The organism is Phocaeicola faecicola (genome assembly GCF_013618865.1).
Classification (GTDB): domain Bacteria; phylum Bacteroidota; class Bacteroidia; order Bacteroidales; family Bacteroidaceae; genus Phocaeicola; species Phocaeicola faecicola.
Genome location: NZ_JABSOE010000004.1, coordinates 57,672 through 111,198, shown reverse-complemented (window position 1 = coordinate 111,198; position 53,527 = coordinate 57,672). Strand labels below are relative to the sequence as shown.

Sequence of the window (53,527 nt, the reverse complement as noted above, 5' to 3'; positions counted from 1 at the left end):
ATGATAGACAAGGTCACGAGCAGAACAGCTAAAGCGGCATGACATGAATTTACAGACAGGAGCAGAAGAGGTCATCAGACTTCTTCCGGAACATCATGTCCAACTGATAGGATTATATGAAAAAACACAGAAAAAGGGCAATAGCAATGGCATATAAAGTGATTATACTCTATCGACTTTATATGCCACCTTACTTTTTAGGGACATTTACTGAATATCCCTTCCAGAAGGGGAAAAGGGGGTGAAGAGATGAACTGTGGGCTGCAAGATTGTTATTTTGTGTACGTGAACATCGCGAAATGCAAAATAGTTTTAAACATTTAGTAATAATCTAATATTATTTTGTGCTTTTGAGATAAAACGTTACTTTTGTTTCGTGATTTTTTTCATAGTATTAGATTTAAGGTTAACAAGGTTGGGAGAAAGCGTTCTCCCATTTTTTTGTCCCTATCCGAAGTTTCTATTGAAGCAGGCGGTACATGCCTCCGGCAAGTGTCCGTACCATTCCTTTCATTTCCATATCAAACAACAGGCTGGCCATGCGGTTGACGGGGATATTGCATTGCACCACCAGGGTATTGATCTGCATGCCGTCGGGATACATCTTTAGACATTCGATAATTTTCTCTTCTTCCTCGGAAAGTTCCGGGAAGAGCTGTCGCTGTATGGCCTGAGGCCGTACGGTTGTTTCTTTCCAGTTCATGGCCTCTACCAGTTCCTCTGCACTCTGAATGAGGGAAGCCCGGTTGGTACGTATCAGCAGGTTGCAACCGGCCGAATACGAGTCGGTAATGCGTCCCGGAAATGCAAAACAGTCGCGGTGATAGCTTTCTGCAATGTCTGCAGTGATGAGAGAACCACCTTTTTCCGCCGATTCTACGACAATTGTGGCATCGCTCATGCCGGCAATGATGCGGTTCCGTTTGATGAAATTTTGCCGGTCCGGGTTGGTTCCGCTCATGAATTCAGTGAGCAGTCCTCCCTGACGAAGCATCTCGGCAGCCGTTCCCCGGTGCGCAGCCGGATAGATACGGTCCAGCCCGTGTGCCAGTACGCCGATGGTCTCCAAGCCCTGTTGCAGGGAAGCCCGGTGGGCGTGTATGTCGATTCCATACGCCAGTCCACTGACAATCAATGTATCCGGGAGCAGCTCCTGCAACTGACGGACAAACTGCAGGCAGAGGTCCTTCCCGTATTCCGTAGCATGGCGGGTTCCTACCATGCTGATTACATGCGACTGGTTCAAATCAGCATTCCCCCGGTAGAAAAGCACGATGGGGGCGTCACTGCATTCGCGCAGGCGGGAAGGATAGGCCTCGTCTTCTTCCGTCAGACACTGAATCTGGTTTTTCTCGGCAAAGCGGAGTTCGGCCTCACAGATACGGAGTGTTTCCGGGGCATCAAAGGCAGCTGCAATGTGGGGCGCAATGCCGGGGATCAGTTCGGAGAGGTTTTTCCGGTTCTCGAACAGACATGTGGCACTGCCTGCTGCTTTCAGCAGATTGTGGGCCCCGATGATTCCGATTCCCGGAAGTCGAGTCAGAGCCATCCGGTAGAGGGTCTCCTGGCTGCTCATTCAGAAAGATAGGGGGCAAAGGTTTGGTCTAGCTGTTCGCTGGTGCCCAGGCGTCCGTGAATCAGGCAGACGGTTTCGACGGTCGACTTGATGACAACTTTCATGTCGGGCAAGCGGTAAATGTCCTGGAAGAAAATGTATTTGATTCCTTCTTTCTTGAGATACAGCTTGGAAACAAATTCATCTCCGCTCTTCAGGGGAGTCTTGAAAGCCATGTTCAGCCGGGCCACTACGGCATCGGTGCCTTCCTCATGCAGTTGTGCGAAACTGATACCGGCCGTCTGGAGAAACTCGTGGCGGGTATGCTCGATGTAGTGCTGGTAGTTGGCATTGTTGACAATGCCCTGAAGGTCGCATTCGTAGTCGCGCACCTTCATTTTCAGTTCAAAAATATAGTTGTCCATGAATGTTTTTAATGTGTATTTTACAAAGATAGCGAAATATCTGTATATTTGTTCCTGTTATGCAAGAGATTATGAAAGCAATTTATGCGGCCCCGTTACAGGGATATACGGAGGCGGCGTGGAGAAATGCGCACAGTGAGGTTTTTGGAGGAGTGGATGCGTATTACACTCCTTTTGTGCGTCTGGAAAAGGGAAGTATCAGAAATAAAGACCGGCGGGAACTGTTGCCGGAACAAAATAAAGTGAACCGCCTGATACCGCAGGTTGTGGCTTCGGAAGCGGAGGAGTTTGACCAGCTGGTGAGGATGGTCACGGCATTGGGATACCGGGAGATTGACCTGAATATGGGCTGCCCGTTCCCGCTGATTGCCAACCGTGGAAAAGGTTCGGGACTGTTGGCCTTTCCCGACCGGATAGCGGGACTGTTGGAGGTGATGACCCACTGGACAGAGGTCCGTTTTACCGTCAAGATGCGTCTGGGATGGAAAGAGGCGGATGAGTGGAAAAATGTGCTTCCGCTGCTGAACCGTTCGGTGGTGCAGGAGGTGGTGCTGCATCCGCGCATCGGCAAGCAGCAGTATAAGGGAAGTGTCAATCAGGAGGAATTCCGTTCGTTTTATGAGGCCTGTGAACTGCCGCTGGTGTACAACGGGGATTTGACGGAGGCCGATGCCGTCCGGCACCTGCTGGACGAATACCCTCGTCTGAAGGGAGTGATGCTGGGACGCGGACTCTTGGCCGATCCGTCCTTGGCCGTTGCTCTCCGTACGGGGGTGGCAATGGACCGTTCCTGCCTGTATGAGAAAGTGTATGAGATGCACCGCCGGATATATGCTCATTACGAATCGGTGATAGAAGGCGGAGATGCACAGCTGCTGCAGAAAATGAAGACACAATGGGAGTATCTGTTGCCGGACATGGACCGTAAAGCCCGGAAACAGATACTGAAGAGCCAAAGCCTGGAGCGGTATCTGCAGGGAGTGAGAGAAGCCTGCCGGATTTAAGTCGGTTGATCCGGAACGGCGGCTTTCAGGTATTCGTAGCCGAAACGGCAGTACAGGCATTTCTTGGTATCACAGTAATTCTTTTTCAGTTCAATCAGTGCCTGGCTGTCTCCTGCGTGTGCGGCTTTAATGCCGCATTCACCCCATAGCCGGATGATGTGGTTGTTTTCGGGCCTGATTTCTTCCAGCAGCCGACTTGCACGCAGCAGCAGAGACTCTTCGTCTCTCCGTTTCCCGAAGGCATACAGGAAAGGCACGACGGTATTGATAATCAGCAGGTCGATGGAGGTGTTGCTGAGTGCTTTGGGACGTGCCTCCGAAAGTTCGCCCAACCGGTAGTGGGTGAGCCAGTACTCGGAGGTGCCGCCTTTGAGCAGGTCGCGCAGTGATTTTAAATCGGCGGTTTCCATCAATTGCGAGAAAAGTCCCTGGGAACGGTGATACAGACAGGCCAGTTGGGCAATCCGTATGTGCGGAAAATTGCCCGGGCGCATGCGCAATAATCTCCAACGGCATTCGCTGGAGGGACATAATCCGAACTTATGCCTTAAATATCCGTATTCTTTGATTAAACGTTCCGAGTAATCATCGGCCGGAAGCTCTTCCAGCAAGCCGGCTTGTCCGAAAAAGAACGCTTCAATCTGGAACAGGCTGTCCCGGTGCTTGTTGACGGCCTGCAGGGGAATGTTCCGGGCCCATAATTCAAAAACATCACTGTTTACCCCAAACCCGAAGTTGCGGGCAAAGATGATGAAGAAAGCCTGTTCCCAGTCGTTGTCGGTCTGGTTCAGCAAATTCCCGATCTGCTGGGTCTTGCGGGCAAAGCGTTCGCTCTGCAGGGCATTGAGCCAACTGTGGACGGTTAGTGCCGAAAGATTGGGGATGATGCGGAAGCAACTGGGGTAGCGGTCTTCGCGAAGCAGGGTTTCGTATTGTGTCTGTAGGTAAGGAGGGCAATGGAGAGCCAGCTGAGGAATGATTTCTCCGTTGCTGCGTGTGACTTGGCAGTCGATTTGTTCGGCAACGTGCAGGATGACCGAATCGTAGTTTTTGTCTAGTTGGTGCTGGTGGCGGAGCCAGTCGGAAGCGCGCCGGTGGATTTCTACATTTCCTACCCAGAGCATGCCGTTGATTTTTATCTTTGCATTGAAGAAATCCGGGCCGGCATGGGCATTGGGCAACCCCGGGTCGAGGATTTCAAGAGATTCTCCTGTAACCGTCCGCAACGGTTTCAAGTCGAAAAGCTTGTGCTTCCATACATAATGTAAAAGTTGTTCCATGTTAACGAGGTGTAAATGTTCGCTAAATGTAATGATTAATAATGAAAAACGTTATCTTTGTGGCTAAAATAATTAGCGTTTTATGAAAATAGCATTAATAGGATATGGAAAAATGGGACGGGAAATCGAGCAGATCGCTCTTTCCCGGGGTCACGAGATAGTTTGTATCATCGATGTAAATAATCGTCAGGATTTTGATTCAGAGGCTTTCCGCTCGGCCGATGTGGCAATTGAGTTTACGGCTCCTTCGGTGGCATACGGCAACTGCCTGGAGGCATTCCGCCAGGGAGTGAAAGTGGTATCAGGAAGTACCGGATGGATGGGTGAGCACGGTGAGGAAATGCGCCGTCTGTGCCAGGAAGAAGGAAAGACCTTGTTCTGGTCATCTAATTTCAGCCTGGGAGTAGCCATCTTCTCGGCTGTGAATAAGTATCTGGCGAAAATCATGAACAACTTCCCCAATTATTCGGTTTCAATGGTGGAAACTCACCACGTACATAAGTTGGACGCTCCGAGTGGAACGGCCATTACGCTGGCTGAGGGTATCCTGGAGAATCTGGACCGGAAGAACAAGTGGGTAATGGGTACGCTGACAGCCCCCGACGGTACGGTGACAGGTACTACCGACTGTGCGGCGGATGAGTTGCCGGTCAGTGCCATTCGCGAAGGAGAGGTTCCGGGTATTCATACCATCCGCTATGAATCGGAAGCCGATTCTATCGTCATTACGCACGATGCGAAAAACCGGAAAGGATTTGCACTGGGAGCGGTACTGGCAGCTGAATATACGGCTCAGCATGAGGGATTTTTAGGAATGAGTGACTTATTTCAATTTTAAGTGATATGATACAGGCTTCACGGAAACAGTGGATAAAGTTCGGCGTGGTACTGGCATTGTACCTGCTTTTCCTGCTTTGGCTGAAAAGCTGGCTGGGATTGATTGTCGTGCCTTTTATTTTCGATGTATATATTTCAAAGAAGATTCCTTGGACATGGTGGAAGCGCTCTACTAACCGTACGGTGGTAACGGTCATGGGATGGGTGGATGCGATTGTGTTTGCCCTGGTGGCTGTTTACTTTGTGAATCTGTATTTCTTTCAGAATTATGTGATTCCGTCTTCTTCTCTGGAAAAGTCGCTGCTGGTGGGAGATTATCTGTTTGTCAGCAAAATGAGTTACGGAGCACGTATTCCGCAGACTCCGCTGCATATGCCGCTGACACAGCATACCTTGCCTGTCTTCAACTGTAAGTCGTACCTGGAGTGGATCAAGTGGGACTATAAACGTGTGGATGGACTGGGAAAGGTGGAACTGAACGATATCGTTGTATTTAACTTTCCTGCCGGAGATACGGTGGCAACGGCTATTCCAGCCGAGGATATCTACCGTCTGAGCATTCAGGCTGGCCGGGAACTGTCCAAACCGATTGATATTTCAGGACTGACCCTGGAACAGCAGCGTCAGGCTTATGAGTACTATTATCGGACAGGACGTGAATACATCGACCAGAATCCGCAGTTGTTCGGTGAACTGGTGGCTCGTCCGGTTGACCGCAGAGAGAATTATGTGAAGCGATGTGTGGGATTGCCTGGCCAGACACTGGAAATCAAGGACCGCATTGTATATTTGGACGGAAAGCCCAATAAAGAACCGGATAATGTTCAGTATCGTTACCTGGTTTACACCAAGGGACAGTTGCCTGAAGACTTGTGTCATGAACTTGGTATCAGCCGGGAAGATCTTTCGGCTTATTATGTAGAGGAATCTGTATATAACATGCCTTTGACGGAAAAGGCGAAGGCTGCCTTGCTGGCACGCAAGGACCTGGTAACAGACATCAAGGATGTACCGGAAGACAATGCTGGCGGACTGTATCCGGTAAATAAGTATACGGGTTGGACAGTAGACAATTACGGTCCGGTATGGATTCCTAAGAAAGGAGAGACGGTGACACTGACTCTGGATAATCTGCCGATTTATGAGCGTCCGATTCATGCCTATGAGGGCAATGAACTGGAAGTTCGCGACGGCAAGATTTATATCAATGGAGTGGAAACCGACCGGTATACTTTTAAAATGGACTATTATTGGATGATGGGAGACAACCGTCATAACTCGGCCGACTCACGCTTCTGGGGATTTGTACCCGAAGACCATATTGTCGGTAAGCCTATCTTTATCTGGCTGTCTCTGAATCAGGACCGGGGATGGATGGATGGAAAAATCCGCTGGAACCGTCTCTTTAAGTTAGTGGATTCAATAAAATAGTGTTTCGTAAGTGCTTTGTTTTCTGATAAATGGCAGAAAACGGGCAAAAAGGGAGATGCGTGAATAACAGAAAACTCAACATAAGGTGGAAGTTGGCGGCAGGAACCGTATTGGCAGTGTTGCTTGTAAAAGCACTGCTTGTCACTTCTTGCTTTATCCCTTCTTCGGGTATGGAGAACAGTCTGTATCAGGGTGAGGGGGTACTGGTGAACAAGTGGAGCTATGGCTTGCGTCTGCCTTTTCCTTCTGTATGGGGGTATCATCGCTTGGGTGTCAGCCCCGTACAACGGGGAGATGTGGTGTTGTTCAATAATCCCAAGCCTGAGAATCCCGGACAGCGGCTGGAGTTCCGCAAACTGTTTATCAGCAGGTGTACCGGGCTGCCGGGAGACACTCTGATGCTGAATCATGAGATGATGGATGTGGGCAGTCCTGTCTTCAGTCCGGATGCGAAATCCCTTTATACGTATCCGGGCAGCAAGGAGGATATTTTGCTGGCGCTGCTGGATGTGGTAGGAATAAAAGGAAATACATTGGTCGGATATACGGAAAATGGAGACTATATCCGGAGTTTCAGTGCTTATGAACTGTATCTTCTGTCGCAAAAGGCGGGTGATTATCTGACCTTTACTCCCTTGAACCAGACTGAAAAGAACAAAGAAGCCTATCCTTTTGTGGTGCCGGCGAGGGGATATTCTGTGAAGGTATATCCATGGAACCGGGCCTTGCTGTGCAATACCATCGTGCAGCACGAAGGCAGGCAGGCGCAAATCAAAGGGGATACGTTATGGGTGGAAGGTATTCCGGTAAAGGAGTATACGTTTTCCAAGAATTACTACTGGATGTCTGCCAATGATCCTGTCAACCTCTGTGATTCCCGTCTGTTCGGGTTTGTTCCCGAAGACCATTTGATCGGTAAGGCTTGGTGTATATGGTTCCCAGTCTCCTGGGAAAGGTTTTTACAACGTGTGCAATAATATATGGAGAAAGAAATTATATTGACTTCGGCTTATCTGCCCCCGGTAGAGTATTATGTAAAGTTGTTTGCGTATGATAAAATTTACGTGGAAGGGGAAGACCATTATGTGAAACAGACGTACCGGAACCGCTGCGTGATTGCTTCTGCCGGAGGGGAACTGGCATTGACGGTGCCTACCGAGAAAGAAGAGTCGGACAAGGTCAGAATGAGGGATATCCGTATTTCGGACCACGGCAACTGGAGGCATGTACATTGGAATGCGCTGGTGGCGGCATACAAGCAGAGTCCTTTTTTTGACTATTATGCAGACGAACTGGCTCATTTTTATGAGCATAAGTATGAATTCCTGTTTGATTTCAACTGGGATTTATGCGAATGGGTGTGCCGGCAGATGGATCTGGAAGCGCAGATGTGCATTACGGAGGAGTATGTGCCGGAATGGAAGGGAGTTGATGATTTCCGGGAACTGATTCATCCTAAAAAAGATTTCCGGGTGGCAGATCCGGATTTTTTCCCGAAACCGTATTATCAGGTTTTTGAGTTGAAGCATGGTTTCCTTCCCAACCTGAGTATCGTGGACTTGTTGTTTAATATGGGGCCGGAAAGTATCCTGGTGCTCCGTGATGGTGTCGTAAAATCAAAAAGATAGAAATAAGTATGAATAACCTACCTACAATAACTAAGAATTTATTGATTATCAATGTGCTTTGCTTCTTTGGAAGCATTGTGGCACGGCGGTATGGCATTGATGCCGAGAATTTGTTGGGCCTGCATTTCTTTCTGGCTTCCGATTTTAATCTGGTGCAGCTGGTTACGTACATGTTTATGCATGCCAATTTCCAGCATATCTTCTTTAATATGTTTGCCGTATGGATGTTCGGACGGGTACTGGAACAGGTGTGGGGGGCCAAGCGCTTTCTGCTTTACTACATTGTCTGCGGTATTGGTGCTGGACTGATTCAGGAAGGAGTGCAGTATGTGGAATACCTGACTACCTGGGTGAACTACGATGGAGTGGATACAGGAGCCGGAGTCATTCCGATGGCTGAGTTCCTGAACCAGCTGACCACGGTGGGAGCCTCGGGTGCGGTGTATGCCATTCTGCTGGCATTCGGTATGCTTTTCCCAAACAGCGAGATGTTTGTGTTCCCTATTCCTTTCCCTATTAAGGCAAAATACTTCGTGCTCGGATATGCCGTGCTGGAGTTCCTGCTGGGAGTAAGTGCAAGTGACAATGTCGCGCATTTTGCTCATTTGGGCGGAATGTTGTTTGGCTTTGTATTAATCATCTATTGGAGGAAGAAAAATGGCGGTGGACAGCAGATATTTTACTAGTTTAAAGGATAATTTCAGAAAAGGGGATATCGTTACACAGCTTATTTATATTAATGCCGGTGTCTTTCTGCTGGTATCATTGATTGGAATCATCTGTACGCTGTTTAATGTAACCGGTCTTTTCTGGGTAAATTACCTGGAACTGCCTGCGTGGCTGGAGCGGTTTGTCTGGCAACCCTGGTCGCTGCTGACTTATATGTTCATGCATGCCGGCGTATTGCATATTCTGTTCAACATGCTCTGGCTGTACTGGTTCGGACGTTTGTTCCTGCAGTTTTTCTCATCCAAGCACTTGCGGGGCTTATATGTCCTGGGAGGTATTTGCGGCGGATTGTGTTACATGCTGGCATACAATGTATTCCCGTATTTTGAAGATAAGATTTACGGTTCGTATCTGGTCGGTGCCTCGGCTTCCGTACTGGCCATTGTAGTGGCTACTGCCGAGCGTGAGCCCGATTATCCGGTACAGTTTATGTTCCTGGGCAGTGTCCGGTTGAAATACGTGGCCTTGTTTATGATTCTTCTGGATCTGCTGTTTATGACTTCGGGAAATGCCGGAGGCCATATCGCACATTTGGGAGGTGCCCTGGCCGGCTGGTGCTTTTCGGTGGGACTGAGAAAAGGTACCGACTGGACCAAATGGATCAACAAGACGCTGGATGTGTTCAGCACCGGCTGGAAACCGTCTGCGCGGAAGCCGAAAATGAAGGTCCATTACGGAGAAAAACAGAAAGATTACGATTTTAATGCCCGGAAAAAGGCTTCTTCGGAAGAAATTGACCGTATTCTGGATAAATTGCGGAAGTCGGGTTACGGCAGTTTGAGCGAGGAAGAGAAGAAAAGTTTGTTTGACGCAAGTAAAAAATGACCGACTGCAGAAGAATCAGCATATGATGAAGTTTTTCGGAAATATTATCGTCTTTTTATTGTTTCTTGCCAACCTGATGGTCTGTATCGGCTTTCTGGTTTGTGCATATAGTCCTTATATCTCGCCTTACCGGCATCCGGTCTGGTCGTGTGCGGGACTGGCTTTTCCGATATTCATGGCAGGGGTGCTGGGGTTTGTTTTCGTCTGGCTGTTTGTCCGGCGCTGGTTCATGTGTCTGTCGCTTTTTACCCTGCTGCTGGGATGGGGGAGTCTGAAGGTTTATTTTCCTTTGGGTACCTGGGAAGAGCCTTCTGGAGAAAGCATCAAGTTGCTGACCTATAACGTAGAGGGATTTCCGAAGGAAGAAGGGGATGAGGAACATTCTATCTTGAAGTACCTGAAAGAGAGCGGTGCCGATATCATCTGTCTGCAGGAATTCAGGACCGACGGTCGTCTCAGTCTGAAGAAAATCAATAAGGTCTTGGCCGATTATCCGTATTATAAGCATACTCCACTGGGAGGAGGAAGTCAGTTGGCCTGCTATTCCCGCTATCCGATTCTGTCTTCACGGAAGATTAATTATAAAAGCCAGGCGAACGGCAGTGTCTTGTATCGGTTGAAAATGGGGAAAGATACACTGATATTGATCAATAATCACTTGGAATCGAATAAACTGACAGGACACGATAAAGAGGTTTATCATGATTTGCTGAAATCTCCGGGCGGAGAAGCACAGGAAGGGGGAAAATACCTGTTGCATAAACTGGCTGCGGCAAGTCCCATCCGCGCAGCCCAGGCCGACACGCTTGTCAAAGTGCTTGAGCGCAACCAGGCACGTTACATGCTGCTTTGCGGAGATTTCAATGATTCTCCGGTTTCGTACGCTCACCGTGTGGTGAATAATGTGCTGACTGATGCGTATGTGGAGGCCGGGAAGGGGGTAGGCTTCAGTTACAATCAAAACCATTTCTATTTTCGTATCGACCACATTTTTGCGAGTCCTTCGTTTCGTGTACTGCAGTGCAAGGTAGACCGCTCCATTCGTACTTCGGACCATTATCCGGTATGGTGTGTATTGGAAAAATAATCCTCCAGTGCCGGGATGGGGCCCCGGTATTTTCTCCAACTTATTTTGATAAAGGAATATTCATGTGATATCGATGCATTTTTTCCCTTTGACAGAGAAATATTTAAGAAGCTTTCCATATGTAAAGGAAAAAAAAACTATATTTGCAACCTTGAATAAACGTATATAAATTAAAAAAGTAAATATAATAATTTAAGTAACATGCAAAACAAAGGATTCGTAAAGGTTTTTGCGTTATTGTTGACCCTTGTCTGTGTGTTCTATCTTTCGTTCTCATTTGTAACCCGCTATCACATGAACAAGGCGGCTGAGGATCCGAAGGGTGCAGCACACTATCTTGATTCTATACAGAATGAAAAGGTTTGGCTGGGCAGCTATACGCTGAAACAGTGTCGTGAGATGGAAATCGGGTTGGGTCTTGACCTGAAGGGTGGTATGAACGTGATTTTGGAAGTTTCTGTACCGGATGTGGTAAAAGCCTTGGCTGACAACAAACCGGATGAAGCTTTTAACAAGGCGGTAGGAGAGGCTGCAAAATTGCAGATTACCAGTCAGGAAGATTTCATTACCCTGTTTGTTCGTGAGTATAAGAAATTGGCTCCTAACGGCAGCCTGGCAGAACTTTTTGCCACTCAGCAGTTGAAGGATAAGGTAAACACCCGCAGTACTGATGCGGAAGTGGAAGCCGTATTGCGTGCTGAGGTAAAAGCCGCTGTAGACAATTCATATAATGTATTGCGTACTCGTATTGACCGCTTTGGTGTGGCTCAGCCTAACATCCAGACATTGGAAGGCAAGATGGGACGTATCATGGTGGAACTTCCGGGTATCAAGGAACCGGAACGTGTAAGAAAACTTCTTCAGGGTTCTGCTAACCTGGAATTCTGGGAAACTTTCGAAGCCGGTGAAATTACTCCAGTATTGAATTCCGCTGATGCTCGTGCACGCGACCTGATGGCTGTGGCTTCTACTGATACTGTAGCTGCCGACACAGCAGCTGCCAAGGTGGTGGCAGAAGCAAGTGCAGTATCTGCAAAAGACAGCTTGACTGCTGCGTTGAAGGGAGAAACTGCTTCTTCAACTTCAGCTGCTGATATGGAACGTGTGAAGAAAGAACATCCGTTGCTGTCTGTTCTGCAGTTGAACCCGAACAAAGTAGGTCCTGTAGTAGCTTATGCAGATTACAAGGATACTGCTGAGGTGAACCGTATCCTGAGCATGAAGGAAATCAAGGACATCATGCCGCGCGACCTGAAACTGATGTGGGGCGTTGCTGCTTCTGAATGGGATAAGTCAGGACGTATCTTCGAATTGTATGCAATCAAGTCTACTGAACGCAACGGACGCGCTCCGCTGGAAGGTGATGTAGTAACAGATGCCAGAGATACTTACGACCAGTTCCACAAGCCTGCTGTAAGCATGTCAATGAATACAGAAGGTGCTCGTCGCTGGGCTGCTTTGACTAAACAGAACGTCGGCCGTTCTATCGCTATCGCATTGGACGGTTTTGTATACAGTGCACCTCGTGTAAACGGTGAAATCACCGGTGGTAACTCTGAAATCTCAGGTAGCTTTACTCCGGAACAGACTAAGGACTTGGCCAATGTGTTGAAGTCTGGTAAGATGCCGGCTCCTGCACGCATCGTTCAGGAAGATATCGTCGGACCGTCACTGGGTCAGGAATCAATTAACCAGGGTATCATCTCATTCGTGGTAGCTTTGGTTGTATTGATGATTTATATGTGTGCAATGTACGGATTGATCCCGGGTATGGTTGCCAATCTCGCATTGTTCGTCAACTTCTTCTTTACACTGGGTATTCTTTCGTCTTTCCAGGCAGCTTTGACAATGTCCGGTATCGCCGGTATGGTATTGTCACTGGGTATGGCCGTGGATGCGAACGTATTGATTTATGAACGTACGAAGGAAGAGCTGAGAGCCGGAAAGGGAACCAAGCAGGCGTTGTCTGAAGGTTACTCAAATGCATTCTCTGCAATCTTCGACTCTAACTTGACTTCTATCCTGACAGGTATTATCCTGTTTAACTTCGGTACTGGTCCGATCCGTGGTTTTGCCACTACATTGATCATCGGTATCTTGTGTTCATTCTTTACAGCCGTGTTCTTGACTCGTCTGGTTTACGAACACTATATGGGTAAGGAAAAATGGTTGCACCTGACTTTCACTACCGGTGTATCTAAGAATCTGATGCAGAATGTTCATTACAACTTTATGGGTGTTACCAAACGTGCATTCGTTATTTGGGGAGCCGTAATCGTTGTATGTATCATTTCATTCTTTGTCCGTGGTCTGGCACAGAGTATCGACTTCACCGGTGGACGTAACTTTGTGGTTCAGTTCGAACAGGTTGTTCAGCCGGAAACTGTCCGCAATCTGCTTCAGCCGAAAGTAGGTGATGCTAACGTACAGGCTATTGCCTTGGGTACCGACGGCAAGACTATCCGTGTGACTACCAACTATCGTATTGAAGAAGATTCACCGACAATCGATGCGGAAATCGAGGAATTCCTGTACAACGCATTGAAAGAAGGTAACTTGCTGGGTGAAGGTACTACACTCGAAATCTTCATCGACCGTGATAACCGCGCCGGTGGTTCTATCATCAGTTCTCAGAAAGTAGGTCCAAGTATCGCAGACGATATCAAGACTTCTGCTATCTGGTCTGTCCTGCTGGCTGTGATTGTGATTGGTTTGTACATCCTGTTGCGTTTCCGTAACATTGCTTATAGTGTGGGTGCAACTGTAGCGCTGGTAGTCGATACCGTACTGATTATCGGTATGTACTCTCTCGGGTATGGAATTCTGCCGTTCTCACTCGAAATCGACCAGACTTTCATTGGTGCTATCCTGACCGCTATCGGTTATTCTATCAATGATAAGGTGGTAATCTTCGACCGTGTACGTGAATTCTTCCACCTGTATCCGAAACGCGACCGTGCAAAACTGTTCAACGACTCATTGAATACGACTCTGGCACGTACCATCAATACTTCTTTAAGTACATTGATCGTATTGCTCTGTATCCTGTTCCTGGGTGGTGACAGTATCCGTAGCTTTGCCTTCGCAATGATTCTGGGTGTCGTAATCGGAACTCTCTCTTCATTGTTCGTAGCTGCTCCTGTGGCTTACCTTACAATGGGACATACAATGAAAGATACAGAAAAAGCACAGGCTTGATCTGATAAAATAGTATGAATGGAAACGGCTGTCAATCGCAATATTGGCAGCCGTTTTTTTGTGGGTATGGTCTTTTCGTTTTATGAGCCTGCTTTTATTAAATATTTTACTTATATTTGCGTAAAATTGAAATTTCATAAACCTATATTCAAGTTTAATCTAAATTTATTAACGATGAAAATCCAACATCTTTTCTTCTCACTATTGGTCTGTGGAGGGTTGGCCTCGTGTTCTTCCGCTGTGGTAAAACAAGCTGACTATGAAGTGATACCTCTTCCTCAGGAGATTCTTCCGGCTGCTTCCGGCGAATTCCAGTTGAATGGAAATACGGTGATTACGTACCCGAAAGGGAATGAAGCCATGAAACGCAATGCTGAGTTCCTGGCAGAATATATCAATGCCCAGACAGGGGTAAAACTGAAAGTGACTGATGAACCTGCATCTAAAAATGCCATTGTGCTGACACTGGCGCTGGCATCCGACAACGAGGAAGCTTACTCACTGCAGGTGAATCCTGACCTGATTACTCTGACCGGTGCTTCGGAAGCCGGTGTATTTTATGGCGTACAGACATTGCGTAAGTCCATTGCTGAAGCTGAAGCCGGTGACAAACTGACATTCCCGGCAGTAACCATCAACGATTATCCTCGTTTTGCTTATCGTGGAGCTCATTTCGATGTATCCCGACATTTCTTCCCGGCTGATTCGGTGAAGCGATTCATCGATATGCTTGCCCTGCATAACATCAACCGTTTCCACTGGCACCTGACCGATGACCAGGGATGGCGTGTGGAAATCAAGAAGTATCCCAAACTGACTGAAGTGGGTTCGGTACGTCCGGGTACAGTGATCGGAAAAGACTGGAATTCTTCCGACAGCATTCCTCACGGTGGCTTCTACACTCAGGAAGAGATGAAAGACATTGTGGCTTATGCACAGGAACGTCACATTACCGTTATTCCTGAAATCGACCTGCCGGGCCATATGCTGGCTGCGCTGACTGCTTATCCGGAACTGGGATGTACAGGTGGTCCTTACCAGTTGTGGCAGCGTTGGGGAGTTTCTGAAGACGTATTGTGTGCCGGTAATGAGAAGACCCTTCAGTTCATTACTGATGTCCTGGAAGAAGTGACTGAAATCTTCCCTTCAAAGTATATTCATGTAGGTGGAGACGAATGTCCGAAGGTCCGTTGGGCTTCTTGTCCGAAATGCCAGGCTAAGATCAAGGAACTGGGACTGAAATCGGATGCTAAGCATACAAAGGAACAGCGTTTGCAGAGCTATATCATTAACTACGCAGAAAACTTCCTGAACAGCAAGGGACGTCAGATCATCGGATGGGATGAAATCCTGGAAGGCGGACTGGCACCGAATGCTACCGTGATGTCATGGCGTGGTGAAGTAGGAGGTATTGAAGCTGCCCGCCAGAAACATCAGGCCATCATGACTCCTAACTCTTACCTTTATTTCGACTATTACCAGACTGCGGAAATCGAATCTGAACCGTTGGCTATCGGAGGATGTCTGCCGGTAGAAAGAGTGTATAGCTATGAACCGATTCCGTCATCACTTACTCCGGAAGAGGCATCTTATATCATCGGTGTACAGGCTAACTTGTGGACAGAATACATTCCTACTTTCAGCCACGTAGAATACATGGAATTGCCGCGTATGGCTGCCCTCTCAGAGGTACAGTGGACCATGCCGGAAAAGAAAGACTACGTAAGTTTCCTGAAACGTCTTCCGCAGCTGATTCAGGTGTACAAACAGCAGCATTACAATTATGCTAAGCACGTACTGGGTGTATCTGCCTTGTATCTTCCCGACTTCAATGAAGGTGTGATGAAGGTGGTGTTGAGTACGGTTGACAATGCACCTATTTACTATACTCTTGACGGAACAGAACCTACTGTAAATTCTCAGTTGTATTCTGATACCTTGAAGATCAATTCTACAGTTGCCTTGAAGGCGGTAGCTATCCGTGATGGAGAACCTTCACTGTTGCTGGCAAAGGACATTACCTTTAATAAGGCTACTCTGAAACCTATCCAGATGCTGAAACCGATCTGCGAGCGCTATAAGTTCAAAGGAGAACAGACGCTGGTAGACGGTATGGCCGGTGGACCGAACTACGGTACGGGTCAGTGGATTGCTTTCCAGAAGAACGATATGGAAGCTGTAGTCGATTTGAAAGAACTTACATCCGTTGAAAAAGCATGGGTACGTACTTACGTGGAAATCGGTGAGGAAGTTGTCGACTTGCGCAAGTTTACGGTAGCAGTATCCGAGGACGGAAAGAACTTCAAGGAAGTGGCTTCTGAATCATATCCTGCCGTATCGGAAAACGACAAGAACGGAATCTATACTCATGAACTGACATTCGCTCCGGTACAGGCACGTTATGTGAAACTCATTGCGCAGCCGGAAAACAGCCTGCCTGCATGGCATTGGGGAAAAGGACGTCCGGGATTCATCTTTGTCGATGAAATCGGTGTGGAATAATGCCGTATGCGACATATATGGGAGAAGAGGGCGTAAAGCCTTCCTCTTCAGTCTCAGCATAAAAAAGCCAGTCTGAATGTTCAGGCTGGCTTTTTTATATAAAATCAGTAATGCGGTCTTAATTAAAGCTGATGGTTCTGGATACGCAGTTTCAGTTTCTCCAGCATGTCTCTGGTCATTGCATCCAGGTCGTATTCCGGTTTCCAGTTCCACTCTGCTCTTGCGCAACTGTCGTCCAGTGAGTTTGGCCATGATTCGGCAATGCCCTGTCTCAGACTGTCTACTGCATATTCCATTTCGAATTCCGGAACATATTCCTTTATCTTCTGATAAATCATTCCCGGTTCAAAGCTCATGGAAGCGATGTTGAAAGAGTTGCGGTGTACCAGTTTGGTCGGATCGGCTTCCATAATCTCAATGGCAGCACGCAGTGCATCCGGCATGTACATCATGTCCATGTAAGTACCGGCAGCAATCGGACACTGGAATTTTTCTCCTTTGGCAGCAGCGTAATAGATGTCTACGGCATAGTCGGTAGTACCACCTCCCGGAGGAGTCACGTACGAAATCAGTCCAGGGAAGCGGACAGAACGGGTATCTACCCCGAAACGTGTGAAATAGTAGTCGCTCAGCAATTCTCCGGTTACTTTGGTTACTCCGTACATGGTTTTCGGACGCTGAAGCGTATCCTGTGGAGTCTGATCTTTAGGAGTTCCAGGACCAAATGAGCCGATAGAACTTGGGGTAAATACTGCACACCCTTTTTCTCTTGCGACCTCCAGCACATTGCATAACCCGCCAACTCCGATTTTCCAGGCAAGCTGGGGCTTGTTTTCAGCTACTGCCGACAGCAGGGCTGCAAGGTTGTAAATGGTATCAATCTGATACTTCTCTACCGCATCGGCAATCTGTTGTGCATTTGTGATATCCACCACTTCAGAAGGTCCGGATTCCTTCAATTCTCCTTGAGGAGCAGCATTGGGGATATAGCCGGCAACTACGTTTCCTGTATAGATATTACGTAGTTTCATGGTCAGCTCCGAACCAATTTGTCCGGTAGAACCAATGATCAAAATGTTTTTCATTTGAACAATATTTTGGATTTATTATGATTGCAAAGATAGTAATTTGCAATAACCTTGTCGTAAAAAACGATTATTTATTTGTTCTTATTCAGATATTCGGGAAAAAATTGCATCTTTGTACCATAATAAACCTAAATTTGATACAGGTATGTATAGCAATTTTAAAGACTTTCTGGTTCAGGAACTGACTGCGATAGAAGCTGCCGGTTTGTATAAAAACGAACGAATTATCACTACCCCTCAGCGTGCCGATATCCGTGTTGGCAAAGGGGATGAGGTACTTAATTTTTGTGCCAACAATTATCTGGGATTGTCCGACAACAAGCGTCTGATTGAGGCTGCTAAAAAGGCAATGGATACACACGGGTATGGTATGTCGTCGGTTCGCTTCATCTGCGGAACTCAGGACTTGCATAAACAGCTGGAGGCTGCCATTTCTGATTATTTCCACACTGAAGATACTATCTTGTATGCAGCATGTTTCGATGCGAACGGAGGTTTGTTTGAACCGTTGTTCACAGAGGAAGATGCGATTATTTCCGATGCATTGAATCATGCTTCCATCATCGACGGCGTACGTCTCTGCAAGGCAAAACGCTACCGCTATGCCAATGCCGATATGGCCGACCTGGAACGTTGTCTGCAGGAAGCACAGGCACAGCGTCACCGCATCATTGCTACCGACGGTGTGTTCTCTATGGACGGTAATGTGGCCCCGATGGATAAGATTTGTGAACTGGCCGAGAAATACAATGCGCTGGTAATGGTCGATGAGTCTCACTCTGCCGGTGTGGTAGGTCCTACCGGACACGGAGTTGCCGAACAGTTTGGCGTATACGACAAGATTGATATCTTTACTGGTACCCTGGGCAAGGCCTTCGGTGGTGCGATGGGTGGTTTCACTACCGGTAAGAAGGAAATCATTGCCATGCTGCGTCAGCGCTCACGTCCTTATCTGTTCTCCAACTCAGTCGCTCCTGCCATTGTAGGTGCCAGCCTTGAAATGTTCCGTATCCTGAAGGAAAGCAATGCGCTGCACGATAAACTGGTAGAGAACGTGAACTATTTCCGCGACCGTATGCTGGCTGCCGGTTTCGACATCAAGCCTACACAGAGTGCCATCTGTGCCGTAATGCTGTACGATGCAAAACTGTCTCAGGACTTTGCTGCCAAGATGCAGGAAGAAGGCATTTACGTTACCGGATTCTATTATCCGGTGGTTCCGAAAGGACAGGCACGTATCCGTGTGCAGTTGTCTGCCGGACACGAAAAAGCTCATTTGGACAAGGCCATCGCAGCCTTTATCAAGGTGGGAAAAGAACTGAATGTAATCAAATAATCTCCTTCGCAAGAGGAATAAAAAAAGGATGCCGCATCAGGCATCCTTTTTTTGTCTGTACCCCCGAGGGGAATCGAACCCCTATCTAAAGTTTAGGAAACTTCTATTCTATCCGTTGAACTACAAGGGCAATCTTCTGCAAAAGTAAGTATTTTTTAGAATATCCCAATATTTTTCGAATAAAAACCCAAGCACTTTTACCGGAAAAAGACTGTGGCAGACTTGAGTGGAAATAAATCTTTTTTTATTTTGTTTTTTGAAGTAAGTTCGCCATTTTTGCATCTATTGATTTTGTGAACTTTAAAGAATATATTATGGCAGAAGAAATGATTGTCAAAGAACTGGAAGATGTAGTAGTTCGATTTTCGGGCGATTCCGGTGATGGCATGCAGTTAGCTGGAAACATGTTTTCAAATATTTCAGCTACCGAGGGAAATGATATCAGTACGTTCCCTGATTATCCGGCAGATATCCGTGCCCCGCAAGGTACGCTGACCGGTGTTTCGGGATTTCAGGTACATATAGGTTCAGGCAAGGTTTATACTCCGGGTGACAAGTGCGATGTGCTGATCGCGATGAATCCGGCCGCATTGAAAACCCAGTACAAGTATTGCAAGCCTCAGTCTGTGATTATCATTGATACGGATTCTTTTACCAAGCGCGACCTGGAAAAGGCGCAGTTCGTACTCGAAAATCCTTTTTCGGAACTGGGTATCAAGAATGAAGTGGTAGAAGCTGCCATTACTTCCATGTGCAAGGAGAGTCTGAAGGATAGTGGACTGGACAACAAGACTATCATGCGGACTAAAAATATGTTTGCCCTGGGACTGGTCTGCTGGTTGTTCCACCGGGATATTCAGGTAGGTGAGAAGTTGCTGAGAGAGAAATTCGCCAAAAAGCCGGAGATTGCAGAGGCCAATATCAAGGTGCTTTACGACGGCTATCATTTCGGTGAAAACACCCATGCTTCTGTTTCTACCAGCTATATGGTTCCCAACAAGAACCAGAAGCAGAAGGGACGTTATATGGATATCAACGGCAATAAGGCTACGGCTTACGGACTGATTGCTGCTGCTGAGAAGGCCGGTCTGGAACTTTATCTGGGTTCTTACCCCATTACTCCGGCTACGGATATCCTTCATGAACTGGCCAAGCACAAGTCGCTGGGCGTAAAGACCGTGCAGTGCGAGGATGAAATTGCCGGTTGTGCTTCGGCTGTCGGAGCTTCTTTTGCCGGGGCACTGGCCGTCACTACCACTTCCGGACCGGGTATCTGTCTGAAGAGTGAGGCCATCAACCTGGCAGTAATTACCGAATTGCCACTGGTGATTGTGGATGTACAGCGGGGTGGTCCTTCTACGGGACTTCCGACCAAATCGGAACAGACCGACCTGCTGCAGGTGTTGTACGGAAGAAACGGAGAGAGTCCGATGCCGGTTATTGCGGCTGCTTCACCGACCGATTGTTTCGATGCGGCATATATGGCCTGCAAGATTGCCCTGGAGCACATGACTCCGGTAGTGCTGCTGACCGATGCTTATATCGCAAACGGTTCTGCGGCATGGCATCTTCCGGACTTGAAGGAATATCCGGCTATCTGTCCTCCTTACGTGACACCGGATATGGCACAGACATGGACTCCGTTCCAGCGCAATCCGGAGAATCTGGTGCGTTATTGGGCGGTGCCGGGTACCGAAGGCTTCATGCACCGCATCGGCGGTTTGGAAAAGAGCGGAGAGACCGGTGCCATCTCTACAGAACCTGAGAACCATCACCGGATGACACAGTTGCGTGCAGAGAAGGTGGCCCGCATCGCCGATACCCTTCCCGAAGCAGAAGTCGAGGGAAATCCGGATGCCGATTTGCTGATTGTCGGTTTCGGCGGTACGTACGGACACTTGCATTCGGCCATGGATACCTTGAACCAGCAGGGCAAGAAGGCTGCACTGCTGCACCTGCGCTACATCAATCCGCTGCCGCGTAATGTGGCCGACCTGCTGCGCCGTTATCCGAAAGTGGTGGTGGCTGAGCAGAACATGGGTCAGCTGGCAGGCTATCTGCGCATGAAAGTAGAAGGAATCCATTTACATCAGTTTAATCAGGTAAAAGGTCAGCCGTTTGTGGTACAGGAACTGGTTGAGGCATTTACCAAAATATTGGAGGAATAAGTCATGAGTGAAACAAAATATACAGCAGCCGACTATAAGGCGGGTCAGCCCCGCTGGTGTCCGGGATGTGGAGACCACGCATTTTTGGGATCTTTTCATAAGGCATTGGCAGAACTGGGAGTCCCTCCACATCAGATTGCAGTGATTTCGGGTATCGGATGTTCTTCTCGTCTGCCTTATTACATGAATACGTATGGCATGCATACCATCCACGGACGTGCAGCAGCCATTGCGACCGGTGCCAAAGTGGCCAATCCGGATCTGACCATCTGGCAGATTTCGGGCGACGGTGACGGACTGGCCATTGGTGGAAACCACTTCATTCATGCTATCCGCAGAAACATTGACATTAATATCGTTCTGCTGAACAACCGGATTTACGGACTGACCAAGGGACAGTATTCTCCGACTTCGGCCCGTGGCTTTGTCAGCAAGTCGTCTCCATACGGTACGGTAGAAGATCCTTTCCGTCCGGCAGAATTGTGCTTCGGTGCCCGTGGCCGTTTCTTTGCCCGCTGTGTGGCTGTCGACGGTGGTCCTTCTGTCGAGGTACTGAAGGCGGCTGCCAAGCATAAGGGAACTTCCGTAGTGGAGGTGTTGCAGAACTGTGTGATCTTTAATGACGGTACCCACAATGCCGTGGCCAAGAAAGAAGACCGTGAGAAAAATGCCATTTATCTGGAACATGGCAAACCGATGCTTTTCGGTCCGAATCATGAGTTCGGTCTGATGCAGGAAGGCTTTGGCCTGAAAGTGGTCCGGCTCGGCGAAAACGGCATTACCGAAAAAGACATCCTGGTTCACGACGCTCATTGCGAAGACCATACCCTGCAGTTGAAACTGGCATTGATGGAAGGTCCCGACTTCCCGATTGCACTGGGAGTCATCCGCGACGTAGAGGCGCCTACGTACGAGGCTGCCGTCGAAGCACAGATTGCCGAGGTTTCTGCCAAGAAGAACTATCATTCGTTCGAAGAACTGCTCGAAACCAATGATACCTGGGAAATCAAATAACCGGTAAGGTTGAGATTATTTATCGGAAAGAAGGAGGTGAACCCACTGGGAATTCATCTCCTTCTTTTGTATAAGTATCCGTATATTTAACAGATAATCGAGGTTTAAAAGGAGATATTTCCAGCAAGTAGCCTTCCGGATTTGTATAATTCGTAAAAATTTCTTATTTTCGCTTATTATAGCTTTAAAACAAAAGGTGTTTATGAAGAAAATTTTATCAGTTTTGTTGTGCGTGGCTGCATTATGGATGGCATTGCCGGCACAGTCTCAGGTCCGTGTGGGCTTGAAGGGAGGTTTGAATGTTTCTACCGTGACTTTCTCTGAAGATATTTTTGATGGAGATAACCGTACCGGCTTCTTTATCGGTCCGATGGCTGAATTTTCCATTCCTTTGCTGGGACTGGGAGTCGACGTAGCTGCGTTGTACAGCCAGACTGATGCGCGCGCCAGTGTATCTTACGAAGGCGAGACTGCTTCTACCAGTAACACACTGAAGTCGGTGGAAATTCCCGTGAACCTGAAATGGAACTTCGGACTGGGAAGTACTGCCGGAGTTTATGTGGCAGCCGGACCTCAGTTCGGATTTAATATCGGAAGCGGTCATTTTGCAGAGGCTTTCGATATGGAGACCTGCTATACTACCTTCAACGTAGGTGCCGGTGTCAAGTTGTTCCGTCATGTACAGGTGGGTCTGAACTACAACTTCGGTATCAGCAAGATGGCCAAGACGGTATCCGAAGATTATGAAGGTCCTGAAATCAATATGAAGAAGAATACCTGGCAGGTATCTCTGGCATACATGTTCTGATATCCGGCAGGATAAGGAATAAAGAAAACCGCGACAGACTTCCGATAGTCTGCCGCGGTTTTTTTATGAGTCATGCTTGAGGTCAGTCGCAGGGATAACATACTCCCCATTCTTTTCTCAATGCATCCATCTGCCGCATGATCCGGAGAGTTTCCTGATGAGGCATGTAGGGCGACTCCAGCCATCCGTGAGACAGGGCTTCCATGCAGGCTCTTACCTGGTATTCGAAGCCGGTGATTTTCGGAGGGGCCTGATATACGGCCGTGGTCTGGTACTGGCTGTCTACGATGCGGAGGGTTTCCGGACAGTTGATGTTGTCTACTATCAGGTGGCCTTTGTCTCCGGCAACGATTCCCATGCGGTCGCTCTTGGCATAGATGCTCGACTGCAGCGATGCCATTCTGCCGTCTTTGTACAGCAGCGTGATGCTTTCCTGGGCATCCACACCGGTCGGTGTTTTCTGGCACACCGAGTGTACGGACTCGATTTCGGTACCGAAGGCCATGGCTGCAAAATTCAGGGTATAGATTCCGATATCCAGCAAGGCTCCTCCTGCCAGTTCGGGGCGGATAATCCGTTCCTTATCGGCAATCGGATAGCTCAGGTTGGCAGTCAGGGTGTGAGGGGTACCGATGGCTCCCTGGGCAAGGAGTTCCTGCATTTTCAGAGATAGGGGCAGGTAGCGTGTCCAGATAGCTTCTGTGATGAAGACCTGCTTGTCTTTGGCCAGACGGAGAAGGGCTTCGGCCTGCCGGGCGTTGGCCGTAAAGGCTTTTTCGCAGAGAACGGGTTTCCCTTTTTCGATGCACATCCGCGCCTGTTCGTAATGCAGTGAGTGCGGAGTGGCAATGTATATCAGGTCGACTGCCGGGTCATCGGCCAGTTGCTCATAAGACCCGTAGGCTTTCTCTGCCTTCCATTTACGGGCGAAGGCGGCTGCTTTTTCCTGACTGCGTGAGGCTACTGCATAACAGCAGGCGTCTTCCATCTGTCTCAGGGTGTCTGCCATCTTTTCTGCAATGTGGCCGCAGCCGATAATACCGATATTAAACTGTTTCATGTGTATGGGTTTAGTGTGAATAATTTCTGCAAAGCTATAAAAGTTTACGGTCTGCATCTTCCTGTCGCGTGGTTTTTATTTTCAGCAGCGGCTGTGACAGGCGACTGTCTGGGTACTTTTTCAAAAAAACGGGACTTACTTTTCTAAAAGAAAAATAAATTCATGGACCGGAAGTCTGCCTTTTTGTACCTTTGCAGTATGAAAACATATGTGGATGTCATAGTGCCTTTGCCCGTTGCGGGATTGTTTACCTATTCATTGCCCGATGAATGGGTCAGCCGGGTTTGTGAAGGATGCCGGGTGGTCGTGTCTTTCGGTCCCAGAAGGTATTATACTGCAATTGTAGTGTCCATTCATCATACGCCTTCGGGGGAGTACGAAATCAAGGATATCTCGGAGGTGCTCGACCGGGAGCCGATGCTGCTGTCACGGCAGTACCGGTTTTGGAAATGGTTGTCCGAGTATTACCTGTGCCCGCTGGGCGATGTCTACAAGGCTGCAGTGCCTTCGGGTATGAAACTGGAGAGCGAGACGCAGGTGGTTATTAATCCGGATTTTGAGGCCGACGGACCTTTGCCACCCAAGGAACAGCAGGTACTCGACTTGTTGTCTGCCGATGCGGAGCAGTGCATTACGCAGCTGGAGAAGGGAAGTGGCATCCGGAACATTCTTCCGGTGGTGAAATCGCTGCTGGAGAAGGAGGCTATCTTTGTGCGCGAGGAACTGAAGCGCAACTACAAGCCCCGGACGGAGGAAAGGGTACGTCTGGCTCCTGCGTTCCGGAACGAGAAGGTACTGCATATTCAGATGGATCTGTTGAAAAGGAGCCTGCGCCAGCAGCAGGTGCTGATGAAGTACCTGGAGATGGCAGGGTGGGGGGCACCCGATGCCGCATTGAGGGAAGTCTCCCGGAAGGAGTTGCAGGAGGCTTCAGGGGCTACGTCGGCCATTGTGAAGCAACTGGTCGGAAAAGGGGTGTTCGAACTCTACCGGCAGGAGGTGGGCCGCCTGCAGGAAGGTGGTATGGAGACCTGTCCGCCTTATCCGCTGAGTGAGGCTCAGCAGACGGCTTTTCAGCAAATCATGAATTCGTTTCATCAGAAGAATGTGTGTCTGCTTCATGGGGTGACAGCCAGCGGCAAGACTGAAATCTATATACATCTTATCCTTCAGGCCATACAGGCAGGTAAACAGGTGCTGTATCTGTTGCCGGAAATTGCCCTTACCACTCAGATTACGGAACGTCTGAGGAGGGTGTTCGGCAACCGTCTGGGGGTATATCATTCCAAGTTCTCGGATGCGGAACGGGTGGAGATCTGGAAGAAGCAGCTCTCGGAGAACGATTATGACGTGATTCTGGGAGTACGGTCGTCGGTCTTCCTGCCTTTCCGGCGACTGGGACTGGTGATTGTGGACGAGGAGCACGAGACTACGTACAAGCAGCAGGATCCGGCTCCCCGGTATCATGCGCGGAATGCGGCCATCGTCCTGGCTTCCATGTATGGGGCGAAGACGTTGCTGGGTACGGCTACTCCCAGCATAGAGACGTATTATCAGGCGCTGCACGGCAAGTATGCCTGGGTGGAGTTGAAAGAGCGGCACCGGAATCTGCAGTTGCCGCACATCGAACTGGTGGACACAAAGGAACTGGCACGCAAGAAACGGATGACGGCTCAGTTTTCTCCGGTCTTGCTGGGTAAGATACGTGAGGCGCTGGAGAACCGGGAGCAGGTGATTCTGTTCCAGAACCGGAGGGGCTTTGCTCCGATGATTGAATGTCATATGTGCGGATGGGTGCCTAAGTGCAAGCATTGTGACGTGAGTCTGACTTATCATAAGGGGTTGAACCAGCTGACGTGTCATTATTGCGGGGCGACGTATCAGGTGCCGAAGTCGTGTCCGGCCTGCGGGGGAGTGGAACTGAGAAACCGGGGGTTCGGAACGGAAAAGATAGAGGATGACATCCGGCAGATTTTCCCGGAGGCACGGGTGGCGCGGATGGACCTGGATACGACGCGTACGCGGACTGCCTACGAGCGGATTATCGCTGACTTCCAGGCGCAGAAGACCGATATCCTGATCGGTACGCAGATGGTATCGAAGGGACTGGACTTTGAGCATGTGAGTGTGGTGGGTATCCTGAATGCCGACTCGATGCTGAATTATCCGGATTTCCGTTCGTACGAAAGGGCTTTCCAGCTGATGGCTCAGGTGGCCGGACGTGCGGGCAGAAAGAACAAGCAGGGATGGGTGGTCTTGCAGACAAAGTCTCCCGAACTGCCGGTAATCCATCAGGTGCTGGTCAATGATTACGAGGGGATGTACCGGGAGCAGCTGGAAGAGCGGGCGCTTTTCAAGTATCCTCCTTTTTACCGCCTGATTTATGTGTACCTGAAGCACCGTAAGGAGGAAGTCCTGACGGAGGCTGCCGACTGGGTGTCCGAAGCGCTGCGGAAGGGATTGGGAGAGCGGATACTGGGACCCGACCGGCCGCCGGTGGCGCGTATACAGACCTGGTTCATCCGTAAGATCATGATCAAGGTGGAACCGCAGGTTTCCCTGGGTAAGGTGCGTACGTTTTTGCTGCAGGTGCAGCAGGCCGTACTCGAGGAGGAGCGTTTCCGCAGCCTGCAGATTTATTACGATGTCGACCCGATGTAATCCGGTGAACGGGACGGGGCCGGCGATTGGAGAAATTAATTAAACTGGAACAAGATATGAAAATAGAATTAGATGTACATACGCATACCCTTGCCAGCGGACATGCTTTCAGTACGCTGCAGGAGATGGTTCAGGCGGCGGCTGAGAAGGGACTGAAGTTGCTGGGGATTACGGAGCATTCGCCGGGAATACCGGGAACGTGTGATTCGATTTATTTCCGCAACTTGCACGTGGTTCCCCGCCGGATGTACGGGGTAGACCTGCTGCTGGGGGCTGAAATCAATATCCTGAATACGCAGGGCGACCTGGATATGGAGGAGTGGATGATGAAGTACCTCGACCTGAAGATTGCGGGAATCCATTCGTTGTGCTATGAGGGCGGTACGGTGGAGGAGAATACGGAGGGAATGATCCGGGCAATCTCGAATCCGCATGTACACATCATCAGTCACCCGGGCGACGGAACGGCTCCGCTGCTTTTCGAACCGATTGTTCAGGCTGAGAAAGCCCATCATACGCTGTTGGAAATCAACAATTCGTCGTTGAAGCCTTGTCGCCACAAAGCGGAGGCCCGCGGAAACAACCTGGAGATTCTCCGTCTGTGCCGGAAGTATGAGGTGCCGGTAATCCTGGGCAGTGATGCACACATCTCTTTCGATATCGCTACTTATGAGTATGTGCTGCCGCTGTTGGCGGAAGCCGGCTATCCGGAAGAATGGGTGATGAATACGAGTGTGGAAAAATTTAAGCAATATTTGAATATTCAGTAAGGAAGATGAAACGGATATTATTTGTTTGCCTGGGGAACATCTGTCGTTCTTCTTCGGCAGAGGAAATCATGTGGACCCTGATTCGGAAAGCGGGACGGGAAGCAGAATTCGAGGTCGACTCGGCAGGTATCAGCAGCTATCACCGGGGTGAACTGGCGGACGAACGGATGAGGGCGCATGCCTCCAGACGGGGATATCACATTACGCACCGTTCCCGCCCGGTGTGTACGGATGATTTTTATGAGTTCGACCTGATATTGGGCATGGACGACCGGAACATTGAGGCTTTGCGAGAGAAGGCACCGGACGTGGAGTGTGAGAAGAAAATCGGGCGGATGACGGATTACTGCCGGGTGAAGGTGGTGGACTATGTGCCCGACCCGTATTACGGCGGGGCGCAGGGATTTGAGAATGTGCTGGATATACTGGAAGATGCCTGTGAGGGACTGTTACAATCTTTAACAGAAAAAGAATGAGGTGAAGTCTTGACTTCGCCTTTTTGCGATTGTATATTTGCGAAGAAGCGGAAGGGGACCCGCGCACGGTGGTTGTACAGCCTCCGTACGCGGGTCTTATAGTCTCCGTACGTGGGCCGGCCGACTTGCCTGCGGGGGTGGAAGATGGTTAACCTGTTAAATCTCAAATATATGAAAGCACAGTATGATTTTCTTACGGTTCCTTCTACAAAGAAGGGGAGCCGTGCGGTGATTTATCCCAAACTGGTCTCGGGCGGTACGGTTTCCTTTATGGAACTGGCAGAGCAGATAGACCGTGCCTCAGGGTTTCAGAAAGGTACGGTGATAGGAGTGGTGGAGGAAATAGAGCGCTGGGCGCAGCATTATCTGCAGCATGGCCGCCGGGTCCGTATCGGCAACCTGGGTACATTGTCGGTAGGGCTCAAGGCCCTTCGTCCGGTGGAGGATGAGGCTGCCATCCATGCGCAGTCTGTATGCTTCGGGAAGGTCCGTTTTACGGTATCCCGAAAATTCCGCTGTCACGGAACGCTGGAGCGTGCCGGGGCTTCCCGCAAATTCAGGGAGAGTTCACGCCGGCTGACGGAGGAGGCGCGTTACGGCCTTCTGATGGACTACCTGACCTCGCATGCCTTTATTACCCGTACCCGCTACACCGAACTGACGGGTCTCTTGCGTACGCTGGCTCTGAAAGAACTGAACCGGTGGCTGGAAGAGGGTAAAATCGGTTCGGAGGGGAGAGGCTCTCATAAAGTCTATGTGAGAAAGCCGGAGACCGGTGATAGGGAAGTATAAAGAGGTATAAAAAAGATGGCATGTGCAAGTGATAGGATTTATCACTTCACATGCCATCTTTACGTTATGCAGGATATTCCGGAAGGAATGGGGATAAGGCCCCCCGCATTCCGGACATTATTTCTTCAGTTTTACGGCCTGTTTCAGCACTTTCTTAGCCTGGTTGATGGCTTCGTTCTGCTTCTTTTCCGGTTTTTCTCCGGCTTTTTCCATGACACGCTGCAACTGCTTGTTCAGTTGGTCGGTCCGGGCTGCCAGTTCCTCTGCAGGCACTTCGGTGCGTGCTTTCTTCAAGGCATCCATCCATCCCTTCATGGCTTGAGTCTTCAGGGTCAGGGTAGCTGTCTCTGCTGCCAGTTCTGCCTTTGCTTCATCGGCAGGAGCTGCGAATGCGTGAGTATATCCTTTCACTTCGTTCCAGTGGCCGCGTGTGAAATCAGGGAAAGCTACGGCTGCGCAACCGTTGTCCATGGAGATGGCTCCCAGTTCGGCGAGTGCACACCATTCAGCCAGGTCATATACGTCCATGTCCAATGGCAGTCCGTTCTGCAGACAGTATACCAGACGGCTGTCCATGATGAAGTCCATACCTCCGTGACCACCTACTTCTTTTGCCATCTCTCCGTATTTCTTCAGGATAGGGTGCTGGTATTTTTCTACCAGTGCATCCATTTCCTTTTTAGGAAGGAAGGAATGGGTGCTCAGGTTATCTACCTGAGGCTGTACGCCCGAAGCCTTCATCTGGGCAGCGTCAACGGCATAACCTTCTACCGGATATTTGTTGGCGAAACCTTTGGTTCCTGTCAGCTGGTAGAGGCGGTTGTACGGCTGCGGACTCATTACGTTATGCTGTATTTCGATGACCTTTCCGTTTTCGGTACGGATCAGGGTAGTGGTGTGGTCTCCGTTGCGGAACTCTTCACACTTTTCTCCCGTAGCTCTTTCTACCAGTGCCTTGCCGTGAACCGATTTCGTATCCATGGCTACCAGGGTCTTCATGCGGTCGCCACGGTGAATATCCAATGCCTGTGCCACCGGGCCCAAGCCGTGTGTGGCATATACGTCACCGCGGTTTTCCTTGTTGTAGCGCAGACGCCATCCCAATTTATCTTCTTTTCCGTTCTTCCAATAATAATTCCAGAAGTCGTCGAGGTTATGGATATAGGCTCCCTGGGCACGGATTACCTCACCGAATACTCCCTGCTGTGCCATGTTGAGGGTATTCATTTCAAACCAGTCGTAGCAGCAGTTTTCGAGGATGAAGCAATGCTTGCGGTTCTTCTCCGACAAGTCGATGAGTTTCCAGCACTGTTCCAGGTTCATGGCCGAAGGAACTTCGATGGCCACGTGCTTGCCGTGCTGCATGGCATATTCGGCAATGGGGAAATGATGATCCCAGTCGGCGGCAATGTACACCAGGTCGATGTCGGTACGCTCACACAGCTCCTTATAGCCTTCTGCACCCGAATAAACGGCTGCTTCTGGCAGACAAGCCTTTCTTAAATACTTCTGGCAGGCCTCTGCACGTTCCTTTTCATGGTCGCACAACGCTACGATTGCCGTACCCGGAATGTATGTAAAGCGTTCTACGGCTCCCGGACCGCGCATACCGAGTCCTACGAAACCGACCCGTACCACTTCCATTTTCGGTGCAGTCAGTCCGATTACGGGTTCCTGTCCGGCTTCACGTTCGGGGGTCTGGATGACAATGGTTCCTTTGTTCCATTCCCATTTAGTTGACGATGAAAGACTTTGGGCTGAGAGGTGCATTGCCGGAGATCCTGCCAGCATGAGCAGTGTACAGGCACCCCAAAGCGTTTGATTAATGATTTTCATGGTTAGATAATATTTTGTAGTTAAAATAGTTAATCTTAGGTTAGATTTGTGATACAAAGTTATAAGAAAAAATACAGGAATCTTTCAATTAACTATTTTTCAATGTTTTTTATAATTTAATTGCTCCCAGATTTGACAAAACGATGCGAAATGTCAACTCTGGGAGCAATTGACCGGGGGGATACTGCCTCTTTGCAGCCCCCACGGAAAAGAGAAGGTTACTTTTTCAGTTCCGGATAACTGATGCGTGTATGGTACATGGTTTTCAGTTTTTCCTTGAAGACGGCCTTGACCGTGGCGATGTCCTTGAAGGTAATCGGGCATTCCTTGAAGTATCCTTCCTGTACCTGACTGTCGATGATTTTCTCCACCAGGTTGGAAATGCTTTCTTCCGTATATTCCGGCAGACTTCTGGAAGCCGCTTCCACCGAGTCGGCCATCATCAGGATGGCCTGTTCCTTGGTAAACGGATTCGGTCCCGGATACTGGAACGGTTCCTTGTCGACTACCTCATCAGGGTGTTCGTTCTGATACGAGATGTAGAAATATTTGGTCAGTCCCGCACCGTGATGCGTACAGATGAAGTCCTTGATGACCTGTGGCAGGTCGTATTTGTCGGCCAGTTTCATTCCGTCGGTAATGTGACTGATGATGACCTGTGCGCTCTGCTTGTAGCTCAACTGGCTGTGCGGATTGAATCCCGACTGGTTCTCGGTAAAGAATGCAGGGTTCAGCATCTTGCCGATGTCATGGTACATGGCACCTGTACGGACCAGCTGACTGTTCGCCCCGATGCGGTTGGCTGCTGCGGCTGTCAGGTTGGCCAGCTGCAGGGAGTGCTGGAAGGTACCCGGAGCCACTTCCGACATCTCGCGCATCAGTTTGTTGTTGATGTTCGACAGCTCTACCAGCGTTACGTTCGAAGTAAATCCGAAGGTCTTCTCCAGGATAAAGAGAAGCGGATACGTAAACAGCAGCAGGATGCCGTTGATGATGAAGTTGATGTATACGGTAGTACTCAGCTGTGCGATTTCGCTGACGTGAATCAGGTCGAGTGCCAGGTACAGGATGGAATATACACAGACCACAATCAAGGCACTCCGCAGCAGTTGGGAGCGCTGTGAAAGTTCACGGAGACTGTAGATACCGGCCATGCCCGCTACCGTCTGCAGCAGGATGAACTCGTGCGGCGTGCGGAGCGATATGGAACACAGCAGGATGGAAATGATGTGCGCCATGAAAGCCGTGCGCGAATCCAGGAAAATGCGGATGATGATGGGCAGCATGGCAAAAGGAACGATATAGACGCTCATGATGGCATGCTCTACCATGATGAATGAAAGGATGGGGAAGAAGATGATGATGCAGAACAACAGTCCCAGGCTTCCTTTCTTCAGGTAATAATCCCGGCGGAACAGTTCCAGGTAAATCAAGAAGCAGCTGATGAGGATGGACACGAAGAGGATCTGTCCCAGCAGGGTCAGTCGCTTTTCAGTCGCCGTCTCGTTTCTTTTGTCCCATTCTTTTTCCAGCGACTTCAGGATATTATAGGTCTCCTGGTCGATGATCTCCCCCCGGTCGATGATTTTCTGTCCGTTCATTACAAAACCGTTGGCCCATGAGATGCTGGACAGCAGGTCCTGTCTGGCGCTTTCCGACCGCTCCTTGTCGTACACCAGGTTCGGTGTCAGGTAATTGTCGAGGTTGCACCGCTGCATCAGGTTCTTCCGGTAGTGGACCGTATCCGAATTGATCAGTTCCTCATAGGCCCGCTTGATGCTGTAGAGCTCGCCGATTTCCTGCAGGCTGGAGGTATTCTTGGAAACAATCTGTATGCTTCTCAGGCTGTCCATGTTCAGTTGCATCAGGTCTTCCGGAGAGATGATGCCTTTCTCGTAGATGTTTTTCAGTATCCGCTCGATGTGATGTGCATAACTGGCTTCGGGAATGATTTTCTTGAGTTCACTGTTGTAGTCCGACTTGAAGCGGGCAATGGCCTTGCTGCCGCTGTCGTTCAGTGAAAAATAAGGGTGGTATTCCGCCATGATGCTGTCCTGCTCTTTCTGCACCTGGGCATCGTCTTTGTAGATGGGAAAATCGAAAGACGCCTGCAGCAGACCGTACTTCCAGGGCTTGTTGATATCGAACTGATAATTGAAAGCCCCCTTCTTGGGCAGGAAATAAACAATGATGGTTACCGTCGCCAGGAAAATGGCACATTTGTAAAGCAAGTCTTTATAGGAAAATTGATTATTCGTCTGGAAACTTTTCATGATGTAAGATATTTTGGGCGCAAAATAAGAAAAAAACGGGAAATTTAGCTTATTTTTGCAGCGTATTTTTAGATGAAAATCATTATGGCAGAAAGAAAAGTAAGAGTTCGTTTTGCACCCAGTCCGACCGGTGCATTACATATAGGCGGTGTCCGTACTGCTTTATATAACTATCTGTTCGCCCGTCAGCATGGGGGAGACCTGATTTTCCGTATCGAAGACACGGATTCCAACCGTTTTGTTCCGGGTGCGGAAGAATACATTATCGAGTCGTTCAAGTGGCTGGGCATTCATTTTGATGAAGGAGTGAGTTTCGGTGGAAACTATGGTCCTTACCGTCAGTCTGAACGCCGTGACATCTACAAGAAATATGTGAAGGTGCTGCTGGACAACGGAAAGGCTTATATCGCTTTTGATACGCCGGAAGAACTCGAGGCGAAACGCAAGGAAGTGCCTAACTTCCAGTACGACGCTTCTACCCGTACTTCGATGAGAAACTCATTGGTGATGCCGGAAGAAGAAGTGAAGCAGCTGATTGCCGAAGGCAAGCAGTATGTGGTACGTTTCAAGATTGAACCGAATGAGGATGTACATGTACACGACCTGATCCGTGGAGAAGTGGTGATCAACTCTTCTATCCTGGATGACAAGGTATTGTATAAATCAGCAGATGAACTTCCTACTTATCATCTGGCCAATATCGTAGATGACCACCTGATGGAGGTTTCTCACGTAATCCGTGGCGAGGAATGGCTTCCTTCTGCTCCGCTGCACGTACTGTTGTACCGTGCTTTCGGATGGGAAGATTCAATGCCTGAATTCGCTCACCTGCCTTTGCTGTTGAAACCGGACGGAAACGGAAAACTCAGCAAGCGCGACGGAGACCGTCTTGGTTTCCCGGTATTCCCGCTGGAATGGCACGATCCGAAAACGGGTGAGGTATCATCGGGATATCGTGAATCAGGTTATCTGCCCGAAGCGGTCATCAACTTCCTGGCCCTGCTGGGATGGAATCCGGGAAATGACCAGGAAATCATGTCGATGGATGAACTGATCAGACTGTTCGACCTGCACCGTTGCAGCAAGGCCGGAGCCAAATTCGATTATGAAAAGGGAAAATGGTTCAACCATGAATATATCCTGATGAAGAGCGACGAGGAAATTGCTGCTCTCTTCATGCCGATCCTGAAAGAACACGGTATCGAAGCACCGATGGAAACGGTAGTTACGGTAGTGGGACTGATGAAGGGTCGTGTAAGTTTCGTGAAGGAACTGTGGGAAACCTGCAAGTTCTTCTTCGTAGCTCCTACAGAATACGATGAAAAGACCGTGAAGAAACGCTGGAAAGAAGATTCGGCAGCACGCATGCTCGAACTGGCAGACGTACTGGAATCTTTGGATGATTTCTCACTGGCTCATCAGGAAGAGGTGGTAATGAAGTGGATCGAAGAGAAGGGTTATCACCTGGGTAATATTATGAATGCTTTCCGACTGACTCTGGTAGGAGAGGGTAAAGGCCCTCATATGTTTGATATATCTGCGGTTCTGGGTAAAGAAGAGACGCTTGCCCGTATACGTCGCGCCGTAGAAGTACTCAAATAATAGATTTCAGGGAAATGATTTATAATCTTTTTATATATCTTTATGTAAGTGCAGTCCGTATGGCTGCACTTTTCAGTGAAAAGGTATCGAAAATGGTGGCCGGACAGAAGAAGACTTTTTCTGTCCTGGAACAACATATAGACCCGAAGGCGAAATACATCTGGTTTCATGCGGCCTCACTGGGAGAATTCGAACAGGGACGTCCGCTGATTGAAGAGATTCGCCGCAGGTTCCCGGAGTACAAGATTCTTCAGACGTTTTTCTCTCCTTCCGGATACGAGGTGCGCAAGGATTACAAGGGGGCGGACGTGGTTTGCTATTTGCCTCTGGATACTCCCGGCAATGCCCGCAGATTCGTAGAGAAGGCACATCCCTGCATGGCTTTCTTCATCAAGTATGAGTTCTGGAAAAACTATCTGACGGAACTGCACGAGAGACAGATTCCCGTATACAGTGTATCGTCCATCTTCCGTCCGGAACAGATTTTCTTCAAATGGTACGGCGGGGGATACCGGGAGGTATTGAAATGCTTTACCCATCTGTTTGTCCAGAACCAGGAGTCGGTGGATTTGCTCAAGACCATCGGGGTGACGGAAACGTCCATTAGTGGTGATACCCGTTTCGACCGGGTACTGGATATTTGCAGCCAGGCAAAGGTGCTTTCGCTGGTGGAACGCTTCAAGGGCGACCGGCTGACAATGGTGGCTGGCAGCTCGTGGGCACCCGATGAAGATATCTTTATCCCTTATTTTAATGCACATCCTGAGGTGAAGCTGGTCATTGCGCCTCACGTGATCGATGAGTCGCATCTGAAGGAGATTACCGGTAAGGTAAAAGGAAAGGTGGTCCGTTATTCTCAGGCTACGGAAGAGAATGTGGCGGAAGCCGACTGTCTGATTATCGACTGCTTTGGCCTGCTTTCTTCCATTTACCGTTATGGAGAGATTGCCTATATCGGCGGGGGCTTTGGAGTAAGCATCCATAATACACTGGAAGCGGCGGTGTACGGTATACCCGTCATCTTCGGACCAAACAACAAGAAGTTCATGGAGGCCCAGGGACTGAAACAGTGTAAGGGAGGTTTCGAAATACAGGGTGCTTCCGACTTCAATGAACTTATGGACCGGTTCAGGGAAGACCGTCAGTTCTTGCAGCTTTCGGGTGAGAATGCCGGAAATTATGTAAAGAAAAATGCAGGTGCCTTGGAGAAAATCCTTGAAACCATCCGTTTATAGTTAAAGACGACAGAAGTGAAATAAATAAAGGTATGAGAGGCTGTCTCAAAATACTTTGAGACAGCCTCTTTTTTATGATGATTCCGAGTGAAATAAAAGACGGATGTACGTTTCTTATTTCAGGTCTTATTTATTGTTTTCTTCCGCTTTCAGCAATCAGGTTCGTAATCCGCTCATTGAACTGGTCTGCTTTCATCAGCTGTTCAATAGAGAGGTGCATACGCCACCTCCAGTAATGCTTCGGATTCGCCGGAATGTTGATGCGTTCTGCCTCAATGTCCGGATTACGTAGTTCCTCGTCGATGGAAGTCCAGTCCTGCCAAGTCAGGATACAGAGCATGGACGGGCTGTCCAGATGCTGGCGGACAATCTCTTCGCACAGCCATCCGGGTGCATGTTCCGGAAGTTCGCCCCAATGTCTCAGCTCATGCCAGTAGAAATGTCCGGTTACTTCACGGTTTTCTTCCCACCATCCTCTCAGAGTAGACATGTCGTGAGTGCCGATGGTACATACCGACCGGTACGGATATTCGCTGACATGTCCGAATTCATGTTTCGGATCCTTAGGCATGCGCTGGATTTCCAGCGATAGAATCTGCAACTGGTTCATTACCCAAGGCACACAGTCGGGCACCATACCCAAATCTTCTCCGCAGACCAGCATGGAAGTTGACTGCGTGAGTATCGGCAACTTCTTCATGGCCTCGCTGTACCAGAATTCGTTGTGGCGCTGGTAGAAGTAATGATTGTACAAACGGTTGAACGCTTCCTGTTCCTGGCGGTTCAGCTGGTTGTAGATAAAGTCGGTCTGTGCGGCGATGCGCGGATGATACATGTCCGGATTCTTGCGGTCTACCACAAACAGTACGTTGCTGATCAGGGTATACAGTCCTTCCTTGATGTACAGGCTTTCATTGTCAATCTTGCCGTTGAAGAAGGCTTCCACCTTACGCTGCGTGTCAAACTCTTCGCGCATGCGGTAGATACCATATCCGGTATGCTCAACAAATGTATTGCGTACATAGTCGCTGTGTTCGCCGAATACTGTATCCAGGATGCGGTCGTTGATGAACGGCTTGGTCATGAAGTCACGCTGGAAGTACAGTCCGAAACTCTGGATTTCCTCACGGCTCATCGGCAGAGCAGGTACAAACTGGCCCAGCAGACCGTGTACGGAATGAATAGGTATTTCCCAGATGCGGAAGAAGCCCAGGATGTGGTCGATTCGGTAAGCGGTGAAATATTCAGCCATTTTCCGGAATCTGCGGCGCCACCACTGGTATCCGTCTTTAGCCATCACTTCCCAGTTGTAAGTCGGCATACCCCAGTTCTGTCCCTTGGTAGAGAAGGCATCGGGTGGGGCTCCGGCCTGTCCGTTCATGTTGAAATAATAAGGTTCTACCCAGGCTTCCACACTGGTACGGCTGATACCGATTGGAATATCTCCCTTGACGATGACTCCCAGTTCCCGTCCGTGAGTGCATGCTGCCAGCAGCTGGATGTGCAACTCATATTGGACGAAATAATAATAGGCGATGTCTTGATAAGCAGGACTTGCTGCCTGGCACAATGCTTCGATTTTTTCTTTCTGGTAAGTCTGGTATTCTCCCCACTGTGAAAAATCAGGTGTTCCGTTGATGTCGCGCAGATACGAGAAGGCAGCATACGGCTGCAGCCAGTCGCGGTTGTCTTCAAAGAACTTCAGGAAGTCAGGACTCTTCAGAATGTTTTCCTGTTCCTGAGCAAATACTGCTTTCAGGTATTTGTGCTTCAGTTCGTTGACGGCTTCGTAATCGACCTGTGGAAGCGCATTAAGACGGATGCGTTCTTCCTCAAACTCCTTTGCTTCCTTCCAGTTGTCGAGCGACGGGAGCTGACGGAGGTCGGTAAACATCGGATGGAAGGCATAAATGGAAATGCTGCTGTACGGATACGAATCAGTCCATGTCTTGGTAGTCGTCGTATCATTGATCGGGAGAATCTGTACGGCTTTCTGTCCGGTACTTGCTGCCCAGGTGATGAATTCCTTCAGGTCGCCGAAGTCGCCGACACCGCAGCTTCCTTCCGACCGGAGTGAGAAGACCGGGATGGCACTTCCGGCAATCCGCTTGGGAGCCTGTGCAAAGAAGACTTCCGTTTCGGGGGCCAGGTAAGTCTCACCGCGCTGCAGCGGCTGGATATGGAACACACGGTTGTCATGGGCTTCCCATTCAACCACCGCTCCGGTTTCGATGTCAACGGCTACAAACTTATATTCAAACGGGTATTCCAGTTTGGAAGCGTCAAAAGACAGGTGCCATACATTCGGCTGTACCTCCTGCATACGGATAGGACGGCAATATTCCCAGTTGCCGAGGAGGTTGCAGTTGCCGATGATACCCAATGCCTGGTGGTGTGTGCTCAATTCCGGGCAGAGGGCACGGAAAGTAATGCAGCTTCCGGTATGATTTTGTATGGGAGCAGGATCCTGGACACGATGTATACTGTTGAAGGCCGAGCTGTACCGGTGTGCGGCTTCCGGCAGGTCGCGCCAGCAGTCGTCAATCAGGTAATGGCTCTGCTGGGCATTCCCCGGATAGCAACTGTGCGGGATGCTTCCCAACTCTTTCCGTATACATGTCTGGTCACGGTATACGCCATAACGGTAGGTGAGCGCTTCATTCAAAGGATAGTCGAAGCTACCGTGCCATTCCACCCCGTCTCTTGTTGTGAGTTCCAGTGTACGGGTTTCGTCGTCGTTGAGAATGACTCTCAGAGACTCACCCCATACAGTATGATACTGAATACGAAATGTAATTTTCATTTTGTAATAGAGGTATTAGAGTTTATAGTTTTTATCAAAAATAGTGATTTTGATTGGTTTTTAGGAAATATGAAATGAAAATATAAAGAAGATTTCAGGCAAATGGCTGTAAGATAATCTGTTATTCTGCTTTCTCAATCGGAAAAATATAAATGAGATTAATGAAGCCTGAAAAGGAAAAAGGCGGTTCAGGAAGGGGTACGGCCACTCTGAAAAGCCTTCCGGAAGGGAAAAGACAGAATAATTTTTTCTGAATCTATAGTGTATTATTCGGCTTTTTTCCTACATTTGCCTGCGTAAAATCAGAAATCAACATTAAATATTTTATATCATGGAAAACGAAAAAAACAATAATCAGCTTCAGATAGAACTGAAAGAAGAGGTAGCTCAGGGAACTTATGCAAACCTCGCCATCATTACTCATTCGACTTCAGAATTCATTTTGGACTTTGTCCGTATCATGCCGGGTATTCCTAAGGCAGGTGTGCAGTCTCGTATCGTAATGACTCCGGAACACGCCAAGAGACTGATGTATGCCCTGCAGGACAATGTGGCAAAATATGAGAATAATTTCGGCCCGATCCGTATGCCGGAAGAACAGCAGGCTCATGGCAAAACATTCGTTCCGCCATTGAGCGACTTCAAAGGAGAAGCTTAAAAAAGTATAAAATCAGGACTTTAGCGCCCATTTTTCGTCTTTTTGCGAAAAATGGGCGTTTTTTATTTTAAAACAGTTTGTCTATTAAAAAGTTATTTGTAATTTTGCAGCCCGAAATGTATTGTTTCGCTTAAGGATTGGAAAAACAATAAACAAAATATATAACAATTAAAAATCAAACAAAATGCCTACTATTCAACAGTTAGTAAGAAAAGGAAGAACGGTTTTGGTTGATAAGAGTAAATCACCTGCATTGGACTCATGCCCTCAGAGACGTGGTGTTTGTGTACGTGTTTACACTACAACTCCTAAGAAACCGAACTCAGCAATGCGTAAAGTTGCTCGTGTACGTCTGACAAACTCTAAGGAAGTGAACTCATACATCCCGGGAGAAGGACACAACTTGCAGGAACACTCAATCGTATTGGTTCGTGGTGGTCGTGTGAAAGACCTTCCAGGTGTACGTTATCATATCGTTCGCGGTACTTTGGACACAGCCGGTGTGGCAGGTCGTACACAGAGACGTTCTAAATACGGTGCTAAGCGTCCTAAACCAGGTCAGGCAGCAGCTCCAGCAGGAAAGGGAAGGAAAAAATAATCCGTAGCTGAGTACAATCCTTTTTAGAAAAACAAGTTATTAAATTCGTTTTGGTTTGTTGGAAAAGCTTTAAGGTTGAGTAAATGTCTCGGAGGAGGCGTTGAAGTAAACAGAGAATGCAGCCCCAAACTAAACATTATTATCAAACAAAATGAGAAAAGCAAAACCAAAAAAACGTGTGATCCTTCCGGATCCGGTATTTAATGATCAGAAGGTTTCTAAATTCGTTAACCATCTGATGTATGATGGAAAGAAGAATACTTCTTACGAAATCTTCTACAATGCATTGAAAACAGTTGAAACTAAACTTCCTAACGAAGAAACTTCAGCTTTGGAAGTTTGGAAAAAAGCCTTAGATAACGTAACTCCGCAGCTGGAAGTTAAATCTCGCCGTATCGGTGGTGCAACTTTCCAGGTTCCTACAGAAATTCGTCCTGATCGTAAAGAGTCAATTTCAATGAAAAACTTGATTGCTTTCGCTCGTAAGCGTGGTGGTAAGTCTATGGCAGACAAATTGGCTGCTGAAATCTTGGATGCTTACAACGAACAGGGTGGTGCTTTCAAGCGTAAGGAAGATATGCACCGTATGGCTGAAGCTAACCGTGCGTTCGCTCATTTCAGATTTTAATCAAGTAATAATTTAATAGGATAATTAAAATGGCTAAGCAAGATTTGCATTTGACCCGTAATATCGGTATCATGGCTCACATCGATGCTGGTAAGACAACTACTTCAGAACGTATCTTGTTCTACACAGGTCTGACTCACAAAATCGGTGAGGTTCATGACGGTGCTGCAACAATGGACTGGATGGAGCAGGAACAGGAACGTGGTATTACTATCACTTCTGCTGCAACTACAACTCGTTGGAAATATGCGGGTAATACTTATAAAATTAACTTGATTGACACTCCGGGACACGTTGACTTTACTGCTGAGGTAGAACGTTCTTTGCGTGTGCTCGACGGTGCAGTGGCTGCTTATTGTGCAGTAGGTGGTGTTGAACCGCAGTCTGAAACAGTATGGCGCCAGGCTGATAAGTATAATGTACCTCGTATCGGTTACGTAAACAAAATGGACCGTTCAGGTGCAGACTTCTTTGAAGTAGTTCGTCAGATGAAGGATGTATTGGGTGCTAATCCGTGTCCGGTTGTTATTCCTATTGGCGCAGAAGAAAACTTCAAGGGAGTAGTTGACTTGATCAAGATGAAGGCTATCGTATGGCACGATGAAACAATGGGTGCTGACTACGATGTAGAAGATATTCCTGCAAACTTGGTTGACGAAGCTCAGGAATGGAGAGACAAGATGCTGGAAAAAGTGGCTGAGTTCGACGAAGCACTGATGGAAAAGTATTTTGACGATCCTTCTACTATCACTGAAGAAGAAATCTTGCGTGCTCTGCGTGCCGGAACATTGAAGATGGATATCGTTCCGATGTTCTGTGGTTCTTCTTTCAAGAACAAAGGTGTTCAGACTTTGCTGGATTATGTATGTGCTTTCTTGCCTTCTCCGCTGGATACTCCGAATATCATCGGAACTAATCCTACTACAGGTGCTGAAGAAGACCGTAAGCCAAGTGAAGATGAAAAGACTTCTGCTCTGGCGTTCAAGATTGCAACTGACCCGTATGTAGGTCGTTTGACTTTCTTCCGTGTTTACTCAGGTAAGGTTGAAGCCGGATCTTATATCTTCAACTCTCGTTCTGGTAAGAAAGAACGTGTATCTCGTCTGTTCCAGATGCACTCAAACAAGCAGAACCCTGTTGAAGTGATCAGCGCAGGTGATATCGGTGCAGGTGTTGGTTTCAAAGATATCCGTACTGGTGATACTTTGTGCGACGAAACAGCTCCTATCGTTCTTGAATCTATGGACTTCCCGGAACCGGTTATCGGTATCGCAGTTGAGCCTAAGACTCAGAAAGACTTGGATAAATTGTCTAACGGTTTGGCTAAGCTGGCTGAAGAAGACCCGACATTTACTGTTAAGACTGACGAACAGACTGGTCAGACAGTTATCTCAGGTATGGGTGAGCTTCACTTGGATATCATCATCGACCGTCTGAAACGTGAGTTCAAGGTTGAATGTAACCAGGGACGTCCTCAGGTTAGCTACAAGGAAGCAATTACTAAGACTGTTGAACTGCGTGAAGTTTACAAGAAGCAGTCAGGTGGTCGCGGTAAGTTCGCTGATATCATCGTTTCAATCGGCCCGGTTGACGAAGACTATACTCAGGGTGGCTTGCAGTTCATCGACGAAGTGAAGGGTGGTAACGTGCCTAAGGAATTCATCCCTTCAGTGCAGAAAGGTTTCCAGACTGCAATGAAGAACGGTGTATTGGCAGGATATCCGCTTGATTCATTGAAGGTAGTGTTGAAGGATGGTTCATTCCACCCGGTTGACTCTGACCAGTTGTCTTTCGAAATCTGTGCTATCCAGGCTTACAAGAACGCTTGCGTAAAAGCAGGTCCTGTTTTGATGGAGCCTATCATGAAGCTGGAAGTTGTTACTCCGGAAGAAAACATGGGTGACGTTATCGGTGACTTGAACAGACGTCGTGGACAGGTTGAAGGTATGGAAACAAGCCGTTCAGGTGCTCGTATCGTTAAGGCTATGGTGCCGCTGGCTGAAATGTTCGGTTATGTAACTGCATTGCGTACCATCACTTCAGGTCGTGCAACTTCATCAATGTCTTACGATCACCACGCTCAGGTTTCTAGCTCAATCGCTAAGACTGTACTGGAAGAAGTTAAGGGTCGCGTAGACTTGGTATAATAGAAAAATATCTTGAAGCTTATGAGGGCAAGCGAATGACTCTTTGCCCTCAAGCTTCATCTTACTAACTATAAATAATTAATTAAACAAATGAGTCAGAAAATCAGAATTAAACTGAAATCTTACGATCACAACTTGGTAGACAAGTCAGCTGAAAAGATTGTAAGAACTGTGAAGGCTACAGGCGCTATCGTTAGCGGTCCTATTCCATTGCCAACTCACAAGCGTATCTTTACTGTTAACCGTTCGACTTTCGTTAACAAGAAGTCACGTGAACAGTTCGAACTGTCTTCTTACAAGAGACTGATCGACATCTATAGCTCAACTGCAAAGACAGTAGATGCTTTGATGAAGTTAGAATTACCGAGTGGAGTAGAAGTAGAAATTAAAGTTTAATGTATTTAAAATTTAACTGAAATGCCAGGATTATTAGGAAAGAAAATCGGAATGACATCCGTTTTCAGTGCTGATGGTAAGAATGTACCATGCACTGTTATCGAAGCTGGTCCTTGTGTAGTTACTCAGATTAAGAGTGTAGAAAAAGATGGCTATGCAGCTGTTCAGGTAGGTTTCCAGGACATGAAGGAAAAGCACACTACTAAACCGTTGATGGGTCACTTTAAGAAAGCTGGGGTAACTCCAAAGAGACACTTGGCCGAGTTCAAAGATTTCTCAGAAGAATTGAATTTAGGTGACACTATTACCGTAGAATTGTTCAACGATGCTTCTTATGTAGACGTTATCGGTACTTCTAAGGGTAAAGGTTTCCAGGGTGTTGTAAAACGTCACGGATTTGGTGGTGTTGGTCAGACAACTCACGGTCAGCACAACCGCGCTCGTAAGCCGGGTTCTATCGGTGCTTGTTCTTACCCTGCAAAAGTATTCAAAGGAATGCGCATGGGCGGACAAATGGGTGGTGACAGAGTAACTACTCACAACTTACAGGTATTAAAAGTAATTCCTGAACACAACTTGCTGTTGATCAAGGGTTCTGTTCCGGGTTGCAAAGGTTCAATCGTAATAATTGAGAAATAATGGAAGTTAACGTATTAAATATTAAGGGTGAAGATACCGGAAGAAAGGTTACTTTGAACGAAGCTATCTTTGGTATTACTCCGAATGATCACGCTATCTATCTGGACGTAAAACAGTACATGGCTAATCAGCGCCAGGGAACTCACAAGTCTAAGGAAAGAAGCGAAATCAGTGGTTCTACTCGTAAATTGGGCCGTCAGAAAGGTGGTGGTGGCGCTCGTCGTGGTGACATCAACTCTCCGCTGTTGGTAGGTGGTGCTCGTGTGTTTGGTCCTAAACCACGTGATTACTGGTTCAAATTGAACAAGAAGGTAAAGGCTTTGGCTCGTAAGTCTGCATTGGCTTATAAGGCTCAGGCAAACAACATCGTAGTAGTAGAAGACTTCGCTTTCGAAGCTCCTAAAACTAAAGAATTTGTAAATGTTGTGAATAATCTTAAAGTAGCTGGTAAAAAGCTGCTTATGGTTTTGCCGGAAGCAAATAAAAACGTATATTTGTCTGCTCGTAACTTAGAGCGTACAAATCTTGCAATTGCTTCTGCGCTGAATACATATGCTGTATTGAACGCAGAAACTGTTGTTGTGACAGAGAGTGCATTGAAAGCTATCGAGGAAACCTTAGTTAAATAAGTAAAGGAGACGAAGTAATATGGGAATGATTATTAAACCGTTGGTTACAGAAAAAATGACGGCGATATCTGAAAAGTTTAATCGTTTTGGATTTATTGTTCGTCCTGAAGCTAACAAATTACAGATTAAGAGTGAAATCGAAGCTTTGTATAACGTGACTGTAGTGGACGTAAATACTGTTCGCTATGCAGGTAAGAACAAGAGCCGTTATACTAAATCTGGCCTTATTAACGGACGCACAAATGCTTATAAGAAAGCAATCGTTACGTTGAAGGAAGGCGATACTATTGATTTTTATAGCAATATTTAAATAGAAGATGGCAGTACGTAAATTTAAGCCCACAACACCGGGGCAGAGACACAAAATTATTGGTACTTTTGAAGAGATTACTGCATCGGTACCAGAAAAATCTCTTGTATATGGAAAGCGTTCTACTGGTGGTCGTAACCACGTAGGTAAAATGACAATGCGCTATATCGGTGGCGGTCATAAGAGAAAATTCCGTATTATCGACTTTAAGAGAAATAAAGACGGTGTTCCAGCAGTTGTTAAGACAATCGAATATGATCCGAACCGTTCGGCTCGTATCGCTTTGCTGTTTTATGCTGATGGTGAAAAAAGATATATCATTGCTCCTAATGGATTGCAGGTAGGTAGTACTTTGATGTCTGGTGCGAATGCGACGCCTGAGATTGGTAACGCACTTCCATTGGAAAATATCCCGGTAGGTACTGTAATTCACAACATCGAATTGCGTCCGGGTCAAGGCGCTGCTTTGGTAAGATCGGCTGGTAACTTTGCTCAGTTGACTTCTCGTGAAGGAAAATATTGTGTTATCAAATTGCCTTCAGGTGAAGTAAGACAAATCTTGAGTGCTTGTAAGGCTACTATCGGTAGTGTAGGTAATTCTGATCATGCTTTGGAAGCTTCTGGTAAGGCAGGTCGTTCTCGTTGGCTGGGCCGTCGTCCTCACAACCGTGGTGTTGTTATGAACCCTGTTGATCACCCGATGGGTGGTGGTGAAGGACGTCAGTCAGGAGGTCACCCGAGATCACGTACAGGCTTGTATGCTAAGGGCTTGAAGACAAGAGCACCTAAGAAACAGTCTTCTAAGTATATTATTGAAAGAAGAAAGTAATAACAACTGATTAATTGAGTAATTTATGAGTCGTTCATTAAAAAAAGGTCCATATATTAATGTAAAACTGGAAAACAAAGTGCTGGCTATGAATGAAAGCGGCAAGAAATCAGTTGTTAAGACATGGGCTAGAGCTTCAATGATTTCGCCTGATTTCGTAGGGCATACAATTGCAGTTCATAACGGAAACAAATTTATTCCTGTTTACGTTACTGAGAACATGGTTGGTCATAAGTTGGGAGAATTCGCTCCGACACGTACTTTCCGTGGACACGCTGGTAACAAGAAAAAATAATACAGGACGCTTATTGAAATAATAAAGTAATAAATAATGGGAGCAAGAAAAAAAATATCGGCTGAAAAAAGAAAAGAAGCCCTTAAAACCATGTATTTTGCGAAATTGCAAAATGTGCCTACTTCTCCACGCAAAATGCGCCTTGTGGCTGACATGATCCGTGGTATGGAGGTAAATAGAGCGCTTGGTGTTTTGAAGTTTTCTTCTAAAGAAGCTTCTGCTAGAGTTGAAAAGTTGTTACGCTCTGCTATTGCTAACTGGGAACAGAAAAACGAACGTAAGGCTGAAGACGGCGAATTGTTTGTAACTAAGATTTATGTTGACGGGGGAGCAACCTTGAAAAGAATGAGACCGGCTCCACAGGGTAGAGGTTACAGAATTCGTAAACGTTCAAACCACGTAACTTTGTTCGTTGATTCTAAGAATACTAATGATAAAAATTAAGATTAGATGGGACAGAAAGTTAATCCGATAAGCAACCGTTTAGGAATTATCAGAGGATGGGATTCTAACTGGTACGGTGGCAAGAATTATGGTGACGCTTTGTTGGAAGACAGCAAAATTCGTAAATATCTGAATGCCAGACTTGCAAAAGCCAGCGTTTCAAGAATCGTTATTGAGCGTACTCTGAAATTGGTTACAATCACTGTTTGCACTGCTCGCCCAGGAATTATCATTGGTAAAGGTGGTCAGGAAGTTGATAAGTTGAAAGAAGAGTTGAAGAAGATCACCGACAAGGATATCCAGATTAATATCTTCGAAGTTAAGAGACCGGAACTCGACGCTGTGATCGTTGCTAATAACATTGCTCGCCAGGTTGAAGGTAAAATCGCTTACCGTCGTGCCATTAAAATGGCTATCGCCAATACAATGCGTATGGGCGCTGAGGGTATCAAGGTACTGATCTCAGGACGTTTGAATGGTGCTGAAATGGCTCGCTCTGAAATGTATAAGGAAGGACGTACACCGTTGCATACTTTCCGTGCTGACATCGACTACTGTCATGCAGAAGCTTTGACAAAGGTTGGTTTGCTCGGTATCAAGGTATGGATTTGCCGTGGTGAGGTTTACGGAAAACGTGAATTGGCTCCTAACTTTACTCAGAGTAAAGAAAATAACCGTGGTGGAAACGGAAACAATGGTGGAAAGAATTTCCGCAGAAAGAAAAACAACAATCGCTAACGAATTTGAATTTTAGGAATTATGTTACAACCGAAAAAGACAAAATTCAGAAGACAGCAGAAAGGTAGCGCAAAAGGTAACGCCCAGAGAGGACATCAGTTGGCTTTTGGTACTTTCGGTATCAAATCTCTTCAGACTAAATGGATTACTGGACGTCAGATTGAGGCAGCCCGTATTGCTGTGACAAGATATATGCAGCGTCAGGGTCAAATCTGGATTCGTATATTCCCTGATAAACCAATTACTCGTAAGCCTGCTGACGTACGTATGGGTAAGGGTAAAGGTTCTCCAGAAGGTTTCGTAGCTCCTGTAACTCCGGGTCGTATTTTGATCGAAGTGGAAGGTGTATCTTTCGATGTGGCAAAAGAAGCTCTGCGTCTTGCAGCTCAGAAACTGCCTGTTACTACTAAGTTTATTGTTAGACGTGATTACGACGCAAGTCAAAATGCTTAATTGATATGAAGATTGCAGAAATTAGAGAAATAGCTACCAACGAATTGGCAGAAAGAATTCAGACTGAAGTTGCCAATTATAATCAAATGGTTTTGAATCATTCGATCTCTCCGCTGGAAAATCCTGCACAGATCAAGAAATTACGCAGAACTATTGCGCGTATGAAAGCAGAATTGCGTCAGAGAGAACTTAACAAATAATAATGGTCCTCATGGAAGCTAGAAATTTAAGAAAAGAAAGAACTGGTGTTGTAGTTAGCAATAAAATGGATAAGACCATTACTGTTGCTGCTAAGTTTAAGGAAAAACACCCTATTTACGGTAAATTCGTTTCTAAAACGAAAAAATACCACGCTCATGACGAAAAGAACGAATGCCAGATCGGTGATACAGTTCGCATTATGGAAACTCGTCCTTTGAGTAAAACTAAGAGATGGAGATTGATTGAAATTATCGAAAGAGCTAAGTAATTATGATACAAGCAGAATCCAGACTTACAGTATGTGACAACAGTGGTGCTAAAGAAGCTCTTTGTATCCGCGTATTAGGCGGTACAAAGAGACGTTACGCCTCTGTAGGGGATGTAATTGTTGTTTCAATTAAGAGTGTTATCCCCTCAAGTGATGTTAAAAAAGGTGCAGTATCAAAGGCCCTGATCGTACGTACTAAGAAAGAAATCCGTCGTGCTGATGGTTCTTACATTCGTTTTGATGACAATGCTTGCGTGTTGCTGAACAACGCAGGTGAAATTAGAGGAAGTCGTATTTTTGGCCCGGTTGCAAGAGAGTTGCGTAATGCAAATATGAAAGTGGTTTCACTTGCACCTGAAGTACTTTAATTTTGTAAAAGATTTAAGTAATGAGTAAATTACATATTAAAAAAGGCGATACAGTTTACGTAAACTCTGGTGAAGATAAGGGTAAAACTGGCCGCGTGTTGAAAGTTCTCGTTAAAGAAGGACGTGCATTGGTAGAAGGTATCAATATGGTATCTAAAAGTACCAAACCTAACGCTAAAAATCCTCAGGGTGGTATTGTGAAGCAGGAAGCTCCTATTCACATCTCTAACTTGAACCCGGTAGATCCTAAAACAGGAAAGCCGACACGTGTAGGTAGAAGAGAAAGTTCTGATGGAAGAACATTTGTTCGTTATGCTAAAAAATCAGGAGAGGAGATTAAATAATGAGTAATACTGCTAGCCTTAAGAAAGAATATGCTGAGCGTATCGCTCCGGCATTGAAGAATCAGTTCCAGTATACTTCATCTATGCAGATTCCAGTTCTGAAGAAGATTGTAATCAATCAGGGATTGGGTATGGCTGTTGCTGATAAGAAGATTATTGATGTAGCTATTAATGAGTTAACAGCAATTACTGGACAGAAAGCTGTTGCCACTGTTTCTCGTAAAGATATCGCAAACTTCAAGTTGCGTAAGAAAATGCCAATTGGTGTCATGGTAACTTTGCGTCGTGAAAGAATGTATGAGTTCCTTGAAAAATTGGTTCGTGTGGCTTTGCCGCGTATCCGTGACTTCAAAGGTATCGAAAGCAAGTTCGACGGAAGAGGTAACTATACTTTGGGTGTTCAGGAACAGATTATCTTCCCTGAAATTAATATCGATAGTATTACTAAAATTCTCGGAATGAATATTACCTTTGTAACTTCTGCTCAGACAGACGAAGAAGGTTATGCTTTGTTGAAGGAATTCGGTTTACCGTTTAAAAACGCTAAAAAAGATTGATAAGATATGGCAAAAGAATCAATGAAGGCTCGCGAAGTCAGAAGAGCCAAACTGGTAGCCAAATATGCTGAGAAACGTGCAGCGTTGAAGAAGATTGTTAACACAGGTGATCCTGCAGAAGCTTTTGAAGCAGCTCAGAAATTGCAGGCTCTTCCTAAAAATGCCAATCCTATCCGTTTGCACAACCGTTGCAAACTGACTGGTCGTCCAAAAGGATATATGCGTCAGTTTGGCATTTCACGTATTCAGTTCCGTGAAATGGCTTCAAATGGTTTAATTCCGGGCGTTAAGAAAGCAAGCTGGTAATTTTTTTATTATTAAATATTGTCAGGGTAGTCCTGATTAATTTAACAATTATTTTTTATGACAGATCCAATCGCAGATTATCTCACAAGATTGAGAAATGCAATTAGTGCTAAGCACAGAGTTGTGGAAGTACCTGCTTCAAACCTGAAAAAGGAAATTACAAAGATCCTGTTTGACAAAGGTTACATCCTGAACTACAAATTTGTAGAAGATGGTCCTCAGGGTACTATCAAAGTTGCTTTGAAGTACGATGCTGTTAACAAAGTTAACGCTATTAAGAAACTTGAAAGAGTATCTACTCCAGGTATGCGTAAGTATACTGGCTACAAAGACATGCCGAGAGTTATTAACGGATTAGGTATTGCTATTATATCTACTTCCAAAGGTGTGATGACTAACAAAGAAGCTGCTGAACTGAAGATCGGTGGTGAAGTTCTTTGCTATGTATATTAATGTAGGAGGATAATCAATGTCAAGAATAGGTAAATTGCCCATTAGTATTCCTGCTGGAGTAACAGTTACTCTGAAGGACAATGTAGTGAATGTGAAAGGTCCAAAAGGTGAGTTGAGCCAGTTTGTAAATCCTGCTATTACTGTAGAAGTTGCAGATGGACATGTAGTGTTGAAAGAAAATGAAGACGCTATGCTTGATAACCTGAAACAGCGTCATGCATTCCATGGTTTGTATCGTGCTTTGATCAACAACATGGTTGTAGGTGTTTCTGAAGGTTACAAGAAAGAACTCGAATTGGTCGGTGTTGGTTACCGTGCCTCTAATAATGGTAACATCATTGATTTTGCTCTGGGTTATACTCATAATATCTTTATGCAGTTGCCTCCAGAAATCAAGGTTGAAACTAAATCAGAAAGAAATAAGAACCCTCTTATTATATTGGAATCTTGTGACAAACAGCTGCTTGGTCAAGTTTGTTCAAAAATACGTTCTTTCCGTAAGCCTGAACCTTATAAAGGAAAAGGTATTAAGTTTGTTGGTGAAGAAATTCGTAGAAAGTCTGGTAAGTCAGCTGGCGCTAAATAATTCACTTAAAATCGTATAATTATGACAACAAAAATAGAAAGACGAATCAAGATCAAATATAGAGTACGCAATAAGATTTCAGGTACAGCTGAACGTCCGCGTATGAGTGTGTTTAGAAGTAACAAGCAGATCTATGTTCAGATTATCGATGATTTGAGCGGTAAAACATTGGTTGCCGCATCTTCTCTGGGTATGGAAACAATGCCTAAGAAGGAACAGGCTGCTAAAGTTGGTGAACTGATCGCTAAGAAGGCTCAGGAAGCTGGTATTACGACTGTCGTATTCGACCGTAATGGTTACTTGTATCATGGGAGAGTAAAAGAAGTAGCTGATGCTGCTCGTAACGGTGGACTTAAATTTTAATGAATTATGGCAGTTAATAATAGAGTCAAGATCACTAACGATATAGAGTTGAAGGATAGATTGGTTGCAATCAATCGTGTTACTAAGGTTACAAAAGGTGGTAGAACTTTCAGTTTTTCTGCTATTGTAGTAGTTGGTAACGAAGATGGTATCATCGGTTGGGGATTGGGAAAAGCTGGTGAAGTTACTGCAGCTATCGCTAAAGGTGTTGAAGCTGCTAAGAAGAACTTAACTCGCGTTCCGGTTCTGAAAGGTACTGTTCCTCACGAACAGTCAGCTAAATTCGGTGGTGCAGAAGTGTTTATTAAGCCTGCTTCTACCGGTACTGGAGTGGTAGCTGGTGGTGCTATGCGTGCCGTTCTGGAAAGTGTGGGTGTAACTGACGTTTTGGCTAAGTCAAAAGGTTCATCAAATCCGCACAACTTGGTTAAGGCTACTATTCTGGCTTTGAGCGAAATGAGAGATGCTCGCATGGTAGCTCAGAACAGAGGTGTAAGTTTGGATAAAGTATTTAGAGGATAAGGAGGTTAAGCATGTCAACTATTAAGATTAAGCAAGTAAAAAGTAGAATTGGTGCTCCTGCTGACCAGAAGAGAACACTGGACGCACTGGGACTTCGTAAATTGAATCGTGTGGTTGAACACGAAGCAACTCCTTCGATTCTGGGTATGGTTGAAAAGGTTAAGCACCTGGTTGCAATCGTTAAGTAATATATTGTTAATAATAAAGATTCTTACAATATGAATTTAAATAATTTACGTCCCGCAGAAGGATCTGTCAAGACTAGAAAAAGAGTTGGTCGTGGTGCCGGTTCAGGTTTGGGTGGTACTTCTACAAGAGGACATAAAGGAGCAAAATCAAGATCTGGTTATTCTAAGAAGATTGGTTTTGAAGGCGGACAGATGCCTCTTCAACGTCGTGTTCCGAAATTTGGTTTCAAGAATATCAACCGTGTTGAATACAAAGCAATTAACTTGGATACTATTCAGAAATTAGCTGAAGCTAAGAATCTGTCTAAGGTAGGTATCAATGAGTTGATTGAGGCTGGTTTCATTTCTTCTAACCAGTTAGTGAAAGTTCTTGGTAACGGTAGTTTAACTACTAAGCTTGATGTGGAAGCAAATGCTTTCTCTAAGAGCGCAGTAGCTGCAATCGAAGCCGCTGGTGGTAATGCAGTAAAACTCTGATTCAATGAGAAAATCTATTGAAACATTAAAGAATATATGGAATATTGAGGATCTGAGACAGCGGATCCTCATTACTATATTGTTTGTTGCAATTTACCGGTTTGGATCATACGTGGTTCTTCCAGGTATCAATCCTGCCAAGTTGTCGCAGTTGCATGAACAAACAAGTGAAGGTCTTCTTGCCTTGTTGAATATGTTCTCTGGTGGAGCTTTTTCTAATGCTTCTATTTTTGCATTGGGAATCATGCCTTACATCTCTGCATCCATCGTGATTCAGTTGTTGGCTATCGCAGTTCCTTACTTCCAGAAACTTCAGCGCGAGGGTGAAAGTGGACGTCGGAAAATTAATCAGTATACTCGTATCCTGACCATATTCATTTTGATATTCCAGGCTCCTTCTTATCTGATCAACTTAAAGATGCAAGCAAGTGCTGCGCTTAATGCTTCATTAGATTGGACTTTCTTTATTATTACTTCTACCATCATCTTAGCAGCTGGAAGTATGTTCATCTTGTGGCTTGGAGAAAGAATTACTGATAAAGGTATCGGAAACGGTATTTCTCTGATCATCATGGTCGGTATTATCGCACGTCTTCCGCAGGCTTTCTCAGGTGAATTCGTTTCACGTCTTGCTTCTCCGGGCGCCGGTGGTATTGTCATGTTCTTGCTTGAAATTGTCATGCTGATCCTGGTAATTGCAGCGGCCATTCTTTTGGTACAGGGTGTTCGTAAGGTTCCCGTACAATATGCTAAACGCATTGTAGGAAACAAGCAGTATGGTGGTGCTAGACAGTATATTCCTTTGAAGGTAAATGCTGCAAACGTAATGCCGATTATTTTTGCACAGGCTATCATGTTTATTCCAATTACTATTGTTGGATTCTCTAATACTGAATCGGCAAGTAATTTTGCACGGGCATTTATAGATCATACCAGTTTCTGGTATAATTTGGTATTTGCAATCCTGATTATTGTATTTACTTGGTTCTATACAGCTATTACAATCAATCCGACACAGATGGCTGAAGATATGAAACGAAACAACGGTTTCATACCGGGTATCAAGCCGGGAAAGAGTACTGCAGACTACATTGATACAATCATGTCTCGCATTACATTGCCTGGATCTATCTTCTTGGCTATTGTAGCCATCTTGCCAGCTTTTGCCGGAGTATTTGGAGTGCAGGCCGAGTTTGCCCAGTTCTTTGGTGGAACTTCTTTGTTGATTCTCGTGGGTGTGGTTCTTGATACACTCCAGCAGGTTGAAAGCCATTTGTTAATGCGTCATTACGATGGTCTGTTGAGCTCTGGTAGAATCAAGGGACGCTCAGGTAATGTAGCTGCTTATTAAAGGGAGTTATAATGATATTTCTTAAGACAGATGATGAAATAGAGCTGCTTCGTCAGAGTAATCTCCTTGTGGGGAAAACTCTGGCTGAAGTTGCTAAATTAATTCAGCCTGGGGTTACAACCCGTCAACTTGATAAAGTTGCTGAAGAGTTTATAAGAGATCATGGTGCAATCCCTACCTTTAAGGGCTTTCCAAATCCTTATGGGGCTCCGTTTCCGGGAACCTTATGTACTTCGGTCAATGACCAGGTCGTTCATGGAATTCCCAATGATATTCCTTTGAAAGAGGGTGATATCGTTTCAGTCGACTGCGGCACTTACATGAATGGATTTTGTGGAGATTCTGCTTATACATTC

Annotated in this window: 55 protein-coding genes and 1 tRNA gene (1 of these 56 running past the window's edge); 47 read left to right on the top strand and 9 right to left on the bottom strand. The window is 46.8% G+C overall.

Going from position 1 to position 53,527, the window contains the following annotated elements:
* Positions 1–460: 460 nt before the first annotated feature.
* Both dprA and H3001_RS02360 read right to left on the bottom strand, forming a co-directional pair.
* Positions 461–1,576: a DNA-processing protein DprA gene (dprA, locus tag H3001_RS02365; protein ID WP_181213986.1), complete on the bottom strand. Its 1,116-nt coding sequence runs from the start codon at positions 1,574–1,576 to the stop codon at positions 461–463.
* The gene (locus tag H3001_RS02360) at positions 1,573–1,980 is read right to left on the bottom strand and encodes an acyl-CoA thioesterase (RefSeq protein ID WP_178244471.1); all 408 of its coding nucleotides are present in this window, start codon (positions 1,978–1,980) and stop codon (positions 1,573–1,575) included. Before H3001_RS02360 ends, dprA begins: the two co-directional genes overlap by 4 nt.
* A 71-nt stretch (positions 1,981–2,051) precedes the next feature.
* On the opposite strand from H3001_RS02360, the gene H3001_RS02355 reads away from it, so the two are divergent.
* Positions 2,052–2,984, top strand: a complete 933-nt coding sequence (locus H3001_RS02355) for a tRNA-dihydrouridine synthase family protein (RefSeq protein ID WP_181213985.1) — start codon at positions 2,052–2,054, stop codon at positions 2,982–2,984.
* On the opposite strand, the gene H3001_RS02350 is transcribed toward H3001_RS02355, so the two are convergent.
* Positions 2,981–4,264 (bottom strand): DUF2851 family protein, encoded by a 1,284-nt coding sequence (locus H3001_RS02350; RefSeq protein ID WP_181213984.1) that lies wholly within the window; start codon positions 4,262–4,264, stop codon positions 2,981–2,983. The two genes, H3001_RS02355 and H3001_RS02350, sit on opposite strands and share 4 nt — an antisense overlap.
* Before the next feature lie 82 nt (positions 4,265–4,346).
* Between H3001_RS02350 and dapB the strand changes: the two genes are divergently transcribed.
* From dapB to H3001_RS02305, 9 genes are all read left to right on the top strand, one after another.
* A complete protein-coding gene (gene dapB, locus H3001_RS02345; RefSeq protein WP_181213983.1) occupies positions 4,347–5,102 on the top strand; it encodes a 4-hydroxy-tetrahydrodipicolinate reductase in 756 nt (251 codons plus the stop codon).
* A gap of 5 nt (positions 5,103–5,107) precedes the next feature.
* Positions 5,108–6,532 (top strand): signal peptidase I, encoded by a 1,425-nt coding sequence (gene lepB, locus H3001_RS02340; RefSeq protein WP_178244475.1) that lies wholly within the window; start codon positions 5,108–5,110, stop codon positions 6,530–6,532.
* Positions 6,533–6,591: 59 nt separating this feature from the next.
* Positions 6,592–7,509 (top strand): signal peptidase I, encoded by a 918-nt coding sequence (lepB, locus tag H3001_RS02335; protein ID WP_317170747.1) that lies wholly within the window; start codon positions 6,592–6,594, stop codon positions 7,507–7,509.
* Between the two features lie 3 nt (positions 7,510–7,512).
* Positions 7,513–8,160, top strand: coding sequence for a WbqC family protein (locus tag H3001_RS02330; RefSeq protein ID WP_181213982.1), 648 nt, complete (start codon positions 7,513–7,515; stop codon positions 8,158–8,160).
* Positions 8,161–8,168: 8 nt separating this feature from the next.
* Positions 8,169–8,846 (top strand): rhomboid family intramembrane serine protease, encoded by a 678-nt coding sequence (locus H3001_RS02325; protein WP_181213981.1) that lies wholly within the window; start codon positions 8,169–8,171, stop codon positions 8,844–8,846.
* Positions 8,818–9,714: a rhomboid family protein gene (locus H3001_RS02320; protein ID WP_178244479.1), complete on the top strand. Its 897-nt coding sequence runs from the start codon at positions 8,818–8,820 to the stop codon at positions 9,712–9,714. The genes H3001_RS02325 and H3001_RS02320 overlap by 29 nt, the downstream gene beginning before the upstream one ends.
* A 22-nt stretch (positions 9,715–9,736) precedes the next feature.
* Complete coding sequence (locus H3001_RS02315) at positions 9,737–10,801, top strand: endonuclease/exonuclease/phosphatase family protein (protein ID WP_317170746.1); 1,065 nt, start codon at positions 9,737–9,739, stop codon at positions 10,799–10,801.
* Between the two features lie 201 nt (positions 10,802–11,002).
* A complete protein-coding gene (secDF, locus tag H3001_RS02310; protein ID WP_178244480.1) occupies positions 11,003–13,999 on the top strand; it encodes a protein translocase subunit SecDF in 2,997 nt (998 codons plus the stop codon).
* A 174-nt stretch (positions 14,000–14,173) separates the two neighbouring features.
* Positions 14,174–16,501: a glycoside hydrolase family 20 protein gene (locus H3001_RS02305; protein ID WP_178244481.1), complete on the top strand. Its 2,328-nt coding sequence runs from the start codon at positions 14,174–14,176 to the stop codon at positions 16,499–16,501.
* 122 nt (positions 16,502–16,623) lie between these two features.
* Here the strand turns inward: H3001_RS02305 and H3001_RS02300 are convergent, their stop codons facing one another.
* Positions 16,624–17,586, bottom strand: a complete 963-nt coding sequence (locus tag H3001_RS02300) for an NAD-dependent epimerase/dehydratase family protein (protein WP_178244482.1) — start codon at positions 17,584–17,586, stop codon at positions 16,624–16,626.
* Between the two features lie 148 nt (positions 17,587–17,734).
* Here H3001_RS02300 and kbl point away from each other — a divergent pair, with 148 nt between their 5' ends.
* On the top strand, positions 17,735–18,925 hold the full coding sequence (kbl, locus tag H3001_RS02295) for a glycine C-acetyltransferase (RefSeq protein ID WP_181213980.1): 1,191 nt from the start codon (positions 17,735–17,737) through the stop codon (positions 18,923–18,925).
* Positions 18,926–18,983: 58 nt separating this feature from the next.
* Here the strand turns inward: kbl and H3001_RS02290 are convergent.
* Positions 18,984–19,055: transfer RNA gene (locus H3001_RS02290), tRNA-Arg, on the bottom strand.
* Positions 19,056–19,239: 184 nt separating this feature from the next.
* Between H3001_RS02290 and H3001_RS02285 the strand changes: the two genes are divergently transcribed.
* The 3 genes from H3001_RS02285 to H3001_RS02275 all read left to right on the top strand — a co-directional run bounded on the left by H3001_RS02285 (position 19,240) and on the right by H3001_RS02275 (position 22,915).
* Positions 19,240–21,093 carry a 2-oxoacid:acceptor oxidoreductase subunit alpha gene (locus tag H3001_RS02285; protein WP_178244903.1) on the top strand — a complete coding sequence of 618 codons (1,854 nt, stop codon included), beginning with the start codon at positions 19,240–19,242 and terminating at the stop codon, positions 21,091–21,093.
* Between the two features lie 3 nt (positions 21,094–21,096).
* The gene (locus H3001_RS02280; protein WP_178244905.1) at positions 21,097–22,107 is read left to right on the top strand and encodes a 2-oxoacid:ferredoxin oxidoreductase subunit beta; all 1,011 of its coding nucleotides are present in this window, start codon (positions 21,097–21,099) and stop codon (positions 22,105–22,107) included.
* 202 nt (positions 22,108–22,309) lie between these two features.
* Complete coding sequence (locus H3001_RS02275) at positions 22,310–22,915, top strand: porin family protein (protein WP_178244907.1); 606 nt, start codon at positions 22,310–22,312, stop codon at positions 22,913–22,915.
* An 82-nt stretch (positions 22,916–22,997) separates the two neighbouring features.
* Here the strand turns inward: H3001_RS02275 and H3001_RS02270 are convergent, their stop codons facing one another.
* The gene (locus H3001_RS02270) at positions 22,998–23,975 is read right to left on the bottom strand and encodes a Gfo/Idh/MocA family protein (RefSeq protein WP_181213979.1); all 978 of its coding nucleotides are present in this window, start codon (positions 23,973–23,975) and stop codon (positions 22,998–23,000) included.
* A 198-nt stretch (positions 23,976–24,173) separates the two neighbouring features.
* On the opposite strand from H3001_RS02270, the gene priA reads away from it, so the two are divergent.
* From priA to H3001_RS02250, 4 genes are all read left to right on the top strand, one after another.
* A complete protein-coding gene (gene priA, locus H3001_RS02265) occupies positions 24,174–26,636 on the top strand; it encodes a replication restart helicase PriA (protein WP_181213978.1) in 2,463 nt (820 codons plus the stop codon).
* Positions 26,637–26,692: 56 nt separating this feature from the next.
* Positions 26,693–27,406: a phosphatase gene (locus H3001_RS02260; RefSeq protein ID WP_181213977.1), complete on the top strand. Its 714-nt coding sequence runs from the start codon at positions 26,693–26,695 to the stop codon at positions 27,404–27,406.
* 5 nt (positions 27,407–27,411) lie between these two features.
* Positions 27,412–27,882 (top strand): low molecular weight protein-tyrosine-phosphatase, encoded by a 471-nt coding sequence (locus H3001_RS02255; RefSeq protein WP_181213976.1) that lies wholly within the window; start codon positions 27,412–27,414, stop codon positions 27,880–27,882.
* 171 nt (positions 27,883–28,053) lie between these two features.
* Positions 28,054–28,674 carry an HU family DNA-binding protein gene (locus tag H3001_RS02250; RefSeq protein ID WP_181213975.1) on the top strand — a complete coding sequence of 207 codons (621 nt, stop codon included), beginning with the start codon at positions 28,054–28,056 and terminating at the stop codon, positions 28,672–28,674.
* Between the two features lie 117 nt (positions 28,675–28,791).
* Here H3001_RS02250 and H3001_RS02245 read toward each other — a convergent pair whose 3' ends face one another.
* Together H3001_RS02245 and H3001_RS02240 are read right to left on the bottom strand one after the other, a co-directional pair.
* Complete coding sequence (locus H3001_RS02245; RefSeq protein WP_246368401.1) at positions 28,792–30,465, bottom strand: Gfo/Idh/MocA family oxidoreductase; 1,674 nt, start codon at positions 30,463–30,465, stop codon at positions 28,792–28,794.
* A gap of 263 nt (positions 30,466–30,728) precedes the next feature.
* On the bottom strand, positions 30,729–32,783 hold the full coding sequence (locus tag H3001_RS02240; RefSeq protein WP_178244921.1) for an HD family phosphohydrolase: 2,055 nt from the start codon (positions 32,781–32,783) through the stop codon (positions 30,729–30,731).
* Between the two features lie 84 nt (positions 32,784–32,867).
* Here H3001_RS02240 and gltX point away from each other — a divergent pair, with 84 nt between their 5' ends.
* Both gltX and H3001_RS02230 read left to right on the top strand, forming a co-directional pair.
* The gene (gltX, locus tag H3001_RS02235; RefSeq protein ID WP_178244922.1) at positions 32,868–34,385 is read left to right on the top strand and encodes a glutamate--tRNA ligase; all 1,518 of its coding nucleotides are present in this window, start codon (positions 32,868–32,870) and stop codon (positions 34,383–34,385) included.
* Between the two features lie 14 nt (positions 34,386–34,399).
* The gene (locus H3001_RS02230) at positions 34,400–35,620 is read left to right on the top strand and encodes a 3-deoxy-D-manno-octulosonic acid transferase (protein WP_181213974.1); all 1,221 of its coding nucleotides are present in this window, start codon (positions 34,400–34,402) and stop codon (positions 35,618–35,620) included.
* A 130-nt stretch (positions 35,621–35,750) separates the two neighbouring features.
* Here the strand turns inward: H3001_RS02230 and H3001_RS02225 are convergent, their stop codons facing one another.
* A complete protein-coding gene (locus H3001_RS02225; RefSeq protein WP_178244926.1) occupies positions 35,751–38,423 on the bottom strand; it encodes a 4-alpha-glucanotransferase in 2,673 nt (890 codons plus the stop codon).
* Between the two features lie 331 nt (positions 38,424–38,754).
* Here H3001_RS02225 and H3001_RS02220 point away from each other — a divergent pair, with 331 nt between their 5' ends.
* From H3001_RS02220 to map, 27 genes are all read left to right on the top strand, one after another.
* Positions 38,755–39,081, top strand: a complete 327-nt coding sequence (locus H3001_RS02220; protein WP_178244928.1) for a DUF3467 domain-containing protein — start codon at positions 38,755–38,757, stop codon at positions 39,079–39,081.
* Positions 39,082–39,265: 184 nt separating this feature from the next.
* Positions 39,266–39,679, top strand: a complete 414-nt coding sequence (gene rpsL / locus H3001_RS02215; RefSeq protein WP_181213973.1) for a 30S ribosomal protein S12 — start codon at positions 39,266–39,268, stop codon at positions 39,677–39,679.
* A 151-nt stretch (positions 39,680–39,830) separates the two neighbouring features.
* Positions 39,831–40,307, top strand: a complete 477-nt coding sequence (rpsG, locus tag H3001_RS02210; RefSeq protein WP_178244932.1) for a 30S ribosomal protein S7 — start codon at positions 39,831–39,833, stop codon at positions 40,305–40,307.
* Positions 40,308–40,336: 29 nt separating this feature from the next.
* Positions 40,337–42,454, top strand: coding sequence for an elongation factor G (fusA, locus tag H3001_RS02205; RefSeq protein ID WP_178244934.1), 2,118 nt, complete (start codon positions 40,337–40,339; stop codon positions 42,452–42,454).
* Between the two features lie 90 nt (positions 42,455–42,544).
* Positions 42,545–42,850: a 30S ribosomal protein S10 gene (gene rpsJ / locus H3001_RS02200; protein WP_002558075.1), complete on the top strand. Its 306-nt coding sequence runs from the start codon at positions 42,545–42,547 to the stop codon at positions 42,848–42,850.
* 21 nt (positions 42,851–42,871) lie between these two features.
* Positions 42,872–43,489, top strand: coding sequence for a 50S ribosomal protein L3 (gene rplC, locus H3001_RS02195; RefSeq protein ID WP_181213972.1), 618 nt, complete (start codon positions 42,872–42,874; stop codon positions 43,487–43,489).
* Complete coding sequence (gene rplD / locus H3001_RS02190) at positions 43,489–44,118, top strand: 50S ribosomal protein L4 (RefSeq protein WP_181213971.1); 630 nt, start codon at positions 43,489–43,491, stop codon at positions 44,116–44,118. Before rplC ends, rplD begins: the two co-directional genes overlap by 1 nt.
* Positions 44,119–44,137: 19 nt before the next feature.
* Complete coding sequence (gene rplW, locus H3001_RS02185; protein WP_181213970.1) at positions 44,138–44,428, top strand: 50S ribosomal protein L23; 291 nt, start codon at positions 44,138–44,140, stop codon at positions 44,426–44,428.
* 7 nt (positions 44,429–44,435) lie between these two features.
* Entirely contained in the window at positions 44,436–45,257 is an 822-nt protein-coding gene (gene rplB / locus H3001_RS02180) for a 50S ribosomal protein L2 (protein WP_181213969.1), read from the top strand.
* A gap of 25 nt (positions 45,258–45,282) precedes the next feature.
* A complete protein-coding gene (gene rpsS / locus H3001_RS02175; RefSeq protein ID WP_007559385.1) occupies positions 45,283–45,552 on the top strand; it encodes a 30S ribosomal protein S19 in 270 nt (89 codons plus the stop codon).
* Positions 45,553–45,588: 36 nt separating this feature from the next.
* On the top strand, positions 45,589–45,996 hold the full coding sequence (gene rplV / locus H3001_RS02170) for a 50S ribosomal protein L22 (protein ID WP_007559383.1): 408 nt from the start codon (positions 45,589–45,591) through the stop codon (positions 45,994–45,996).
* A gap of 6 nt (positions 45,997–46,002) precedes the next feature.
* Positions 46,003–46,734 (top strand): 30S ribosomal protein S3, encoded by a 732-nt coding sequence (gene rpsC / locus H3001_RS02165; RefSeq protein WP_007559382.1) that lies wholly within the window; start codon positions 46,003–46,005, stop codon positions 46,732–46,734.
* A 21-nt stretch (positions 46,735–46,755) separates the two neighbouring features.
* Positions 46,756–47,187: a 50S ribosomal protein L16 gene (rplP, locus tag H3001_RS02160; RefSeq protein WP_007567356.1), complete on the top strand. Its 432-nt coding sequence runs from the start codon at positions 46,756–46,758 to the stop codon at positions 47,185–47,187.
* A gap of 5 nt (positions 47,188–47,192) precedes the next feature.
* Positions 47,193–47,387, top strand: coding sequence for a 50S ribosomal protein L29 (rpmC, locus tag H3001_RS02155; RefSeq protein WP_007559379.1), 195 nt, complete (start codon positions 47,193–47,195; stop codon positions 47,385–47,387).
* Positions 47,388–47,398: 11 nt separating this feature from the next.
* Positions 47,399–47,656 carry a 30S ribosomal protein S17 gene (rpsQ, locus tag H3001_RS02150; protein ID WP_040312450.1) on the top strand — a complete coding sequence of 86 codons (258 nt, stop codon included), beginning with the start codon at positions 47,399–47,401 and terminating at the stop codon, positions 47,654–47,656.
* A 2-nt stretch (positions 47,657–47,658) separates the two neighbouring features.
* On the top strand, positions 47,659–48,024 hold the full coding sequence (rplN, locus tag H3001_RS02145; RefSeq protein WP_181213968.1) for a 50S ribosomal protein L14: 366 nt from the start codon (positions 47,659–47,661) through the stop codon (positions 48,022–48,024).
* A gap of 20 nt (positions 48,025–48,044) precedes the next feature.
* Positions 48,045–48,368 carry a 50S ribosomal protein L24 gene (gene rplX, locus H3001_RS02140; protein ID WP_007559376.1) on the top strand — a complete coding sequence of 108 codons (324 nt, stop codon included), beginning with the start codon at positions 48,045–48,047 and terminating at the stop codon, positions 48,366–48,368.
* Complete coding sequence (gene rplE / locus H3001_RS02135) at positions 48,368–48,925, top strand: 50S ribosomal protein L5 (protein ID WP_181213967.1); 558 nt, start codon at positions 48,368–48,370, stop codon at positions 48,923–48,925. The genes rplX and rplE overlap by 1 nt, the downstream gene beginning before the upstream one ends.
* 6 nt (positions 48,926–48,931) lie before the next feature.
* Positions 48,932–49,231, top strand: a complete 300-nt coding sequence (gene rpsN / locus H3001_RS02130; protein WP_181213966.1) for a 30S ribosomal protein S14 — start codon at positions 48,932–48,934, stop codon at positions 49,229–49,231.
* Between the two features lie 57 nt (positions 49,232–49,288).
* Positions 49,289–49,684, top strand: a complete 396-nt coding sequence (gene rpsH, locus H3001_RS02125; RefSeq protein WP_181213965.1) for a 30S ribosomal protein S8 — start codon at positions 49,289–49,291, stop codon at positions 49,682–49,684.
* Positions 49,685–49,700: 16 nt separating this feature from the next.
* The gene (gene rplF, locus H3001_RS02120) at positions 49,701–50,270 is read left to right on the top strand and encodes a 50S ribosomal protein L6 (RefSeq protein ID WP_181213964.1); all 570 of its coding nucleotides are present in this window, start codon (positions 49,701–49,703) and stop codon (positions 50,268–50,270) included.
* A 21-nt stretch (positions 50,271–50,291) separates the two neighbouring features.
* Positions 50,292–50,633: a 50S ribosomal protein L18 gene (gene rplR / locus H3001_RS02115; protein ID WP_181213963.1), complete on the top strand. Its 342-nt coding sequence runs from the start codon at positions 50,292–50,294 to the stop codon at positions 50,631–50,633.
* Between the two features lie 6 nt (positions 50,634–50,639).
* A complete protein-coding gene (gene rpsE / locus H3001_RS02110) occupies positions 50,640–51,155 on the top strand; it encodes a 30S ribosomal protein S5 (RefSeq protein WP_007559369.1) in 516 nt (171 codons plus the stop codon).
* An 11-nt stretch (positions 51,156–51,166) separates the two neighbouring features.
* Positions 51,167–51,343: a 50S ribosomal protein L30 gene (gene rpmD / locus H3001_RS02105; protein ID WP_181213962.1), complete on the top strand. Its 177-nt coding sequence runs from the start codon at positions 51,167–51,169 to the stop codon at positions 51,341–51,343.
* Between the two features lie 30 nt (positions 51,344–51,373).
* Positions 51,374–51,820, top strand: coding sequence for a 50S ribosomal protein L15 (gene rplO, locus H3001_RS02100; RefSeq protein ID WP_181213961.1), 447 nt, complete (start codon positions 51,374–51,376; stop codon positions 51,818–51,820).
* A gap of 4 nt (positions 51,821–51,824) precedes the next feature.
* A complete protein-coding gene (secY, locus tag H3001_RS02095; protein WP_181213960.1) occupies positions 51,825–53,171 on the top strand; it encodes a preprotein translocase subunit SecY in 1,347 nt (448 codons plus the stop codon).
* 11 nt (positions 53,172–53,182) lie between these two features.
* Positions 53,183–53,527 carry the 5' end (the start) of a type I methionyl aminopeptidase gene (gene map / locus H3001_RS02090; RefSeq protein WP_181213959.1) on the top strand. It continues 453 nt past the right edge of the window, so only the first 345 of its 798 coding nucleotides appear in the window; its start codon is at positions 53,183–53,185; its stop codon lies off the right edge, out of view.

Coding starts and splice junctions, on each gene's coding strand:
- dprA (WP_181213986.1), bottom strand. CDS start 1,576: ATGAGCAGCCAGGAGACCCTCTACCGGATGGCTCTGACTCGACTTCCG.
- H3001_RS02360 (WP_178244471.1), bottom strand. CDS start 1,980: ATGGACAACTATATTTTTGAACTGAAAATGAAGGTGCGCGACTACGAA.
- H3001_RS02355 (WP_181213985.1), top strand. CDS start 2,052: ATGAAAGCAATTTATGCGGCCCCGTTACAGGGATATACGGAGGCGGCG.
- H3001_RS02350 (WP_181213984.1), bottom strand. CDS start 4,264: ATGGAACAACTTTTACATTATGTATGGAAGCACAAGCTTTTCGACTTG.
- dapB (WP_181213983.1), top strand. CDS start 4,347: ATGAAAATAGCATTAATAGGATATGGAAAAATGGGACGGGAAATCGAG.
- lepB (WP_178244475.1), top strand. CDS start 5,108: ATGATACAGGCTTCACGGAAACAGTGGATAAAGTTCGGCGTGGTACTG.
- H3001_RS02330 (WP_181213982.1), top strand. CDS start 7,513: ATGGAGAAAGAAATTATATTGACTTCGGCTTATCTGCCCCCGGTAGAG.
- H3001_RS02325 (WP_181213981.1), top strand. CDS start 8,169: ATGAATAACCTACCTACAATAACTAAGAATTTATTGATTATCAATGTG.
- H3001_RS02320 (WP_178244479.1), top strand. CDS start 8,818: ATGGCGGTGGACAGCAGATATTTTACTAGTTTAAAGGATAATTTCAGA.
- H3001_RS02315 (WP_317170746.1), top strand. CDS start 9,737: ATGATGAAGTTTTTCGGAAATATTATCGTCTTTTTATTGTTTCTTGCC.
- secDF (WP_178244480.1), top strand. CDS start 11,003: ATGCAAAACAAAGGATTCGTAAAGGTTTTTGCGTTATTGTTGACCCTT.
- H3001_RS02305 (WP_178244481.1), top strand. CDS start 14,174: ATGAAAATCCAACATCTTTTCTTCTCACTATTGGTCTGTGGAGGGTTG.
- H3001_RS02300 (WP_178244482.1), bottom strand. CDS start 17,586: ATGAAAAACATTTTGATCATTGGTTCTACCGGACAAATTGGTTCGGAG.
- kbl (WP_181213980.1), top strand. CDS start 17,735: ATGTATAGCAATTTTAAAGACTTTCTGGTTCAGGAACTGACTGCGATA.
- H3001_RS02285 (WP_178244903.1), top strand. CDS start 19,240: ATGGCAGAAGAAATGATTGTCAAAGAACTGGAAGATGTAGTAGTTCGA.
- H3001_RS02280 (WP_178244905.1), top strand. CDS start 21,097: ATGAGTGAAACAAAATATACAGCAGCCGACTATAAGGCGGGTCAGCCC.
- H3001_RS02275 (WP_178244907.1), top strand. CDS start 22,310: ATGAAGAAAATTTTATCAGTTTTGTTGTGCGTGGCTGCATTATGGATG.
- H3001_RS02270 (WP_181213979.1), bottom strand. CDS start 23,975: ATGAAACAGTTTAATATCGGTATTATCGGCTGCGGCCACATTGCAGAA.
- priA (WP_181213978.1), top strand. CDS start 24,174: ATGAAAACATATGTGGATGTCATAGTGCCTTTGCCCGTTGCGGGATTG.
- H3001_RS02260 (WP_181213977.1), top strand. CDS start 26,693: ATGAAAATAGAATTAGATGTACATACGCATACCCTTGCCAGCGGACAT.
- H3001_RS02255 (WP_181213976.1), top strand. CDS start 27,412: ATGAAACGGATATTATTTGTTTGCCTGGGGAACATCTGTCGTTCTTCT.
- H3001_RS02250 (WP_181213975.1), top strand. CDS start 28,054: ATGAAAGCACAGTATGATTTTCTTACGGTTCCTTCTACAAAGAAGGGG.
- H3001_RS02245 (WP_246368401.1), bottom strand. CDS start 30,465: ATGCTGGCAGGATCTCCGGCAATGCACCTCTCAGCCCAAAGTCTTTCA.
- H3001_RS02240 (WP_178244921.1), bottom strand. CDS start 32,783: ATGAAAAGTTTCCAGACGAATAATCAATTTTCCTATAAAGACTTGCTT.
- gltX (WP_178244922.1), top strand. CDS start 32,868: ATGGCAGAAAGAAAAGTAAGAGTTCGTTTTGCACCCAGTCCGACCGGT.
- H3001_RS02230 (WP_181213974.1), top strand. CDS start 34,400: ATGATTTATAATCTTTTTATATATCTTTATGTAAGTGCAGTCCGTATG.
- H3001_RS02225 (WP_178244926.1), bottom strand. CDS start 38,423: ATGAAAATTACATTTCGTATTCAGTATCATACTGTATGGGGTGAGTCT.
- H3001_RS02220 (WP_178244928.1), top strand. CDS start 38,755: ATGGAAAACGAAAAAAACAATAATCAGCTTCAGATAGAACTGAAAGAA.
- rpsL (WP_181213973.1), top strand. CDS start 39,266: ATGCCTACTATTCAACAGTTAGTAAGAAAAGGAAGAACGGTTTTGGTT.
- rpsG (WP_178244932.1), top strand. CDS start 39,831: ATGAGAAAAGCAAAACCAAAAAAACGTGTGATCCTTCCGGATCCGGTA.
- fusA (WP_178244934.1), top strand. CDS start 40,337: ATGGCTAAGCAAGATTTGCATTTGACCCGTAATATCGGTATCATGGCT.
- rpsJ (WP_002558075.1), top strand. CDS start 42,545: ATGAGTCAGAAAATCAGAATTAAACTGAAATCTTACGATCACAACTTG.
- rplC (WP_181213972.1), top strand. CDS start 42,872: ATGCCAGGATTATTAGGAAAGAAAATCGGAATGACATCCGTTTTCAGT.
- rplD (WP_181213971.1), top strand. CDS start 43,489: ATGGAAGTTAACGTATTAAATATTAAGGGTGAAGATACCGGAAGAAAG.
- rplW (WP_181213970.1), top strand. CDS start 44,138: ATGGGAATGATTATTAAACCGTTGGTTACAGAAAAAATGACGGCGATA.
- rplB (WP_181213969.1), top strand. CDS start 44,436: ATGGCAGTACGTAAATTTAAGCCCACAACACCGGGGCAGAGACACAAA.
- rpsS (WP_007559385.1), top strand. CDS start 45,283: ATGAGTCGTTCATTAAAAAAAGGTCCATATATTAATGTAAAACTGGAA.
- rplV (WP_007559383.1), top strand. CDS start 45,589: ATGGGAGCAAGAAAAAAAATATCGGCTGAAAAAAGAAAAGAAGCCCTT.
- rpsC (WP_007559382.1), top strand. CDS start 46,003: ATGGGACAGAAAGTTAATCCGATAAGCAACCGTTTAGGAATTATCAGA.
- rplP (WP_007567356.1), top strand. CDS start 46,756: ATGTTACAACCGAAAAAGACAAAATTCAGAAGACAGCAGAAAGGTAGC.
- rpmC (WP_007559379.1), top strand. CDS start 47,193: ATGAAGATTGCAGAAATTAGAGAAATAGCTACCAACGAATTGGCAGAA.
- rpsQ (WP_040312450.1), top strand. CDS start 47,399: ATGGAAGCTAGAAATTTAAGAAAAGAAAGAACTGGTGTTGTAGTTAGC.
- rplN (WP_181213968.1), top strand. CDS start 47,659: ATGATACAAGCAGAATCCAGACTTACAGTATGTGACAACAGTGGTGCT.
- rplX (WP_007559376.1), top strand. CDS start 48,045: ATGAGTAAATTACATATTAAAAAAGGCGATACAGTTTACGTAAACTCT.
- rplE (WP_181213967.1), top strand. CDS start 48,368: ATGAGTAATACTGCTAGCCTTAAGAAAGAATATGCTGAGCGTATCGCT.
- rpsN (WP_181213966.1), top strand. CDS start 48,932: ATGGCAAAAGAATCAATGAAGGCTCGCGAAGTCAGAAGAGCCAAACTG.
- rpsH (WP_181213965.1), top strand. CDS start 49,289: ATGACAGATCCAATCGCAGATTATCTCACAAGATTGAGAAATGCAATT.
- rplF (WP_181213964.1), top strand. CDS start 49,701: ATGTCAAGAATAGGTAAATTGCCCATTAGTATTCCTGCTGGAGTAACA.
- rplR (WP_181213963.1), top strand. CDS start 50,292: ATGACAACAAAAATAGAAAGACGAATCAAGATCAAATATAGAGTACGC.
- rpsE (WP_007559369.1), top strand. CDS start 50,640: ATGGCAGTTAATAATAGAGTCAAGATCACTAACGATATAGAGTTGAAG.
- rpmD (WP_181213962.1), top strand. CDS start 51,167: ATGTCAACTATTAAGATTAAGCAAGTAAAAAGTAGAATTGGTGCTCCT.
- rplO (WP_181213961.1), top strand. CDS start 51,374: ATGAATTTAAATAATTTACGTCCCGCAGAAGGATCTGTCAAGACTAGA.
- secY (WP_181213960.1), top strand. CDS start 51,825: ATGAGAAAATCTATTGAAACATTAAAGAATATATGGAATATTGAGGAT.